The 55,661-nt window shown below is 69.5% G+C and carries 52 protein-coding genes (2 of these 52 only partly in view); 32 read left to right on the top strand and 20 right to left on the bottom strand.

The genetic code is table 11. The features are described 5' to 3' along the window. The 4 genes in view from ACAV_RS06950 to ppsA are tightly spaced (at most 50 nt apart) and all read right to left on the bottom strand, a layout consistent with a single transcriptional unit that may run on beyond the window. On the bottom strand, window positions 1–329 hold the 5' portion of the coding sequence (locus ACAV_RS06950; RefSeq protein WP_013593868.1) for a hypothetical protein. The gene continues 217 nt to the left of window position 1, outside the view; only the first 329 of its 546 coding nucleotides appear in the window; its start codon is at window positions 327–329; its stop codon lies off the left edge, out of view. Between the two features lie 50 nt (window positions 330–379). Beyond that, window positions 380–2,473: a VC_2705 family sodium/solute symporter gene (locus tag ACAV_RS06945; protein WP_013593867.1), complete on the bottom strand. Its 2,094-nt coding sequence runs from the start codon at window positions 2,471–2,473 to the stop codon at window positions 380–382. Beyond that, the gene (locus tag ACAV_RS06940) at window positions 2,466–2,864 is read right to left on the bottom strand and encodes a DUF4212 domain-containing protein (protein WP_013593866.1); all 399 of its coding nucleotides are present in this window, start codon (window positions 2,862–2,864) and stop codon (window positions 2,466–2,468) included. Before ACAV_RS06940 ends, ACAV_RS06945 begins: the two co-directional genes overlap by 8 nt. Before the next feature lie 16 nt (window positions 2,865–2,880). After that, window positions 2,881–5,271 (bottom strand): phosphoenolpyruvate synthase, encoded by a 2,391-nt coding sequence (ppsA, locus tag ACAV_RS06935; protein WP_013593865.1) that lies wholly within the window; start codon window positions 5,269–5,271, stop codon window positions 2,881–2,883. 274 nt (window positions 5,272–5,545) lie between these two features. Between ppsA and ppsR the strand changes: the two genes are divergently transcribed. Continuing rightward, on the top strand, window positions 5,546–6,367 hold the full coding sequence (gene ppsR / locus ACAV_RS06930; protein WP_013593864.1) for a posphoenolpyruvate synthetase regulatory kinase/phosphorylase PpsR: 822 nt from the start codon (window positions 5,546–5,548) through the stop codon (window positions 6,365–6,367). Between the two features lie 9 nt (window positions 6,368–6,376). On the opposite strand, the gene ACAV_RS06925 is transcribed toward ppsR, so the two are convergent. After that, entirely contained in the window at window positions 6,377–6,808 is a 432-nt protein-coding gene (locus ACAV_RS06925; protein ID WP_013593863.1) for a hypothetical protein, read from the bottom strand. A gap of 128 nt (window positions 6,809–6,936) precedes the next feature. Between ACAV_RS06925 and ACAV_RS06920 the strand changes: the two genes are divergently transcribed. Beyond that, window positions 6,937–7,857: a restriction endonuclease gene (locus ACAV_RS06920; protein ID WP_013593862.1), complete on the top strand. Its 921-nt coding sequence runs from the start codon at window positions 6,937–6,939 to the stop codon at window positions 7,855–7,857. 180 nt (window positions 7,858–8,037) lie between these two features. Here ACAV_RS06920 and ACAV_RS06915 read toward each other — a convergent pair whose 3' ends face one another. Next, the gene (locus ACAV_RS06915; RefSeq protein WP_049791218.1) at window positions 8,038–9,123 is read right to left on the bottom strand and encodes an IS5 family transposase; all 1,086 of its coding nucleotides are present in this window, start codon (window positions 9,121–9,123) and stop codon (window positions 8,038–8,040) included. Window positions 9,124–9,324: 201 nt separating this feature from the next. Here ACAV_RS06915 and ACAV_RS24505 point away from each other — a divergent pair, with 201 nt between their 5' ends. Then, complete coding sequence (locus ACAV_RS24505) at window positions 9,325–10,128, top strand: DUF6402 family protein (RefSeq protein WP_013593861.1); 804 nt, start codon at window positions 9,325–9,327, stop codon at window positions 10,126–10,128. A 520-nt stretch (window positions 10,129–10,648) separates the two neighbouring features. On the opposite strand, the gene ACAV_RS06910 is transcribed toward ACAV_RS24505, so the two are convergent. From ACAV_RS06910 to ahpC, 3 genes are all read right to left on the bottom strand, one after another. Continuing rightward, window positions 10,649–11,008 carry a hypothetical protein gene (locus tag ACAV_RS06910; RefSeq protein ID WP_013593860.1) on the bottom strand — a complete coding sequence of 120 codons (360 nt, stop codon included), beginning with the start codon at window positions 11,006–11,008 and terminating at the stop codon, window positions 10,649–10,651. A 239-nt stretch (window positions 11,009–11,247) separates the two neighbouring features. After that, window positions 11,248–12,816 carry an alkyl hydroperoxide reductase subunit F gene (ahpF, locus tag ACAV_RS06905; RefSeq protein WP_013593859.1) on the bottom strand — a complete coding sequence of 523 codons (1,569 nt, stop codon included), beginning with the start codon at window positions 12,814–12,816 and terminating at the stop codon, window positions 11,248–11,250. 143 nt (window positions 12,817–12,959) lie between these two features. After that, window positions 12,960–13,535, bottom strand: a complete 576-nt coding sequence (ahpC, locus tag ACAV_RS06900; RefSeq protein ID WP_013593858.1) for an alkyl hydroperoxide reductase subunit C — start codon at window positions 13,533–13,535, stop codon at window positions 12,960–12,962. A gap of 287 nt (window positions 13,536–13,822) precedes the next feature. Between ahpC and bfr the strand changes: the two genes are divergently transcribed. From bfr to ACAV_RS06865, 7 genes are all read left to right on the top strand, one after another. Next, on the top strand, window positions 13,823–14,299 hold the full coding sequence (gene bfr, locus ACAV_RS06895) for a bacterioferritin (protein ID WP_013593857.1): 477 nt from the start codon (window positions 13,823–13,825) through the stop codon (window positions 14,297–14,299). Window positions 14,300–14,634: 335 nt separating this feature from the next. Further along, entirely contained in the window at window positions 14,635–16,809 is a 2,175-nt protein-coding gene (locus ACAV_RS06890) for a TonB-dependent siderophore receptor (protein WP_013593856.1), read from the top strand. Between the two features lie 19 nt (window positions 16,810–16,828). Further along, window positions 16,829–17,137, top strand: a complete 309-nt coding sequence (locus ACAV_RS06885) for a DUF3649 domain-containing protein (RefSeq protein ID WP_013593855.1) — start codon at window positions 16,829–16,831, stop codon at window positions 17,135–17,137. Continuing rightward, window positions 17,134–18,822, top strand: a complete 1,689-nt coding sequence (locus tag ACAV_RS06880) for a PepSY-associated TM helix domain-containing protein (protein ID WP_013593854.1) — start codon at window positions 17,134–17,136, stop codon at window positions 18,820–18,822. The genes ACAV_RS06885 and ACAV_RS06880 overlap by 4 nt, the downstream gene beginning before the upstream one ends. Window positions 18,823–18,827: 5 nt before the next feature. Continuing rightward, complete coding sequence (locus tag ACAV_RS06875) at window positions 18,828–19,184, top strand: DUF3325 domain-containing protein (protein ID WP_013593853.1); 357 nt, start codon at window positions 18,828–18,830, stop codon at window positions 19,182–19,184. Window positions 19,185–19,303: 119 nt separating this feature from the next. After that, the gene (locus ACAV_RS06870) at window positions 19,304–20,023 is read left to right on the top strand and encodes a DUF4198 domain-containing protein (protein WP_013593852.1); all 720 of its coding nucleotides are present in this window, start codon (window positions 19,304–19,306) and stop codon (window positions 20,021–20,023) included. Window positions 20,024–20,134: 111 nt separating this feature from the next. Further along, window positions 20,135–22,372 carry a TonB-dependent siderophore receptor gene (locus ACAV_RS06865; protein WP_013593851.1) on the top strand — a complete coding sequence of 746 codons (2,238 nt, stop codon included), beginning with the start codon at window positions 20,135–20,137 and terminating at the stop codon, window positions 22,370–22,372. A gap of 34 nt (window positions 22,373–22,406) precedes the next feature. Here ACAV_RS06865 and ACAV_RS06860 read toward each other — a convergent pair whose 3' ends face one another. From ACAV_RS06860 to ACAV_RS06835, 6 genes are all read right to left on the bottom strand, one after another. Further along, window positions 22,407–23,678: an FAD-dependent oxidoreductase gene (locus tag ACAV_RS06860; RefSeq protein WP_013593850.1), complete on the bottom strand. Its 1,272-nt coding sequence runs from the start codon at window positions 23,676–23,678 to the stop codon at window positions 22,407–22,409. A 228-nt stretch (window positions 23,679–23,906) separates the two neighbouring features. Next, window positions 23,907–25,346, bottom strand: coding sequence for an NAD-dependent succinate-semialdehyde dehydrogenase (locus ACAV_RS06855; protein WP_013593849.1), 1,440 nt, complete (start codon window positions 25,344–25,346; stop codon window positions 23,907–23,909). A 205-nt stretch (window positions 25,347–25,551) separates the two neighbouring features. Then, entirely contained in the window at window positions 25,552–27,024 is a 1,473-nt protein-coding gene (locus ACAV_RS06850; protein WP_013593848.1) for an efflux transporter outer membrane subunit, read from the bottom strand. 15 nt (window positions 27,025–27,039) lie between these two features. Continuing rightward, window positions 27,040–30,285: an efflux RND transporter permease subunit gene (locus ACAV_RS06845; RefSeq protein WP_013593847.1), complete on the bottom strand. Its 3,246-nt coding sequence runs from the start codon at window positions 30,283–30,285 to the stop codon at window positions 27,040–27,042. Window positions 30,286–30,317: 32 nt separating this feature from the next. Beyond that, complete coding sequence (locus tag ACAV_RS06840) at window positions 30,318–31,574, bottom strand: efflux RND transporter periplasmic adaptor subunit (RefSeq protein ID WP_013593846.1); 1,257 nt, start codon at window positions 31,572–31,574, stop codon at window positions 30,318–30,320. A gap of 242 nt (window positions 31,575–31,816) precedes the next feature. Then, a complete protein-coding gene (locus tag ACAV_RS06835; RefSeq protein WP_041828617.1) occupies window positions 31,817–32,662 on the bottom strand; it encodes an alpha/beta hydrolase in 846 nt (281 codons plus the stop codon). Between the two features lie 164 nt (window positions 32,663–32,826). On the opposite strand from ACAV_RS06835, the gene ACAV_RS06830 reads away from it, so the two are divergent. The 20 genes from ACAV_RS06830 (at window position 32,827) to ACAV_RS06740 (ending at window position 50,116) form a co-directional block, all read left to right on the top strand. Then, window positions 32,827–33,756 (top strand): LysR family transcriptional regulator, encoded by a 930-nt coding sequence (locus tag ACAV_RS06830; RefSeq protein ID WP_013593844.1) that lies wholly within the window; start codon window positions 32,827–32,829, stop codon window positions 33,754–33,756. 115 nt (window positions 33,757–33,871) lie between these two features. Continuing rightward, complete coding sequence (locus ACAV_RS23790; protein ID WP_013593843.1) at window positions 33,872–34,561, top strand: 4'-phosphopantetheinyl transferase family protein; 690 nt, start codon at window positions 33,872–33,874, stop codon at window positions 34,559–34,561. 12 nt (window positions 34,562–34,573) lie between these two features. Beyond that, the gene (locus tag ACAV_RS06820) at window positions 34,574–35,302 is read left to right on the top strand and encodes a beta-ketoacyl synthase chain length factor (protein WP_081463116.1); all 729 of its coding nucleotides are present in this window, start codon (window positions 34,574–34,576) and stop codon (window positions 35,300–35,302) included. After that, window positions 35,299–36,081, top strand: a complete 783-nt coding sequence (locus ACAV_RS06815) for a lysophospholipid acyltransferase family protein (protein ID WP_013593841.1) — start codon at window positions 35,299–35,301, stop codon at window positions 36,079–36,081. Before ACAV_RS06820 ends, ACAV_RS06815 begins: the two co-directional genes overlap by 4 nt. Continuing rightward, the gene (locus ACAV_RS06810) at window positions 36,062–36,328 is read left to right on the top strand and encodes a phosphopantetheine-binding protein (protein ID WP_013593840.1); all 267 of its coding nucleotides are present in this window, start codon (window positions 36,062–36,064) and stop codon (window positions 36,326–36,328) included. Before ACAV_RS06815 ends, ACAV_RS06810 begins: the two co-directional genes overlap by 20 nt. Window positions 36,329–36,364: 36 nt before the next feature. Then, window positions 36,365–36,631, top strand: a complete 267-nt coding sequence (locus ACAV_RS06805; RefSeq protein WP_013593839.1) for an acyl carrier protein — start codon at window positions 36,365–36,367, stop codon at window positions 36,629–36,631. 4 nt (window positions 36,632–36,635) lie between these two features. Continuing rightward, entirely contained in the window at window positions 36,636–37,214 is a 579-nt protein-coding gene (locus ACAV_RS06800; protein ID WP_013593838.1) for a COG4648 family protein, read from the top strand. A 3-nt stretch (window positions 37,215–37,217) separates the two neighbouring features. Next, on the top strand, window positions 37,218–38,600 hold the full coding sequence (locus ACAV_RS06795) for an AMP-binding protein (RefSeq protein WP_013593837.1): 1,383 nt from the start codon (window positions 37,218–37,220) through the stop codon (window positions 38,598–38,600). Then, on the top strand, window positions 38,578–38,946 hold the full coding sequence (locus tag ACAV_RS24320) for a 3-hydroxyacyl-ACP dehydratase FabZ family protein (RefSeq protein WP_013593836.1): 369 nt from the start codon (window positions 38,578–38,580) through the stop codon (window positions 38,944–38,946). The genes ACAV_RS06795 and ACAV_RS24320 overlap by 23 nt, the downstream gene beginning before the upstream one ends. Next, window positions 38,943–40,715 (top strand): glycosyltransferase family 2 protein, encoded by a 1,773-nt coding sequence (locus ACAV_RS06790; RefSeq protein WP_013593835.1) that lies wholly within the window; start codon window positions 38,943–38,945, stop codon window positions 40,713–40,715. Before ACAV_RS24320 ends, ACAV_RS06790 begins: the two co-directional genes overlap by 4 nt. After that, window positions 40,712–41,137 carry an acyl-CoA thioesterase gene (locus ACAV_RS06785; RefSeq protein WP_013593834.1) on the top strand — a complete coding sequence of 142 codons (426 nt, stop codon included), beginning with the start codon at window positions 40,712–40,714 and terminating at the stop codon, window positions 41,135–41,137. The genes ACAV_RS06790 and ACAV_RS06785 overlap by 4 nt, the downstream gene beginning before the upstream one ends. Then, complete coding sequence (locus tag ACAV_RS06780; RefSeq protein ID WP_013593833.1) at window positions 41,125–41,760, top strand: outer membrane lipoprotein carrier protein LolA; 636 nt, start codon at window positions 41,125–41,127, stop codon at window positions 41,758–41,760. Before ACAV_RS06785 ends, ACAV_RS06780 begins: the two co-directional genes overlap by 13 nt. Continuing rightward, window positions 41,757–44,108 (top strand): MMPL family transporter, encoded by a 2,352-nt coding sequence (locus tag ACAV_RS06775; protein ID WP_013593832.1) that lies wholly within the window; start codon window positions 41,757–41,759, stop codon window positions 44,106–44,108. The genes ACAV_RS06780 and ACAV_RS06775 overlap by 4 nt, the downstream gene beginning before the upstream one ends. Beyond that, window positions 44,105–44,716: a DUF3261 domain-containing protein gene (locus tag ACAV_RS06770; RefSeq protein ID WP_013593831.1), complete on the top strand. Its 612-nt coding sequence runs from the start codon at window positions 44,105–44,107 to the stop codon at window positions 44,714–44,716. Before ACAV_RS06775 ends, ACAV_RS06770 begins: the two co-directional genes overlap by 4 nt. Next, window positions 44,713–45,903 carry a beta-ketoacyl-[acyl-carrier-protein] synthase family protein gene (locus ACAV_RS06765; protein ID WP_013593830.1) on the top strand — a complete coding sequence of 397 codons (1,191 nt, stop codon included), beginning with the start codon at window positions 44,713–44,715 and terminating at the stop codon, window positions 45,901–45,903. The genes ACAV_RS06770 and ACAV_RS06765 overlap by 4 nt, the downstream gene beginning before the upstream one ends. A gap of 7 nt (window positions 45,904–45,910) precedes the next feature. Then, on the top strand, window positions 45,911–46,387 hold the full coding sequence (locus tag ACAV_RS06760) for a hotdog family protein (RefSeq protein ID WP_013593829.1): 477 nt from the start codon (window positions 45,911–45,913) through the stop codon (window positions 46,385–46,387). A gap of 55 nt (window positions 46,388–46,442) precedes the next feature. Continuing rightward, the gene (locus tag ACAV_RS06755; RefSeq protein ID WP_013593828.1) at window positions 46,443–47,171 is read left to right on the top strand and encodes a 3-ketoacyl-ACP reductase FabG2; all 729 of its coding nucleotides are present in this window, start codon (window positions 46,443–46,445) and stop codon (window positions 47,169–47,171) included. Further along, a complete protein-coding gene (locus ACAV_RS06750; RefSeq protein WP_013593827.1) occupies window positions 47,171–48,397 on the top strand; it encodes a beta-ketoacyl-ACP synthase in 1,227 nt (408 codons plus the stop codon). Before ACAV_RS06755 ends, ACAV_RS06750 begins: the two co-directional genes overlap by 1 nt. 41 nt (window positions 48,398–48,438) lie before the next feature. Further along, the gene (locus ACAV_RS06745) at window positions 48,439–48,864 is read left to right on the top strand and encodes a hypothetical protein (RefSeq protein ID WP_013593826.1); all 426 of its coding nucleotides are present in this window, start codon (window positions 48,439–48,441) and stop codon (window positions 48,862–48,864) included. Window position 48,865: 1 nt separating this feature from the next. Further along, the gene (locus ACAV_RS06740; RefSeq protein WP_013593825.1) at window positions 48,866–50,116 is read left to right on the top strand and encodes a beta-ketoacyl synthase N-terminal-like domain-containing protein; all 1,251 of its coding nucleotides are present in this window, start codon (window positions 48,866–48,868) and stop codon (window positions 50,114–50,116) included. 109 nt (window positions 50,117–50,225) lie between these two features. Here the strand turns inward: ACAV_RS06740 and ACAV_RS06735 are convergent, their stop codons facing one another. Further along, the gene (locus ACAV_RS06735; RefSeq protein WP_013593824.1) at window positions 50,226–50,933 is read right to left on the bottom strand and encodes a class I SAM-dependent methyltransferase; all 708 of its coding nucleotides are present in this window, start codon (window positions 50,931–50,933) and stop codon (window positions 50,226–50,228) included. A gap of 94 nt (window positions 50,934–51,027) precedes the next feature. On the opposite strand from ACAV_RS06735, the gene ACAV_RS06730 reads away from it, so the two are divergent. Next, window positions 51,028–51,297: a VF530 family protein gene (locus ACAV_RS06730; protein WP_013593823.1), complete on the top strand. Its 270-nt coding sequence runs from the start codon at window positions 51,028–51,030 to the stop codon at window positions 51,295–51,297. Between the two features lie 59 nt (window positions 51,298–51,356). On the opposite strand, the gene ACAV_RS06725 is transcribed toward ACAV_RS06730, so the two are convergent. From ACAV_RS06725 to ACAV_RS06715, 3 genes are read right to left on the bottom strand one after another with little or no spacing between them, the layout of a single operon-like run. Further along, on the bottom strand, window positions 51,357–52,265 hold the full coding sequence (locus tag ACAV_RS06725; RefSeq protein WP_244875526.1) for a hypothetical protein: 909 nt from the start codon (window positions 52,263–52,265) through the stop codon (window positions 51,357–51,359). Continuing rightward, the gene (locus tag ACAV_RS06720) at window positions 52,262–53,404 is read right to left on the bottom strand and encodes an adenosylhomocysteinase (RefSeq protein ID WP_013593821.1); all 1,143 of its coding nucleotides are present in this window, start codon (window positions 53,402–53,404) and stop codon (window positions 52,262–52,264) included. Before ACAV_RS06720 ends, ACAV_RS06725 begins: the two co-directional genes overlap by 4 nt. 6 nt (window positions 53,405–53,410) lie before the next feature. Further along, window positions 53,411–53,995, bottom strand: a complete 585-nt coding sequence (locus tag ACAV_RS06715) for an NUDIX hydrolase (protein WP_013593820.1) — start codon at window positions 53,993–53,995, stop codon at window positions 53,411–53,413. A 305-nt stretch (window positions 53,996–54,300) separates the two neighbouring features. Between ACAV_RS06715 and ACAV_RS06710 the strand changes: the two genes are divergently transcribed. Next, window positions 54,301–54,642, top strand: coding sequence for a DUF4148 domain-containing protein (locus tag ACAV_RS06710; RefSeq protein ID WP_013593819.1), 342 nt, complete (start codon window positions 54,301–54,303; stop codon window positions 54,640–54,642). Window positions 54,643–54,707: 65 nt separating this feature from the next. Here the strand turns inward: ACAV_RS06710 and ACAV_RS06705 are convergent, their stop codons facing one another. Continuing rightward, window positions 54,708–55,661 carry the 3' portion of an alpha-E domain-containing protein gene (locus ACAV_RS06705; protein ID WP_013593818.1) on the bottom strand. Its footprint extends 21 nt past the window's final position, so the window shows 954 of its 975 coding nt (coding positions 22–975); its start codon lies off the right edge, out of view; its stop codon occupies window positions 54,708–54,710.

Raw genomic sequence — 55,661 nt, 5'->3', positions numbered from 1 at the left:
GCCGCGTCCGGCTCCGCGGCGGACGGGCCCTGCCCCGTGCCGGCCGGCACGGCCTGCGGGCGCGCCAGGGGCCGCCCGTCCGGGCTCTCCAGCAGCCCCTGGTCGATCATGGCCTGCACGTCGTCCATGGTGATGCCCACGGCCGCCGTGGCGGCCAGTACCTGCCCCACGGTGCGCCGGCCGTCGAAAAGGATGAACGCGGATCGCTGGCGCGGCGTGAGGCCGCCATGGCGATCCTTGAGAGCCAACTGGCCGGCGGGGGTTTTGACGAGAAGCACGTTGGATCCGGCACGCGGCCGCGAGTGGCGATGTGCGGTGCAGAGTCGCATGCGCCCCCGGGTTTGTGAATCCGGGTTTCTGTCCATATGGGCGCGCGCCGTCAGCCGGGCGGCCGTTCCGGCGCGCGCGCAGGCCGCGTCGCGAGGCTCGCCAGCCAGGCCGCCACCAGGCCCGCAGGCACGCCGAACACGCCCGCGGAAACCGGGTCGATGCCGAACCACAGGCCGTCCGGCAGCAGCCAGGCCGGCACCACGGCCTGCACGGCATCGGTGGGCGCGGCAAGGTAGTAGAGCGCCGTGCCCAGGCCGCAGAGCATGCCCGCCACGGCGCCCTGGCGCGTGGCGCCCCGCCAGAAGATGCCCAGCACCATGGTGGGCACGAAGGCCGAGGCGGCGATGGAGAACGACGCCGACACCATGGGCAGGATCTCCGAGCGCTTGAGCGCGGCGACGAAGGCGGCGCACAGCGCCACCGCCAGCAGCGCGAACTTGGTGAGGATCACGCGGTGCTCGGGCGACACCGGCCGGCCGCGGCGGCCGCCATGCAGGTAGAGGTCGCGCACCAGGGCGTTGCTGATGGTGAGCAGCAGCCCGTCGGCGGTGGAGAGGGCCGCTGCCAGCCCGCCCGCGGCCACCAGCCCGGAGATCACGTAGGGCAGTCCCCCCAGCTCCGGCGTGGCCAGCATGATGAGGTCGGCGCCGAGCCGGATCTCGCCGAACTGCACGATGCCGTCGCCGTTGACGTCCTGCACGGACAGCAGGGACGGATCGACCCGCGACCACTGCCCGATCCAGCCCGGGAGCGCATCGAAGCGGCTGCCCACGAGGTTCTGCATGACCTCGAACTTGACCAGCACCGCGAGGGCCGGTGCGCTCAGGTAGAGCAGCGCAATGAAAAACAGCGACCACGCGACCGAGGCGCGCGCGGCCGAGGGCGTGGGCACGGTGTAGTAGCGCGTGAGCAGGTGCGGCAGGCCGGCGGTGCCAACCATGAGGCAGAACATCAGTGCCAGGAAGTTGCGGCGCGATACCTCGTAGGCTTCCCGCTGCGCGGGCGTGCCATCGGGGTCGCCCGCGTAGGCCAGGCCGTGCGGCGGCAGGCCGCCGAGCGGGCGGGCGCGCTCCCGGGCCTCGCGCATCTCGCGCGTCCAGAGTTCGCGCGCGGCCTCGGCGTCGCGCGGCAGCAGGGCCAGTTCGCGGCTGGCGGCCACCACGAGGGCGACGTCGGCATGCGTGTCGCGCAGCCGGTGCACGCGCTCGCGCGCCGCTTCGCGCTCCCGCTCCAGGGCCGCGGGCACGTCGCGCAGCCGCTCCTGGAGCTCATGGGCGCGGCGCTCGTGCGCGGCGACCACCTCGCGCTCGGCCGGAGACTGCAGCAGCTGCGACTCCAGTGCGGCGATCTTGCCGATCTGCCCGCCATAGACAGCGGCCGCGAGCGGGTTGCCCAGTTGCTTGTACGCCAGCCACGACACGGGGATCAGGAAGGCCAGCAGGATGACCACGTACTGCGCCACCTGTGTCCAGGTGATGGCGCGCATGCCGCCCAGGAAGGAGCACAGCAGCACGCCGCCCAGGCCCAGCATGATGCCGATCTCGAACTGCACGCCCGTGAGCCGCGAGGCGATCAGGCCCACGCCGTAGATCTGCGCCACCACGTAGGTGAAGGAGCACAGCACGGCCGCCAGCGCCGCGATCACGCGCGGCCAGCGCCCGCCGAAGCGCACCTGGAAGAATTCGGGAATCGTGTAGAGGTTCATCGCGCGCAAATGCGGCGCGATGAGCAGCGCGACGAGGCAGAAGCCCCCCGTCCAGCCCAGCAGGTAGGCCAGGCCGCCGGCCTGCCCCGGCCCGCCCGAGAAGCCCTGCAGGTAGAGCGCGCCCGAGAGGCTGATGAACGAGGCCGCGCTCATCCAGTCGGCCGCAGCCGCCATGCCGTTGTAGAACGGCGGGATGCGCCGGCCCGCGACGTAGTACTCCTCCGGGTCGGTAGTGCGGCCATAAACGCCGATGGCCGCATAAACCATCACCGAGAGGAACAGGAAGATCGGCCCGATCCATTGCCGCGACAGGCCCCGGCGCTCGGCCCAGGCCATGAGGGCCAGGAAGGCCAGCACGCCCACGGTGTAGAGCGCCAGCAGGCGGTGCAGGCGCCCGTTCCCCGTGGCCCCGGGGCCGCCGGAACGCCCGTCAGACATGGGAGTTCGGCGAGCCGCCCGCGGCCGGCTCGTCGCCCCCCGCGATCGCCGCAGCCGCCTCCCGCGCGTCCGCGCGCTCGAAGCGGTCCATCGCCACGCAATAGACCACCACGATGGCGATGAAGGCCAGCACCGCGCCCTGCGACGCGATCCAGTAGCCCAGCGGCCAGTCGCCCACCCGCCAGGTCAGGTCCCGCACGAAGTAGCAGGCGCCGAAGGACACCGCCGCCCAGGCCAGCAGCAGCGCGGCCTTCAGCCAGAGGTGGCGCGCGTCGTGCAGGTCGGGGGCGAACGGTGCAGCCGCCCCGCCGGCCTCGCCGTACGGGTCGGGGGCCGCGCGCTCGCGGCCGTCCGCGGCCCGCGGCGCAGGGGGTGGCGGCGGCGCGGGCATGGTCCGGCGTGCGCCGTCAGCCGGCGAGCTTCTGCCAGGTGGCGATCACGCTGTCGGGGTTGAGCGAGATCGACGAGATGCCCTGCTCCGCCAGCCACAGCGCGAAGTCCGGGTGGTCGCTGGGGCCCTGGCCGCAGATGCCCACGTACTTGCCCTGGCGCTTGCAGGCCTCGATGGCGCGCGAGAGCAGCGCCTGCACGGCCGGGTCGCGTTCGTCGAAGTCGGCGGCCAGCAGTTCCAGGCCGGAGTCGCGGTCCAGGCCCAGGGTGAGCTGGGTCAGGTCGTTGGAGCCCACCGAGAAGCCGTCGAAGAACTGCAGGAACTCGTCGGCCAGCACGGCGTTGGAAGGCACCTCGCACATCATGATGAGCTTGAGTTCGTTCTCGCCGCGCTTGAGGCCGTGCTCGGCCAGCAGCTGGGTCACGCGGTCGGCCTGGCCCAGCGTGCGCACGAAGGGCACCATCACCTGCACGTTGGTCAGGCCCATGTCGTTGCGCACGCGCTTCAGGGCTTCGCATTCCATGGCGAAGGCCTCGCCGAAGTCCTGGCTGATGTAGCGCGCCGCACCGCGGAAGCCCAGCATCGGGTTCTCTTCCTCAGGCTCGTAGCGGCTGCCGCCGATCAGCTTGCGGTACTCGTTGGACTTGAAGTCCGACAGGCGCACGATGACGGGCTTGGGCCAGAAGGCCGCGGCGATGGTCGCCACGCCCTCGGCCACCTTGTCCACGTAGAAGGCACGGGGGCTGGCATGGCCGCGCGCCACGGATTCGACGGCCTTCTTCAGGTCGGCATCGACGGCGGGGTAGTCCAGGATGGCCTTGGGGTGCACGCCGATGTTGTTGTTGATGATGAACTCCAGCCGCGCCAGGCCCACGCCCTCGTTGGGCAGCTGGCAGAAGTCGAAGGCCAGCTGGGGGTTGCCCACGTTCATCATGATCTTGGTGGAGATCTTCGGCATCTCGCCGCGCTGCACCTCGGTCACCTCGGTTTCCAGCAGGCCGTCGTAGATGCGGCCCGTGTCGCCCTCGGCGCAGCTCACCGTCACCAGCGTGCCGTCCTTCAGCAGGCTGGTGGCGTCACCGCAGCCGACCACGGCCGGGATGCCGAGTTCGCGCGCGATGATGGCCGCGTGGCAGGTACGGCCGCCGCGGTTGGTGACGATGGCGCTGGCGCGCTTCATCACGGGCTCCCAGTTGGGGTCGGTCATGTCGGTGACCAGCACGTCGCCGGCCTGCACCTTGTCCATCTCGGCGATGTCGCTCACGAGGCGGACCGGGCCCGTGCCTATCTTCTGGCCGATGGCGCGGCCCTCGGCCAGCACCGTGCCCGTGCCCTTGAGCTTGAACTTCTGCTCGGCCTGGCCCTGCTGCTGGCTCTTCACCGTCTCCGGACGGGCCTGCAGGATGTAGAGCTGGCCGTCGGTGCCGTCCTTGCCCCACTCGATGTCCATCGGGCGGCCGTAGTGCTTCTCGATGAGCAGGGCGTAGCGCGCCAGCTGCTCCACCTCGGCGTCCGTCAGGGAGTAGCGGTTGCGCTGCTCGGTGGGCACGTCGATGGTCTTCACGAGCTTGCCGCTGGCCTTCTTCTCCTCGGGCGAGGCGAACACCATCTGGATGAGCTTGCTGCCCAGGTTGCGGCGGATCACGGCCCGGTTGCCGGCGGCCAGCATGGGCTTGTGTACGTAGAACTCGTCGGGGTTCACGGCGCCCTGCACCACCGTCTCGCCCAGGCCGTAGCTGGAGGTGATGAACACCACCTGGTCGAAGCCGGATTCGGTGTCGATCGTGAACATCACGCCGGCAGCGCCCTTGTCGGAGCGCACCATGCGCTGCACGCCGGCCGAAAGGGCCACCACGTCGTGCGCGAAGCCCTTGTGCACGCGGTAGCTGATGGCGCGGTCGTTGTAGAGGGAGGCGAACACCTCCTTCATCTTGTGCAGCACGTCGTCGATGCCCACCACGTTCAGGAAGGTTTCCTGCTGGCCGGCGAAGGAGGCGTCGGGCAGGTCTTCCGCGGTGGCGGAGGAGCGCACGGCGAAGCAGGCCTCGGCATTGCCGCCGCACAGGGTGGCGAAGGCGTCGCGGATGGCCTGCTCGAGGTCGGCCGGGAAGGGCTGGGCCTCGACCATGGCGCGGATCTCGGCGCCGGCCGCGGCCAGTGCGCGCACGTCCTCGGTGTCGAGGGTCTTGAGGCGGTCGCTGATCTTCTGCGCCAGGCCGTCGTGGGCGAGGAACTGGCGGAAGGCGTGGGCGGTGGTCGCGAAGCCGGTGGGCACGCGCACGCCGTCGGGCAGCTGGGAGATCATCTCGCCGAGGGAGGCGTTCTTGCCACCCACCGACTCGACGTCGGTCATTCTCAGGTTCTCAAACGGAACGACCAGGGCGGTCGACTCGAACAGTGCAGACATGGGAAAGCTCCAGAAGTTGAAACCGGGTCTGCGCGCCCCAGGAGGCCGCCCGTGCGCGGAGGCGGGCTGGCGGGGGCGCCGTCTTCACGCATGCACGACACGCTGTGGCTTGGCTGTTCTGGTTGTGGGCCGGGCGCGTGCATGGTGGAAATGGGAATAATGGGCGCGATTGTAGGGCGGCCGGCCGCAAGGCGCTTGTGGGACACGGCCGGCCCCCCGGTCCAGCCAGCAGCCCACCCAGCGAACGATCACCGCGGAAAGCCCCGACCCATCCATGCACACGCGCACCGTATTCTTCATCTCCGACGGCACCGGCATCACCGCCGAGACCTTCGGCAACGCCATCCTGGCGCAGTTCGACATCAAGCCGCGCCACGTGCGCCTGCCGTTCATCGATACCGAGGACAAGGCCCACCAGGCCGTGCGCCGCATCAACCACACGGCCGAGCTGGAGGGCAAGAAGCCCATCGTGTTCACCACCCTGGTCAACATGAGCGTACTGCGCATCATCCAGGAGAACTGCCAGGGCATGCTGCTGGACATGTTCGGCACCTTCATCCGCCCGCTGGAAGGCGAGCTGGGCATCAAGTCGCTGCACCGCGTGGGCCGCTTCGCGGACGTGAGCCTGAGCAAGGAATACACCGACCGCATCGAGGCCATCAACTTCAGCCTGGACCACGACGACGGCCAGAGCCACCGCGACCTGAACGGCGCCGACGTGATCCTGGTGGGCGTGTCGCGCAGCGGCAAGACCCCCACCAGCCTCTACCTGGCCATGCAGTGCGGCCTGAAGGTGGCCAACTACCCGCTCATCCCCGAGGATTTCGAGCGCCGGCAGCTGCCGCCCGCGCTGGAGCCGCACCGCAAGAAGATCTTCGGCCTCACCATCCTGCCCGAGCGGCTCTCGCAGATCCGCAACGAACGCCGGCCGGGCTCGAAATACGCCGACCTCGCCAACTGCCGCCACGAGGTGGCCGAGGCCGAGGCGATGATGCGGCGCTCGGGCATCCGCTGGCTCTCGACCACCACCAAGAGCATCGAGGAGATCGCGACGACCATCCTGCAGGAGGTGCGGCCGGAGCGGCTGGTGTATTGACCTCCGCCGTCAGTCCTCGTCTTCCACCAGCAGGCAGGTGGCCCCCGCGGGGCACACCACCAGGACCGCCGCGCTGAAGGTCGCGGAGGTGAGCGGCGACCAGGTGGAGGGGGCCCCTCCTCCTCCGTCGTGGTACAGGTCCCACCGGCCGTTGGTGAAGAAGCTGGCCCCCTCCGCGGCGCACTCCTCCAGGAAGCGGTTCGCATGGGCAGCGGCCCGCTCCCGGGGCATCAGCTCGACGCCGTACGCCATGTCGCGCCACAGCAATGCGCTGACGCAGGCGGCGGCCACCTCGCGCGTCACTTCGGACAGCGCACCGGCATCGGGCTGCAGGCCGAAGGATTCCAGCAGTCGCACCAGCGCAGTGCCATGGCGGCCCACGGCGGACACGCGCACGAACCCACAGCCACGTTCACCGATCAAGTCCAGCGCCACATTCATCGTTCAGCCGGGAGTGGAGGGGAAAAGACACCCCGCGGCGCCAACGGGCGGCACATGTGGCCGGGCTGGCGCGCGACGGGAAATATTGCAGAATCTCCGCACAAGAGAGAATAAGGGAGGAAGCCGCCATGGCGAGAAGAAGAGGGAAGACATCCGTCCTGGATGACCTGATGGAACTGGTGGCATGGCTGCCCTGGTGGGTGGGCGTGCTGCTCGCCATCCTGGGCTACGTGGTGCTGAACCGGCTGGCCAACGCCCCGTTGCCGGCGGCGAGCGCGCCGCAGGACATCACGCACCTGGCCACCCACGGGATCTGGCGAGGGTTGGCCTACGCCGGGCAGTTCATCGTGCCGCTCATCTGCGCCATGGGCGCCCTGGCGTCCGCCGTGCGCCGGCGCGAGCGTCGCCGGCTGATCGACACCGCATGCCGCAGCACGGCGGCCGACGCGCTGCACGGCATGGACTGGAAGGAATTCGAAAGGCTCGTGGGCGAAGGCTTCCGGCGGCAGGGCTACCTGGTGGCGGAAACGGGTGGCGGCGGCGCGGACGGGGGCGTCGATCTCGTGCTCGGCAAGGCCGGCGAGAAGTTCCTAGTGCAATGCAAGCAATGGAAGGCGTTCAAGGTCGGCGTCAGCGTGGTGCGCGAGTTGTACGGCGTCATGGCCGCGCGCGGCTCGGCGGGCGGCTTCGTCGTGACGTCGGGCAGCTTCACGCAGGAGGCCACGGAATTCGCCAGCGGGCGCAATATCCAGTTGATCGACGGGCCCGCGCTGCTGCGGCTGATACGGCAGGGGCGGTCCGCGCCGGAGCCTCAGGCACGGCCCCAGCCACAGGCGCAGACGCAGGCCCGGCCCGCGGAGCAGCCGGCAGGCAATGAACCCACTGCCCCTCCCGCTTCTGATCCAACCTCCGGGACCGAGGCGCCGCCCAGTTGCCCCGTGTGCGCGCAGCCGATGGTGCGCCGGGTCGCCCGGCGCGGGGCGTCGGCGGGGCATGGGTTCTGGGGATGCTCGGGTTACCCGCGTTGCCGGGGTACGCGGCCTCTGTGACCCAAAGAAATTATTCAAGCATCGCCCTTGAACGAAACCGCACTATCGGGAGCCTCTCACAACCGCCACCAGCCAGTTTTTCCGGCGTGTCGTCAGATTCCAGCGCCCCGAATGCGCTCGGACACCTGCTCGGTGGGTGGGACGCAGCCCATGTACAGGGGCCTTTGCCCCCCGCAAGGCTCACGCTTTTGACGGTTGCAGGCGCACCCGTGCCTTGGCAGCCGATGGCTTGAAGAACGCATCCACTTGCCGATGCAGGAACGACGCCAGGCGCTTGAGGTTGTAGCAGGCAGCCATCATCGTCATCGCCACCGTGGCGCGGGTCTGCCCGATCGTGCGAACGAACTTGCCGCCCAGGTGACGGAGACCGGCAAACACATGCTCCACCTTGGCACGCTTCTTTGCGATGCGCTGGTTGCGCCTTTGCTGGCACTCGCTCAGTGGCTTGCCCGGCCGAGCCCTGCGTTGCATCGCGTCCACCAAGCCCAGCACCTTGAGTAGCTGCTGGCGCTGCCGGCTCGCGTAGGCCTTGTCCGTATGCACTGCACGCCCGGTGTTGTGCAGGTCCAGCACCTCGTCGAAGTGGTGTCCGTCATGCTCGCTGGCCGTGCCCGTGGCGATCCTGCGGATGAAGCCGTGCTTGAGGTCCACGCTCACGCTGAGCTTGTAGCCGAAGTAGCCCTTGCCGTGCTTCTTCGTGTGCGTGGCGTCCACATCCTTTTGCCGGCGCTCGGCCTCGCTCCAATCGGGCGTTCTGCCTTCGGCCAGGGCCTCGCGCTCCTGCCTGTCCAGGCGCTGGCGGGGCGCGGGCACCAGCGTGGCATCGATGGCCTGTCCGCCACGGGCGATGTAGCCATGGCGGTGCAGTTGCGCATCCACACCCTGGAACAACGCCGTCGCCCCGTCAACGCCCAGCCGCTCGCCGAAGCGCCAGATCGTGTTGCGGTCCGGCACGTTCATCGCGTCTTGCAGCAGACAAAAGCGCTGATAGCTCGCCCGGTCCAGCAACTGGTATTCCATCTGCTCGTCCGACAGGTTGTACAGGCGCTTCAAGACCAGGATGCGCACCATCACCTCGATGGGATAGGCCGGCCGACCACCCTTGCGGCCATCGCCGCGCTCGATGAGTGCATCCACCAGCCGCGCCAGCTCGGCGAAGTCGATGTGCCGCGCGATCACCTGCAACGGATCGCCCACTTCATCTCTCTTATGCTGGCGCGACGCCTCGGCAAACAGATCGAACTTCAAGGCGCTGCGAGGAGAGATCATGGCAAGGAGGACGGCTCAGGTCTTGTCGGTGAACAAGGGAGTGGCCGGGTTTTGAGAGGTTCCCTATCATCACTGTCAAAATATGACAAGAATTTATTCAACCCAAAGATCTCCTTTATTTTTCCAAACCTAAAATCACCAACTGAAGATTGAAAAGCATGCTCAAATCGGAAATTATTTTTATTCTCCGAAGTAGAGATGCAGGACCCCAAAAAGCAATCGCCAAAAACCACGCCCACCCTGGACATCACAAAAATACCCAGCGTAATGCTTGCAAACAACTGGCAGCGTGGAGCAAAGCTGATGGAGAGATGGTTTGCAGGCGCTGCAAATAATGTACCTGCCAGCGGACCTCCATCGACAGATATAGTTACCATGGATTGGGTGCTCAGCTTTTCCCGCGCTCGCCAAGTCTACGACACGCTAGTCGCAGAGCGTATATGGATGAATGACGCAGCACGCCGAGAAATCATCAAATTACTCACAAGAAAAAATACATTAAGCAACGGGAGTCATCGCTTTCTCATACCCAGAATGCCGCAGGCAATGGACGATGAAGCCATTCAATTCCGCATAGTGGGTGGCATCATGGATATGCTGATAGGCCCTATGGATGATCTTCGGGCATCATTGGGAAATTTCACTTTCCGTCTAGTGCTGGGAGGCAATGTAGAAGCCGAGATGGCAGAGAAAGAGGTGAAATCAGGACCCCCAATCAAGATGCCAACTGGAAATTACTTGGTGACGATCGAGGAGGTGGGCATATACGTCAGAGACTCCTACGACTTTAACGACCGGCCTGGAGAAGACCAGGATCTCGGCAACTGGAATTTTGAAACCAATAGCGTAGGTCGCACCAGCCTAAATGGAGGATTCAACGTCCATAATTCAGATTTTAGAAATTGGCGCTCGTCCAACGGAAGAAGCTGCGATTATATTGTTTATTCCGACATGCGCATCTTGAAGCAAAGCACGAATAATACTTTTACGTTTAAACGTTGACCAGATGCACATGAAAAAGTCAAATCACCATGGGCTTATAGCATTACTTTTTCTAGTAATCTTGGGAGCTTGCACATGGCTGTGGTTCACACCCAGCGGACGCAAGTTGTGCTGCTCAAGCATTTACAAAACCTTCGTCAGTCCTGATGAACGCTTTCGAGTCGCAGTATTTCGCACAAATATGCCCTGGCTTATGTTTCCGGGCTCCGCGGGGGACGCACCGGGTTTCGTACGGCTCCAGACGTGGAAAGGCCAAGTGCTGCAAGAGCAAGATATCGAAGCCGTGCAATTGGTCGAACAGATTCGCTGGTCGCCCACCAGCGTTGACATTCCGTTGATTGCTGAATGGCCTCTGCCCAGCGATGTGGCTGCACCTGCAGAGTCTCCGGGAAAGTAAGCCTTCTTCAGCGGCCCCGCTATCTTTAGAGGCAGGGATGTTCAAGCTCATGCATCCGCTAATCCTCCCGCTCGACAAACCTCTAGAAAAATCGCGGGGTGGCAATAGCGCTTGCAACAAGGCTCACTGAAGTGATGCTGGCGCCGTATGCCAGAGCCGCCGCTGCAGCTCCGCAGCGCTCGGGCCAGCCTGCACCGCAGCCCCCTCCCCCGCCGCCAGGCCCAGCCGCCGCGACCAGCGGTTGTTCAGGTTGCCTGCCATGGTGCGGAAATGCGGGGACAGACCGTCCATGCGCGCGAGGCTCTCCAGGTGGGCGGCGATCTTGCGGCCCATGGCGTCCCGGTCGCCCGCGCGGTCGCTGTGCGCGTAGCCGGTCATGAGGGCCAGGGTGCCGGCGAGCAGCGCCTCGGCGCAGGGCAGGCCCGGCTCGGCTTCGGAGGGATGGAGCAGCGGGTTGGCGGAGGGACGGGAGGCGTCGGACATGCAGGGAACTCCTGGAGGTGCGTTGGTGTGGCTGGCTCGTGGAACAGCGCCCCGGGGACGTATGCATGGCTTGCCGCCGGCAAGTATATGAGAATGAATATCAATCACAAAATGGTGCACGAGCCCTTCCTGCGTGAAGGGATGCGTCCGTGCCGCGGTGCTGCCACGTGGCAGGCGCGCCAACGAAAAAGGGAGCGGCCAGGCCGCTCCCTTCTTTCCATCCGCTTCGCAGCGCGCCGTCAGGCCGGGGCGGTCGTGCGGATCAGGTGGTCGAACGCGCCCAGCGCCGCCTTCGCGCCCTCGCCGGCCGCGATGATGATCTGCTTGTAGGGCACCGTGGTGCAGTCGCCGGCCGCGAACACGCCCGGCACGCTGGTGCGGCCGTGGGAGTCCACCACGATCTCGCCGAAGCGCGACAGGTCCACCGTGCCCTTGAGCCAGTCGGTGTTGGGCAGCAGGCCGATCTGCACGAAGATGCCTTCCAGGGCGAGCACATGGTGCTCGTCGTTCGTGCGGTCCTTGTAGCTCAGGCCGGTCACGCGGTTGCCGTCGCCCTTCACCTCGGTGGTCTGCGCGTTGAGGATCACGTCCACGTTCGGCAGGCTGCGCAGCTTGCGCTGCAGCACGGCGTCGGCCTTCAGCTCGCCCGCGAATTCGAGCACGGTGACGTGGGCCACCACGCCGGCCAGGTCGATCGCGGCCTCCACGCCGGAGTTGCCGCCGCCGATCACCGCCACGCGCTTGCCCTTGAAGAGCGGGCCGTCGCAGTGCGGGCAGTAGGTCACGCCCTTGGTGCGGTACTGCTCCTCGCCCGGCACGTTCATGTTGCGCCAGCGTGCACCGGTGGAAATGATCACGGTGCGGGACGAGAGCGTGCCGCCGTTCTCCAGCTCGACCTCGATCAGGCCGCCTTCGGTGGCAGCGGGCCGGAGCGCGCGGGCGCGCTGCAGGTTCATCAGGTCCACCTCGTAGTCGCGCACGTGCTGCTCCAGCGCGGCGGCGAACTTCGGGCCGTCGGTCTTGCTGACCGAGATGTAGTTCTCGATGTCCAGCGTGTCGTTCACCTGGCCGCCGAAGCGCTCGGCCGCGATGCCGGTGCGGATGCCCTTGCGGGCGGCGTACACGGCCGCCGCGGCACCTGCCGGGCCACCGCCGACGATCAGCACGTCGAACGCTTCCTTCGCGGACAGCCTGGCGGCTTCGCGCTTCGCGGCGCCGGTGTCGAGCTTGCCGACGATTTCCTCGATGGTCATGCGGCCGGAGCCGAACACCTGGCCGTTGAGGAAGACCATGGGCACGGCCATGATCTCGCGGTCGGTCACTTCCTGCTGGAAGGCGCCGCCCTCGATCACGGTGGTGCGGATGCGGGGGTTGAGGATGGCCATGAGCGACAGCGCCTGCACCACGTCCGGGCAGTTGTGGCACGTCAGGCTCATGTACACCTCGAAGTCGAAGTCGCCGTCGAGCGCCTGCACCTGCTCGATCACGTCCTGCTCCACCTTCGGCGGGTGGCCGCCCGTCCAGAGCAGCGCCAGCACGAGCGAGGTGAATTCATGGCCGAGCGGCAGGCCGGCGAAGCGCAGGCTCGTCTGCGTGCCGGCACGCTGCAGAGTGAAGGACGGCTTGCGGGCATCGTTGCCGTCGGTGCGCAGGCTGATCCTGTCGCTGCGCAGGGACTGGATGGTTTCCAGCAGGTCGCGCATCTGCACGGAGGTCTCGCTGCCGTCCAGCGACGCCACGATCTCGAACGACTGCGTCACGCGCTCCAGATAGGCGGAAAGTTGGGATTTGAGTTGGTCGTCGAGCATGGGTGTCCTTCAGGTATTTCGAGTTATGGGGCCCGGGATGGCCGGAAAACGGGCGAAAAAAAGCCGGACGGCACGGCGCGCGAGCGCCATGCGGGGGTCCGGCCGGGGGAAGCGCGCGGGGCGCTTCCGGATCGCGCGGGCGATTAGATCTTGCCGACCAGGTCCAGCGAAGGCGTCAGGGTCTTGGCGCCTTCCTTCCACTTGGCGGGGCACACCTGGCCGGGGTTGGCGGCGGTGAACTGGGCGGCCTTGAGCTTGCGCAGGGTTTCCGACACGTCGCGGGCGATCTCGTTGGAGTGGATTTCCATCGTCTTGATGATGCCGTCCGGGTTGATCACGAAGGTGCCGCGCAGTGCCAGGCCTTCTTCGGGGATGTGCACGCCGAAGGCGTTGGTCAGCTGGTGCGTCGGGTCGCCGACCAGGGGGAACTTGGCCTTGCCGACGGCGTCGGAGGTCTCGTGCCACACCTTGTGCGAGAAGTGCGTGTCGGTGGTCACGATGTAGACCTCGGCACCGGCCTTCTGGAACTCGGCGTAGTTGTCGGCAGCGTCTTCGATCTCGGTCGGGCAGTTGAACGTGAAGGCGGCCGGCATGAAGATCAGCACGGACCACTTGCCCTTCAGGTTCTCTTCCGTGACGGTAATGAACTCACCCTTGCCATTGCGGTTCACGAACGCTTCGGTCTTGAAAGGCTGGACTTGGGTATTGATCAGGGACATTGCTGTTTCCTCGGTTGGTGGGTTGCTGAATGACAAGACGAAGTTTAGGGGCGTCAGCCCAATCAATCCAATTAATTGATTCCATTCAATCGATTGGATAGAACTATTGCGTGCAGCCCTGGCTGCTGGCGGGGCAACCGCCATGCCCGCGGGCCCTCCAATGAGAACACAACTCAGTGTCACACGCAGGCAGACCGGGCGCGTGGGGGCTTCGCCTTGCCGTGGCGGGCGGGCATCACGACAATCGCGCCGACACCGCACCATTCCATTATTACGAGGAGAGCCCCATGCAAGGCGACGCCCAGGTCATTTCCCATCTGCAGGCCCAGCTCAAGAACGAGCTGACGGCCATCAACCAGTACTTTTTGCACTACCGGATGCTCAAGCACTGGGGCTTCGACCGCCTGGCGAAGAAGGAGTATGAAGAGTCGATCGGCGAGATGAAGCACGCCGACCGTATCATGGACCGCATCTTCATGCTGGACGGCCTGCCCAACCTGCAGGACCTGGGCAAGCTGCAGGTCGGCGAGGACGTGCCGGAGATCCTCGAATGCGACCTGCGCTCCGAGCGCGGCGCGCAGGCCACCATCAAGGAGGGCATCGCCCACTGCGAAACGGTGCGCGACTACGTCTCGCGCGACCTGCTGCAGGAGATTCTCGAGGACACCGAGGAGCACATCGACTTCCTGGAAACGCAACTGGGCCTCGTGGAGCAGGTGGGCGTGCAGAACTACCTGCAGTCGCAGATGGGCGAGGCGGACTGACGCCAGCAGCGCCGGTGCACGGGCCGGCGATACCGATACCACGGGCCTGCGGGCCCGTTTTTTTTGGGCCGCCGCGGGCTCCGAACGCGGCATGGCGAGACCCTCGGGAAAAGTTGCATGCGTTGGGTGGAAATTTGGAGAATTCCACACACAAATGAGAATGCGTATCAAAAATAATTAGAATCCATCGCCTTGGAGCCGCCGCCCGCGCACCCTGCCCGGGCCTCTCGCCGCAAGCGTTGAACGGCGCTCCCACCGCAAGCCAGTCCGGACACGGCCCTCGCGCCCCGGCAGCCAGCGCACTCAGGTCTTTTGCCGTCTTGAAGTCTGCCGCCATGCTGTCCTCCCCTGTCTCCGTCCCACCCCTGCCCCGCCGTGCCACATGCCGGGGTGGTTCCTCCGGCAATGCCCTGGCCCGTGCAGGCCTGTACTGCGGTGCCGTGCTGCTGACCGCCGCGCCCCTGGCCGCTCGCGCGCAGGCGCAGGCCGGGGACGAGCGTCCCGCAACGCTCGGCGAAGTGCAGGTGAGCGCGGACCGTTCGGGCGAGGCGGGCACGCCCGCGCGGCGCGCGCAGAGCGCGTCGCGGCTGGGCCTGTCGATGCTGGAGACGCCGCGCTCCGTGAGCGTGGTGGAGCGCGAGACGCTGGAGCAGCAGGCTGCCACCACCGAGCGCGAGGTGCTGCGCAACGCCTCGGGCGTGGCCTCGCGCAGCGAGTACTACGGTTCCTATTCCCAGTTCTCGGTGCGCGGCCTGTGGGCCAACAACACCTACAACTACCTGCGGGACGGCGCCAAGTTCATGCACCTGATCGATCCGCCGCTGTTCAACATCGACCGGGTGGAAGTGATCAAGGGGCCTGCGGCGCTGGAATACGGGCAGGTCGCACCGGGCGGGCTGATCCAGTACGTGAGCAAGCAGCCGCAGGCCGAGGCGCTGCGCTCGGTGCGCCTGGGCGCCGGCAGCTACGGCTGGCGCTCCGGGGAATTCGACCTGACCGGGCCGATCGACTCCGAAGGCACGCTGCTGTACCGCCTGACCGGCGGGGCCAGCCGCGGCGGCAGCGCCGTGGACGGCATCACCCCGGAAAAGCGCGGCCTGGGCGGGGCGCTGGAATGGCGCATCTCGCCGCAGACGCGCTGGCGGGTGCAGGCCGAGACCTACCGCCTGGAAACCACGTCCTATCCCGGCCTCCCGGTACCGGTGCCGTCCGACCCGCGCAGCGCCGACGCGCTGGACAAGGGCAACTTCTACGGCGAGCCCTGGCTCACCACCCAGGGCCGCATGCGCTTCTATGCGAGCGAGCTGACCCACCGCTTCACCGATGCGCTGGATGCGCGCCTGTATGTGTCGCGCAACGAGACGGAGCGCGACGTGCTGCTGCCGATGCTGTCGGGCGTGTCCGCCGGCCGGGTGGCGCGCGGCTACTGGCTCGCGCCGGGGCAGAGCTACACCTCGGACACGGTGCTGGCCGAGCTGCGCGGGCGCTGGCACACCGGTGCGGTGGAGCACCGCGTGCTGGCGGGCGTGGACTGGCGCGCGATGGAAAGCCGCTACGGCGCGAGCGGCACGGGCACCCTGCCCGCCGTCGATCTGTCGCGCCCCATGACGGGCATCGCCCCGCCCGCGGCGTCCACCGGTGCGCCCGCGGTCGCCAGCGACACGCGCAACCCGGGCATCTACGTGCAGGACCGCATGGCCTGGGGGCCCTGGGCGCTCACCGCCGGCCTGCGCCACGACCGGCTGAAGGACCGCTATGTCAAGCCGCAACTGGACGCGAGCAAGACCCAGCCTTCACTCGCGCTGAGCTGGGAGGCCACGCCGGAGAGCATGCTCTACGTGAGCCATGCGCGCTCGTTCCAGGCCAACGTGGGCACGCTGCTCGCGGGCAATGTGGCGGCACCGCCATCCGAAGGCAAGCAGATCGAGGTGGGGGTGAAGCAGGAATGGCTTTCGCGCCGGCTGCTGACAACGGCGTCGCTGTTCGAGCTGGAACTCACCAACAGCCCCGCCAGCGATCCTGCCAACCCCGGCTATTCCGTGCTCACGGGCCGCCAGCGCATCCGCGGACTGGAGCTGGAGGCCAGGGGCCGCATCGCGCCGGGCTGGACCGTGACCGCCCAGGCCACGTTCATGGACCCGAAGGTGCTGGCCGACACGGTGGCGGGCGCCAACGTGGGCAACCGCGTGGCGCTGGCGACGAAGCGCACCGCATCGCTCTGGACGCAGTACCGCATCGCCGCGGTGCCCGGCCTGTGGGTGGGCGGCGGCCTCACGCACCAGGGCGACAAGTTCCTGGCCAACGACAACCGGCGGCGCCTGCCGGGCTATACGGTCGCCGACCTGGCCGTGGGCTACGAGATGGCCGGCGGGCTGCGGCTGCAGGCCAACCTGAAGAACGCCGCGGACAAGCGTTATTACCTCGACGGCACCAGCAATGCCGCGGGCTTCACCTCGGTCACGCCGGGCGAGGCGCGCGCGCTGCAGGTCACGCTCGACTACGCCTTCTGACCGCCCGGAAGCCGCCGCCATGAAACCCACCCGTCCCCTCTGGAAGTACCGCCTGGCGATCGCATCGCGCGCGCTGGCTGCCACGGCCGGCGGCTATGCGCTCGCCGCCGCCGCCACGGCGGCCGGCGCGCTGGCCCTGGCGCTGGCGATGCCGCGCGTGGAGGCGGTGCTGGCCGCGACGATGTTCTCGTGGCTGGTGTATGCCGGCGCGGTGGCCTGGGCGTTCTATGCGCGCACCGCATGGTCGGCCTGGGCCGGGGTGGGCGTGCCCGCGCTGCTGCTGGGCGCCTGCGTGGTCGCGCCGCGCCTGTGGGGAGGCGCGGCATGACGGCAGCTTCGAACGACACCGCGCACGCCGCCGCGGCGCCCGGGCGCGAGGGCTTCCGGCAGGCGATGTCCTGGGTCCACACCTGGGCGGGCCTGGTGCTGGGGTGGCTGCTGTTCGCCATCTTCGCCACCGGCACGCTGAGCTTCTTCAAGAGCGAATTCAATCTCTGGATGCGCCCGGAAATGCACGGGCTGGCGGCCCCGAGCCCCGACGTGGCGGACCGGGCGCAGGCAGCGCTGCACCGCCACGCACCGGGCGTTACGCAGTGGATCATGCGCCTGCCCGACGGGCGCCTGCCGGCCGTCACCGTGCTCTGGCGCGACAGTGCCAATGGCCGCTTCCAGACCCTGCTCATGGACCCGTCCACGGGCGAGTCGATCGGCACGCGCGAGACCATGGGCGGGGAATTCTTCTACCGCTTCCACTTCGAGCTGCGCACGGCGCACCAGAGCCGCTGGGCGCTGCAGGGGCGCTGGATCGTGGGGGTGGCAACGCTGCTGATGTTCATCGCGCTGCTCACGGGCGTGGTGACGCACCGGCGCATCTTCAAGGATTTCTTCACCTTCCGTCCGACTAAGGGCGGCCAGCGCGCCTGGCTGGACGCGCACAACGTGTCCGGCGTGCTGGCGCTGCCGTTCTATCTCGTCATCACCTTCAGCGGGCTGATGATCTTCCACACGCTCTACATGCCCGCCGGCATCGCGGCCGCCTACGCGACGCCCAAGGGCACCGATTCGCAGGCCTATTTCGCGGAGATGCAGGGCGACGAGCCGGGCACCCGCAGCGCACGCCGCGCGCGCGGGGCGGCGGAAGCCGCCGCGCCCCTGCCGCCGCTGGACCTGGCCACGATGGTGGCGGGCGCCCACCGCACCTGGGGCGATGCCCGCATCGGCAACATTTCGGCGCGCCGCGACGCGGACGGCACGGTGGTGGAGGTCACGCGGCACGATGGCGACCGGCTGCAGTACGGCCCCGCGCGGCTGCGCTTCGACGGGGCCACGGCGCGGCAGCTCGCGCTGATCGATCCGCAGACACCCGCGATCAAAACCTACCGCGTGCTCTACGGGCTGCACCTCGCCCGCTTCGCGGGCCCGGGGATGCGCTGGGCGCTGTTCGGCTTCGGCGTGCTGGGCAGCCTGATGATCGCTTCCGGGCTGGTGCTCTGGTCGGTGAAGCGGCGCGCGCAGGCGCAGCGCAAGCCGGGCGATGCCGGCCTGCCTTTCGGCGAGCGGCTGGTGGCCAGCCTGAACGTGGGCCTGATGGGCGGGCTGCCCCTGGCGGTCGCCGCCTTCCTCGCGGCCAACCGGCTGTTGCCCCTGTCCACGCCCGGGCGCGCCGACGCGGAGCTCGCATGGTTCTTCGGCACCTGGGGCGCGGGCCTGGCCATCGGCCTGCTCCGGCCCGACCGGCGCGGCTGGGCGCTGCTGCTGGGGGCCGCGGGTGCGCTGTTCGCGGCGCTGCCGGTGATCAACGCGGCCACCACCTCGGCCCACCTGGGCATCACGCTGCCCGCGGGCGAATGGGCCTGGGCCGGCATGGACCTGTCGTTCCTGGCCGCCGGACTGGTGTTCGGCGCCCTGGCCCGGCACCTGCTGCGCCGCCGCGCGGCGGCCACGCCAAAGGCGGCGCGCGCTGCCGTGCAGCCCGGTGCGCCGTCCGGCACCACGCCCGCGCAAGGAGCATGACCGCCATGCTCGAGCTGCTGCTGTGTTTCGCCGGCTGGGCCGGCATCGCGCTGGGCATGGACCGGCACCACGAGGACGCATGGGGCCGCGAAGGCGACCCGGCGCGGCTGCGCGCCCTGCGCCGTGGCGGATGGGCCGTTCTGGGCCTGTCGCTGGTCCTGGCCGTGGCGTGGCCGCGCATGGCCAGCGTGCCGCTGTCGGTCACCTGGTGGGCCGTGGCGCTCTCCGTGTCGGCGCTGGGCGCCACCGCCGCGGCGACCTGGTGGCCGCGGCGCCTGCCCGGGCTATCGGCCTCGGCCCTGGCGCTGGCGGTGCTGTGGGCGGCCCTGGCGGCCGCCCTGGGGCCGCACGCCACGGGCTGACCGGGCCCCGGCCGCCCCCGTGCGGCAACAGTCCTGGCCTCCAGTCCCCGCCGCCGGAGCCTCCGGCGCGCCGCCGCATTGCTTTTTATCGACCTTTCCACCTTTCAAGGAGCCAACCGATGCCATCGTCCTTCCGCCCCTGGGCCACCGCCCTCTTCGCCGCCTGCGCCGCTGCCGGTGCCCAGGCCCACCAGGTGTGGCTCGAAGCCGGCAACGGCCAGGCGCGGCTGCAGTTCGGCGAATATGCCGACAACGTGATCGAAAAATCGCCGGGCGCGCTGGACAGGTTCCAGGGCGTGCCGGTGCTGCAGGTCCGTGCGGCGGGCGCCGCTGCGGCCACGCGGGTGGAAGGCCGTCGTACCGCGACCGCCTTCGCCTACGCACTGCCCGGCGCCGCCGAGACGCTGTTCGCGGAAGCTCCCTATCCGGTGATCGACCGCACCAAGGGTGGCAAGCCCGCGCTGCTCTGGCGCCCCGCCGCGCGCTGGGTCGCGGACCTGTCCCGCCCCGTCGCTGCCACGGCGCCGCTGGACGTGGTGCCCACGGGCAGCCCGGGCGAACTGCGCGTGGTGTTCAACGGCCAGCCGCTGCCCAAGGCCCAGGTGACGCTGGCCGCGCCCTCCGGCTGGGCCCGCGAGGCCGTGACCGGTGCGGACGGCACGGTGCGCTTCTCCCTGCCGTGGAAGGGCCAGTACGTGGCCGAGGTGAAGCACGCCGACCCGGCCTCCGGGGAGCGCAATGGCGAGAAGTACGGCGAGACGGCCTACCTCACCACGCTCACCTTCGCCCAGGCCGAGGGCATGGAATCCCCCGCCCTGCCAGCCGCACCGGCGCACTGATCCCCCACCGCACTCAGGCGCCACGCCACCCGGCGCAGCGCGCTGTCTGCGTTTCCGCAATCCCTCTCGCACGCCGCCCCCTGGCAGCGCGAGCGCTCTTTCTTTTCTGCAATGACCCCATCCTTCGACCTTCTCACCGCCCCCCACCGGCATGCGCCCCGCCCCGACTTCGCACCGCGCACGCTCGTCCAGGCCCTGTCCGCAGCCGCCGCCACGCTGTGTGCCCTGGTCGCCGCACCCGCAGCGCATGCACAGCAGGCTGCCGCCACGGCCAATGCCCCGGCAGCGGAAGCCACGCTCGCCCCGGTGACGGTGAGCGCTGACGGGCAGCAGGAAAACCCCGTGAACCCCGTCTCCGGCTTCGTGGCCCGCCGCGCGCTCTCGGCCACCAAGACCGATACCCCGCTGATCGAAACGCCGCAGGCCATCAGCGTCGTCACGCGCGACCAGATGGAGGCGCAGGGCGCGCAGACCCTGCGCCAGACCACGGCCTACACGGCCGGCATGGTGTCCAATTACTTCGACAGCCGCGTGGACAGTTTCAAGGCGCGCGGCGGCGACGTGACGCAGTACCAGGACGGCCTGCTGCGCACCTACGGCACCTACAACAACGTCAAGGCCGATCCCTACCTGCTGGAGCGCGTGGAATTCCTGCGCGGCCCGTCGTCGGTGCTCTATGGCCAGGGCAGCGTGGGCGGGGTGCTGAACCTCACCAGCAAGCGCCCGCAGGCCGAGCCGCTGCGCGAAGTGCAGGTGCAGGTGGGCAACCACGCCCGCAAGCAGATCGCCACCGACCTGACGGGGGCGCTCACGCAGGACGGGCAGTGGCTCTACCGGCTGGTGGCCGTGGGCCGCGACAGCGATTCGCAGGTCGACCACGTGAGTGACGACCGGCTGATCATCGCGCCCTCGCTCACATGGAAGCCCAGCGCCGCCACGTCGCTCACGCTGCAGTTCACGCACCAGAAGGACAAGAGCGGATCGCTGATCGGCTTCTTCCCGTGGCAGGGAACGCGCCTGTCCAGCCCCTACGGCCAGATCCCCACCTCGGCCTTCATCAGCGAGCCCGGCTGGGACGCCTACGACACCGAGAACAACTCCTGGGGCTACCTCTTCAGCCACCGCGTGAACGACGCATGGACCGTGCGACAGAACCTGCGCCGCACGGTGAGCGACGTCGATTACCGCAGCATGTACACGAGCTTCACGGCCAACAGCGCCACGGGCCGGCCGGCACGCCCGGTGTTCGAGGCGGACAACCGCACCCTGCTGCGCGACGCGATCTGGCAGCGCAACGCCAGCCGCCTGCTGATGGTGGATACGCAAATCGAAGGCAAGCTCAAGGCCGGCGCCACCGAGCACACGCTGCTGGCCGGCGTGGACGCGCAACGCAACGCCACCAGCCAGTCGTCGTGGTTCAAGACCGTGAGCGGCATCGACGTCTACGCGCCGGTGTACGGCAACTTCACGCCGCCGTCCGAATCCGCCCTGGTGCGCCAGCCGGGCGTGACGCAGCGCCAGTGGGGCGTCTACCTGCAGGACCAGATCCGCTGGGACCGCTGGACCGCCACGCTCGGCCTGCGCCATGACAGCGCCAAGACCGAGACCGAAGGCCGCCCCGCCGCCGCCGTGGACGACACGGCCTGGACCAAGCGCCTGGGTGCGACCTACCAGATGGACGGCGGCTGGGCCCCCTACCTGAGCTATGCCGAGTCGTTCCAGCCGCTGGGCGGCGTGAACTTCTTCGGCGATCCGTACAAGCCGCAACGCGGCGAGCAGTGGGAAGCCGGCGTGAAATGGCAGCCGGAAGGCCGCGGCATCTCGGCCTATGCCGCCGTGTACGAGTTGCGCGAGAAGAACCGCAAGACGACCGACCCGACCAATCCGCTCAACAGCCTGCAGATCGGCGAAACCAGGACGCGCGGCCTGGAGGCGGAGTTCACCGCCAGCATCGCCCGCAGCTGGGACGCCACGCTCGCCTATGCGTATACCGATGCGAAGATCGCGCGCAGCAACGCGGGCGACCAGGGCCAGCCGGTGGCGGGCGTGTCGAAGCACACGGCCTCCGCCTGGGTGTCGCACCGGTTCGCCGCGGGCGGGCGCGGCCAGTGGACGGTGGGCGGCGGCGTGCGCTACACGGGCTCGCAGTGGAGCGGGTCGTCTGCCATCTCCACGCCGGCGGCCACGCTCGCGGATGCGATGGTGGCCTACGACGCGGGCGACTGGCGCCTGGCCTTCAACGTGGTGAACCTGACGGACAAGGTGCAGATCACGCAGTGCCTGGCGCGCGGCGACTGCTTCTACGGCCAGCGGCGCACCTACATGCTGACCTCGACCTACCGCTTCTGACGTAACTTTCCCGGGGCGTGCCCCCCGGGAGACCTCACTCGGGCAACAGCCAGTTGCCCAGTTCCTCTGCCTGCTCCATGCACTGCTCCTGCAGCACGGCGCCATAGGGCCAGCCGCCCACGAACAGCAGCGGCGGTATCTCGGCGCAGGGGACACGCCCCAGCCCCTCGCGCCAGCCTTCGACGAAGGCTTCGTTCAGCGCCCGGATGTCGGCCCGGGCCTTCACGGACACATCGAACACGTGGTGCCGGAAGGCGGCCCAGGCCTTGTCTTCCGGCCCCGACCGGGTGGGCGGCGGCGGCCGCGCGGCCGGGCTCCCGGGCGCTTCGCCGTTCCACTCCGCAGGCCGCCAGGCGGCGCCTCCCGGAGAGGTGCCCGCTGGCCGGGAGGGCGGCATGCCCTCGCTCTCGTACCAGGCGGATTCGTCGTCCGTCTCGCAGACGCTGTCCAGGATGCGGCCGACCCGCACGCCGAAGGCCGCGGTGGCGGCGTCGAAGGCCAGCACGCGCAGGGCGTCGCCCGGTGAATTGGCCATGACGCAGATATCGAAGATCCGGGACTCGCCCCCGCGCAGGACCTCCACCATGTCGCTCATCACACGCACCAGCAGCCGGCCGCCCGAGCGGATGGTGACGGCCACCTGCTCGTCCGACCGTTCCTCGAGGTGCGCGGCCAGCGACTCCGCCCACTTGCGCGACGCGTCGTCGGTGAAATCGGTTTCGGGCAGGGAGCGGCCGTCTTCCTTCCAGCGGATGTATTCCAGGGCCGCCTGCACCGGGGTGTTCTGCGGGCCCGATGGGTCGCAGAGGAACATGGTCGAGATGAGGGGGTAGTAGTAGCCGTCGCGCACCTGCACGAGGGCGTCCAGAACACGCGCATCGCGCCAGTCGATGGACAGCGACAGGGTGCGCGCCGCCTCGTCGAGCATCGCTTCCGGGTCGCGCAGGCAGTCGTCGAAGAAGCGCCCGCAGGAGTAGTCGAGCCGGATGCGGCCGCGCAGGGCCATGGCCGCGCGGTGCACGGTGCGGATCAGCGGCACGGCGAGCCCGTTGCCATCCAGCGGCGTGCGGTCATCATCCCCCCCACCGGCCGGAGCCTGGGCGGCGGCCGCCCCCGTTCCGGCTTCGAAGCCGTGGCCATGGCCGTGCGCCTCCGTGGCCTCGCGGCCATCGAAGACATGCACGTCCAGGAACGCTCCCAGGCGCCGCGCACGCTGCATGAGGTGGTATGCCGACGCGAGGCCCAAAGCCCCGCCGCCGACGATGGCCACGTGCAGCACATCGTCTGCGTCGCCGTGGTTTGACATGTTCTCCCGCCTGAATTCTGAGTGACAGTGGCCCACTGTGCATGACCGGCAGCCGGTCTTCAAGGTATCGCCGGTTTCCACCCCTGCGAATCCGCAGCATGGAACGCTTTTGCTGGCAACGCCGCCGCGGCTCGCCCTGCCGGCGCCCCCACCATGTGACAAAGCCCCCGGGATAGGTGTCCGCGGGGGCTGTCCGGGGCACCGCCCCGGAGTCGATGGCCAGACCGGTCACACGTTGGTGATGGACACCGCGCGCGTGTTCAGGTGCGCCTCGATCGCCTCCGGGCCTCCCTCGGAACCGTAGCCGGAGTCCTTCAAGCCCCCGAACGGCAGTTCGGCGGACGGGGACGCGGGCTGGTTGATCCACAGCATGCCCACTTCGAGCCGCTGCGACAGCAGGTGGGCGTGCTTGAGGGAGCGGGTGAAGGCATAGCCGGCCAGCCCGTAGGGCAGGCGGTTGGCCTCGGCGATGGCGTCCTCGATCTTCTCGAAGCCGCGCACCGCGGCCACCGGGCCGAAGGGCTCCTCGTTGAAGATGCGCGCGGACACGGGCACGTCGTCCAGCACCGTGGGCTGGAAGAAGTTGCCGTCGCCGCCGATGCGGTCTCCGCCGGCCGCCACCTGGGCGCCGTGCTGCACGGCATCCTGCATCAGCTCGGCCATGGCCGTGATGCGGCGGGGGTTGGCCAGCGGGCCCATCTGGGTGCCGTCGGCCAGGCCGTCGCCCACCTTCAGGGCCTGGGCGTGGCGCGCCAGCGCGGCCACGAAATCCTTGCGGATGCTCTCGTGCACCAGGAAACGGGTCGGCGAGATGCAGACCTGGCCGGCATTGCGGAACTTCGCGCCACCGGCGGCCTTGACGGCCAGCTCCACATCGGCGTCGTCCGCGACGATCACCGGGGCATGGCCGCCTAGCTCCATGGTCACGCGCTTCATGTGCTGGCCGGCCAGCGCCGCCAGCTGCTTGCCCACGGGGGTCGAGCCGGTGAACGTGACCTTGCGGATGACCGGATGCGGGATCAGGTAGCTGGAGATCTCGGCGGGATTGCCGTACACCAGGCCCACGGTGCCGGCCGGCACGCCGGCATCGGCGAAGGCACGGATGAGTTCGGCGGGGCTGGCGGGCGTTTCCTCGGGGGCCTTCACGAGGATGGAGCAGCCGGACGCCAGGGCGGCGGCCAGCTTGCGCACCACCTGGTTGATGGGGAAGTTCCAGGGCGTGAACGCGGCCACGGGGCCTACGGGGTCCTTCAGGACGAGCTGGCGCACGGCGAGGCTGCCGCGGGCCGGGACGATGCGGCCGTAGATGCGCTGGCCCTCGTCGGCGAACCATTCGATGATGTCGGCGGCGGCCATGGCCTCGACCTTCGCCTCGGCCAGGGGCTTGCCCTGCTCCTGGGTGAGGATGCGGGCGATGGCGTCGGCGCGCTCGCGCATCAGGGCCGCCGCGCGGCGCATGGTGCGGGCGCGCTCAACGGCGGGGATGTCGCGCCAGGCCTCGAAGCCTTTCTGGGCCGCCTCCAGGGCACGGTCCAGGTCGGCACGGCCGGCATGGGCCACGCGGCCGATTTCCTTGCCCGTGGCCGGGTTGTGCACGGCGATGGTCTTGCCATCGGCGGCATCCTGCCATTCACCGGCAATGAAAAGGCGTGTGCTCGGATACGTCATGCGTGTGCTCCTGCGGTAGCTGATAGGGACATGGAATGGGGGGGACGGGCCGGCCTTGCCGCGGGCATGGCGGGCGGCAGCCCGTATCCTAGCCGTGACCTATGGCGGGGTCCGGCAACAAAAAGAAGCACTATAGGCCGGTTGGCCTCCCAGCGCTGGCGTGGCGCCGCTTTGCTACGCCGCGTTACCCAACTTGCGGGAATTTTCAACCGTTGCGCGCGACCGGCCGCTCCTCGTCCCCCATTGTCGCTCCCCCGTCTCCCCAGCCGCCGCCCAGTGCGCGGATCAGGCCCACCGTGGCCGTGTATTGCGCGGTGCGCACCTGCAGGGCCTGGCGGCGGTTGCGCAGTTCGCTGCGGCGGGCGTCGAGCAGTTCCAGCTGGCTCACCATGCCGTTGCGGTAGCGCGAATCGGACAGCTGCGTGGCGCGCGCTGCCGACTGCACGGCGCGGCCCTGGGCCTCGGCCTGGCCGGCCAGCAGGCGCAGCGCGCTGAGCTGGTCCTCGACCTCGCGGAAGGCCGTGAGCACCTGACCGCGGTGGGCGGCCAGCGCGCCTTCCAGCCGGGCACGGGCACCATCTTCCTGCGCCTGGCGCTGGCCGCCGTCGAAGAGCGGCAGCGACAGCAGCGCACCGATGCCCCAGGACCGGGCCGACCACTTGAAAAGGTCGCCCAGTTCCGGCGAGGCATAGCCGCCGTTGCCCGTGAGCGTGACGGCCGGGAACCACGCCGCCTGGGCCACGCCCACCCGGGCCTGCGCCGCCAGCACGGCCGCCTGCGCCGCCGAGACGTCCGGCCGGCGCGCCAGCACCGTGCCCGGCACGCCTGGGGGAATGACGGGCAGCGTGGCCTCGCCTGCTGCGGGGGGCACGGTGAAGCCGGTGGCCACCTCGCCGACCAGCAGGGCCAGCGCATGCGTCAGCACGGCTTGCTGGCGCTCCAGGGCGAGCGCGTCGGATTCGGTGGCGGCCACCTCGGCCTGCACGCGCGCCACGTCCAGTTCGGCCACGTCGCCGGCCTGGTAGCGCCGCTCGGTCAGGCGCAAGGTATCGCGGTAGGCGGCCAGGCCCTCCTGCACCAGGGCCTGCTCGGCCTGCACCGAGCGCAGCTGCAGGTAGGCCTGGGCCGTGTCCGCCTGGGCCATCAGGCGCGCGCTCTGCAGCAGCGCCTCGCGCGAGCGGGCGTCGAGCCGCGCGGCATCGCTGGCCTGCGACAGGCGGCCGAACAGGTCCAGTTCATAGGACACGTTCAGCCCCGCCGTGGCCAGCGTGGCAGGCGCCGGGCCGCCCGTGGCCGTGTTGGCGCCGGCCTGCCGCGCGACGCCGGCCGAGGCGCCCAATTGGGGCGCGCGGCTGGCGTCGGCAGAGCGCAGCAGCGCCCGCGCTTCGGCCAGCCGGGCGGCGGCCTCCTGCACGCTGGTGTTGCCGCTGCCGGCGCGCTGCACCAGATCGTCGAGCACCGGATCGCGGAAGCCCAGCCACCAGGTGCCGCGGGGCTGCGCCTCGGCGGGCGGTGCCGTGGTCCACGATGCGGAGCCGGCGGCCTCGCTGAAGGCGGCGGGCACGGCCACGCCGGCATGTTCCGGCACCGCCGGAGTGCTCATGCAGCCGGCCAGCACCAGGGCCGCGGCCAGCGGTGCCAGCCGCGAGAGGGAAACCCAAGGAGAAAACATCGTCATGGCAAAAGCTCCGTCTCATTCGTGCAGGCTGCGCGGCGCGGCGATCACGGGGTGCGCCGAGGCCCCATGGCCCGGGATGCCGTGGCCGGCGTCGGTGATCGGCGCCACGTGGCTGCCGTGCTGCTGCAGCGGCCGGTTGCCCGCCAGGCGGCGCAGGGCCACGTAGAAGACCGGCGTGAGGAACAGGCCGAAGGCCGTGACGCCGATCATCCCGGCGAACACCGCCACGCCCATGGCGCTACGCATCTCCGAGCCGGCGCCGGTGGACAGCACCAGGGGCAGCACGCCCATCACGAAGGCCAGCGAGGTCATCAGGATGGGGCGCAACCGCAGGCGGCTGGCCTCGATGGCGGCCTGCACGGGCGTGCGGCCGGCGAACTCCAGTTCCCGCGCGAACTCCACGATCAGGATCGCGTTCTTGGCCGACAGCCCCACCAGCACGATCAGCCCGATCTGGGTGAACACGTTGTTGTCGCCGCGGGTGAGCCACACGCCGGCCATGGCGGCCATCAGGCCCATGGGCACGATCAGGATGATGGCGATGGGCAGCGTCAGGCTTTCGTACTGCGCGGCCAGCACCAGGAACACCAGCAGGATGGCCAGCGGGAACACCAGCACGGCGGAATTGCCGGCCAGGATCTCCTGGTAGGTGAGCTCCGTCCATTCGAAGCCGATGCCCGGCGGCAGCGTCTCGGCGGCGATGCGCTCCACGGCGGCCTGCGCCTGGCCCGACGAGAAGCCGGGCGCGGGACCGCCGTTCACGTCGGCCGACAGGAAGCCGTTGTAGCGCATGGCGCGCTCGGGGCCGAAGCTGTTCTCGATCTTCATGAGGGCCGACAGCGGCACCATTTCGCCCGTGGTGGAACGCACCTTGAGCAGGCCGACGTCCTCCGCCCGCGCCCGGTAGGGCGCATCGGCCTGCACGCGCACGCTGTAGGTGCGGCCGAACTGGTTGAAGTCGTTGGCGTACAGGCTGCCCAGGTAGATCTGCAGCGTCTCGAAGATGTCCGTCACCGGCACGCCGAGCTGGCGGGCCTTGGTGCGGTCGATGTCGGCGTACAGCTGCGGCACGTTGACCTGCCAGCTGGTGAACAGCCCCGCCAGTTCCGGCGTCTGGTAGGCCTTGGCCATGAAGGCTTTCACGGCCGCGTCCATGGCGCCATAGCCCAGCGAGGCGCGGTCTTCGATCTGCAGCTTGAAGCCGCCCGTCGTGCCCAGCCCCGCCACCGGCGGGGGCGGGAACATGGCGATGAACGCATCCTGGATGCTGCCGAAGGCCTGATTCAACTGGCCGGCCACGGCGCCCCCGCTCTGGTCGGCGCGCCGGCGCTCGGCGAAGGGCTTGAGCGTGACGAACACGATGCCCGCGTTGGAGCTGTTGGTGAAGCCGTTGATCGACAGGCCCGGGAAGGCGATGGCGTCCTCCACGTTGGGGTTCTTCTTCACGATCTCGCCCATGCGGCGGATGACGTCTTCCGTGCGGTCCAGCGTGGCGCCGTCGGGCAGCTGCGCGAAGCCCACCAGGTACTGCTTGTCCTGCGCGGGCACGAAGCCGCCGGGCACGGCCTTGAAGAGGCCCCAGGTCGCGCCGACCAGCACCAGATAGACGGCCAGCATCAGCGCCTTGCGGCCGATCACGCGCCGCACGCCGCCGCTGTAGGCCTCCGAGCCGCGGTGGAACACGCGGTTGAAGCGGCGGAAGAAGCCGCCCAGTACGCGGTCCATGCCGCGGGTGAGCGCATCCTTGGGCTCGTGGTGGCCCTTGAGCAGCAGCGCACTGAGCGCGGGCGACAGCGTGAGCGAGTTGATCGCCGAGATCACGGTGGAGATGGCGATGGTCACCGCGAACTGGCGGTAGAACTGCCCCGTGAGCCCGCTGATGAAGGCCAGCGGCACGAACACGGCCACCAGCACCAGCGCGATGGCGATGATGGGTCCGCTCACCTCGCGCATGGCGCGGTAGGTGGCTTCGCGCGGTGAGAGGCCCGCCTCGATGTTGCGCTCGACGTTCTCCACCACCACGATGGCGTCGTCCACCACGATCCCGATGGCCAGCACCAGCCCGAAGAGCGACAGCGCGTTGATCGAGAAGCCCAGCAGGTGCAGCACCGCGAACGTGCCCACCACCGACACCGGCACGGCCAGCAGCGGGATGATGGAAGCGCGCCAGGTCTGCAGGAAGAGGATCACCACGACCACCACCAGCGCGATGGCTTCCAGCAATGTCTGGATGACCGAGTGGATGGAGGCGCGCACGAACTGCGTGGGGTCGTAGGCGATGCGGAACTCCACGCCCTCGGGCATGTGCTTCTGCAGTTCGGCCATGGTGGCGCGCACGTTGGCCGAGATGTCGAGCGCGTTGGAGCCGGGCGCCTGGAAGACGCCCATGCCCACGGCCGGGTCGTTGTTGAGCAGCGAGCGCAGCGAGTAGTCGGCCGCGCCCAGTTCCAGCCGGGCCACGTCGCGCAGGCGCGTCACGGCCCCGTCGGCGCCGGTCTTGACGATGATGTCGCCGAACTCCTCCACCGTGGCCAGGCGGCCCCGGGCGTTGATCGACAGCTGCATGTCCACACCCGGCAGGCCGGGCGACTGGCCCACCACGCCGGCGGCCGCCTGTACGTTCTGCCCGCGGATGGCGGCCACCACGTCGCCTGCGGAGAGGCCGCGCTGCGCCACCTTCTGCGGGTCCAGCCAGGCGCGCATGGAATAGTCGCCGCCGCCGAAGATCTGCACCTGCCCGACGCCGGGAATGCGGGCCAGCCGGTCCTTCACGTTGAGCACGGCGTAGTTGCGCAGGTAGTCGATGTCGTAGCGGCCGTTGGGCGAGACCATGTGCACGACCATGGTCAGGTCCGGCGCGCTCTTGACCGTGGTGACGCCCAGGCGGCGCACTTCCTCGGGCAGGCGCGGCTCGGCCTGCGAGACGCGGTTCTGCACCAGTTGCTGCGCCTTGTCCGGGTCGGTGCCCAGCGCGAAGGTCACGGTGAGCGTCATCACGCCGTCGGTCGTGGCCTGGCTGCCCATGTAGAGCATGCCTTCCACGCCGTTGATGGATTCCTCCAGCGGCGTGGCCACGGTCTCGGCGATCACCTTGGGGTTGGCGCCGGGGTAGGTGGCGCGCACCACGACGGAGGGCGGCGCCACCTCGGGGTATTCCGAGATCGGCAGCGCCCGCAGGGCGATCAGCCCCGCCAGGAAGATGAGCACCGACAGCACCCCGGCGAAGATGGGGCGGTCGATGAAGAAACGGGAGAGGTTCATGGTGTCGTTCTCTGCTCTCTGGAGCCCTGCGCTCAGGCCGCGGGCTGGCGGGCGGCGGCGCGCGCCTGCGCGCCCTCCCCGCCCAGTTCGGATTTGGCGGCCATGGGCACCTCCTGCGGGGCGACCACGGCGCCGGGGCGCACGCGCTGCAGGCCGTTGACGACGATGCGCTCGCCCGCCTTCAGGCCCGAGGTGACGACGCGCAGGCCATCGACCGGCGCGCCCAGCTGCACCTCGCGGTATTCGGCCTTGTTGCCCTCGCCCACCACCATCACGAACTTCTTGCTCTGGTCCGTGCCCACGGCGCGTTCATTGATCAGCACGGCCTGGGTGCTCTTCGCCTGGCCCATGCGGATGCGGGCGAACTGGCCCGGCATGAGGGCGCCATCGGCGTTGTCGAACACGGCGCGCACGCGCACCGTGCCGCTGCGCGCATCCACCTGGTTGTCGATGAGCTGCAGGTGGCCGGTGTGCGGCATGCTGCCGGCGGTGCCCGTGCCCATCTGCACGGGAATGCGCTCGATGAGCGTGCGGGCGCTCTGGCCGGAGCGCAGCCCTTCCAGCGCGCGGGCCACGATCTGCTCGTCGGTGTCGAAGCTGGCGTAGATCGGGCTGACCGACACCAGCGTCGTGAGCACCGGCGCGCCGGCCCCGGAGCCCACGAGGTTGCCCACAGTGACCTCGATGCGGCCCACGCGGCCCGCGACCGGCGCGCGCACCTGGGTATAGCCCAGATTCAGGCGCGCCGTCTGCAACGCGGCCTGGGCGGCGCGCAGGTTGGCCTCGGCCTCGCGCTGGGCGTTCACGCGTTCGTCGCGCTCGCGCTGGGCGATGGCGTGTTCCTCCCACAGACGGCTGGCGCGCTCCATCTCGCTGCGGGTGTACGACACGCGGGCCTGTGCGGCCACCACCTGGGCATCGGCCCGGTCCACCTCGGCCGCATAGGGCGCCGGGTCCACGGTGAACAGCAGGTCGCCCTGCTTCACCAGCGCGCCTTCGCGGAAGTGCACGGCCTGCACGGCGCCGGCCACGCGCGGGCGGATGTCCACGCGCTGCACGGCCTCGAGCCGGCCGGAGAACTCGTCCCACAGCGCGACGTCCTGCTGCACCACGGCGGCGACGGACACCGGCACGGCCGGGGGCGCGGCATCGGCGGCCGGCGCCTCGGCGTGCGAGGCGGAAAGCCCGAACAGGGCCCCGCCACCGGCCGCGATGGCGGCTGCGGCGCCGGCAGCGGTCCACCAGCGGCGCGCGGGCGAGAAGAGGGAAATGGGTCGGGATGACGGCATGGCAGATCCTTCGGGTGTGTCTGAAAACGGTGGTGTCGCAAGCAAAAAAATCGGTATCGGCACCGGCCGGGCAAAGCCTTCCCCCTCCGGCCCGCAGGCCGGAAAAATGCATCGAAGAGATCGAAAGGGACAGGCCGCGCCCAGGCGCGGAGACGGCAACGGGGCCGGATTCTCAAACCTCAACCATCGTTGAGGTCAATACCTTCCGTGGCAGCGGCGGTGTATTGCGTCCAGCAGGGGGTTCAGCGCGGAGCCGGACATCGGCCGGCCTCCATGAAGCGGCGGAACCGCTCGCGCGCCTCGTCCGCGCACGGACAGGCCTGGGTGCCGGGCTCCAGCAGCGCATCGGGCCAGCGCTCGGCCTTGCGCAGCACGTGCAGCTCCACCGGCAGGCCGGCGGCCTCCAGCCGTGCCGCATAGGCCAGCGTTTCGTCGTGCATCGGATCGGTGTCGCCGACCAGCAGCAGCGTGGGAGGCAGGCCCGCCAGGCGCTGCGCGGTGCCGGGCACGGCATACGGGTGTTCCGCGTCGCGCGCGCAGCGCAGGAACTTCTCCCAGCCCTGGGCCCAGCGGCACGCGTCACTGCCTTCCGTGGCGGCCCGCAGCGACGGCGTGCCGGCGCAGGGGTCGAGCATCGGCGACACCAGGATCTGCCCCGCCAGCGGCGGGTGGGACTGGTCGCGCGCCATCAGGCACACGCCCGCCGCCAGGTTGCCGCCGGCCTCTTCCCCGGCCACATAGACCGGGGCCCCCGTGCCGGCCAGCCGCGTGCGGTAGCGGTAGGCCCACTGCAGCACGGCATAGCCCGTCTCCAGCGGCTGCGGGAACGGATGCTCGGGCGCCAGCGGATAGGCCACCGACACCACCAGCGCCCCGGCTTCCTGCAGCAGGCCGGCGATCGTGCAGCCGCTGTCCAGGTCGCCCGACACGAAGGCCCCGCCATGGAAATGCACGACCAGCGGCGACGTCTCGCCGGTTTTCCTGCGGCCGTACATGCGCACGGCGACGTCCTGCCCCGGCGCCACCGCAATGGTGGATTCGGAGCGGGCGCCATCGGGCATGGAACGGGACGATGTGGTGGTGGGCATGGCGGTGTGGCCGGAAACATTCCGGTGCTGCAAATGTAGGCGTGCGGACAGCGACGATAAACCAGCCGATGCGGGCCTCACTGTTTCCAAAGTCCGAACAATCGGGCCCCTGGCTGCATGTGAGAATTTGCAAGCCCGCCAAGAGGCACCGAGGAAGGAACGCCATGGACCAGATCCAGGCCATGCGCATTTACGCGCGGGTGGTGGAAGCCGGCACGTTCACGCGCGCCGCAGACTCCCTGCAACTGCCCAAAGCCACCGTCACCAAGCACGTCCAGGCGCTGGAAGCGCGCCTGCGCGTGCGCCTGCTCAACCGTACCACGCGGCGCGTGACCGTCACGCCCGACGGCGCGGCCTACTACGACCGCGCCGTGCGCCTGCTGGCCGATTTCGACGACATCGAGGCCAGCATGACCCATGCGCGCGCCACGCCCAGCGGCCGCCTGCGCGTGGACGTGGGCACCTCGATGGCACGGCTGCTCATCATCCCGCACCTGGAGGAGTTCCAGTCGCGCTACCCCGACATCCAGCTCGAGCTGGGCGTGAGCGACCGCATCGTGGACCTGCTCAGCGACAACGTGGACTGCGTGATACGCGGCGGCGAACTCACCGACCAGTCGCTCGTGGCGCGCCGCATCGGCCTGCTGGAGTTCATCACCGTCGCCTCGCCCGCCTACCTGGAACGCCACGGCACGCCGCGCGAACCGCTGGACCTCGAACGCGGCCACCAGAGCGTGATCTATTTCTCGCCGCGCACGTCGCGGCGCTACCCGCTGGAATTCCACCGGGACGGTGAATCGCTGGAAATCGGCGGGCCCTCGCGCCTTGCGGTGAACGAGAGCAATGCCTACCTGGCCGCGCTGCTCGCCGGCCGCGGCGTGGGCCAGATCACCACCATGCAGGCCCAGCGCTACGTGGACCGCGGCGACCTGGTGCGCGTGCTGCCCGAGTGGAGCCATCCGCTGCTGCCGGTCTATGTGGTGTACCCGCCCAACCGGCACCTGAGCGCGAAGGTGCGCGCGTTCGTGGACTGGGCGGCGGAGATCTTCTCCAGGATGCCGCAAGGGGTAGTTTCAACGGCCGGCCGGCAGTAAGGGATAACCGGGGCAAATGTTGCATTTCAGCCATATTGTTAACTTTTTGTAATAAATTACCTATTTGAAAAGATAATCGGGGGCTTCGCGCGCACAACAGGGGAGGGGCGAAGCTGTGATCCATTCGACAACAACATTCGTCACACCGTCGTCCGACCGCGTTCGATTCGAGCTTTTCGGATCCGTCCTGCCGCATCCTGCCGCGCAGGCGTCCCTGGCAACGCAGGCCGCACCCGCCATCGACATCGCGGTAGTGCACCTGGGCGCCTCCACCCTCCGCACGCGCGCGGCCCAGCGCAACGCCCAGTCCCGCGCCGCACGCAGGGTGCTCCGGGCCATGCTGCCCGCCTGCCCTGGCCGCCGCGCACCACGCATCTGCAAGACGGCCCTGGGTGCGCCCTACCTGGAGGGCGGGCCGGACCTGCGCATCAGCATCGCGCACAGCGGCGGCTGGATCGCCTGCGCCACCGCCCCGTCCGCCTGCGTGGGGATCGACATCGAGCAGCCCCGGCAGCGCGACTGGCTGGCCGGCGCGCCCTGGGCACTGCACCCCGCCGAGATCGCCTGGATGCGGGAGAACCCGCAGCAGCAATCCCTGCAGGGGTTGTTGCACTGGTGCCGCAAGGAAGCCCTGGTCAAGGCGCTCGGCCTGGGAATGCACGACAGCGTGCCGTTCCCGGAAATCCGGTTCTCCCCGCAAGGCCTGCTGATCGAGGCGCCCGACCGGTGCGGAGACGTGGGCGCGTGGAATTTCCATACCCGGGTCCTGCGCTCGGGTGCGGTGATGGCGGCTGCATGGCGCTGAGTCGGCCACCGCATGTCGATGTCTGCCTTTTCCCATGCGGCGCCGGCCGCCGGTGCTCTCAGGATGCACATTCCCCTGGCGCGCTGGGCCTGCTGGCCCGCGCCGGGTGAGGCAGCGGCGCAGGCCGCTCCCCGCGCCGATTTCCTCGAGCCCGCCATGCGGCGTCGGGTCGGCGCCCTGGCCCGCGCGGCGCTGCAGGTGGCGCACGACTGCGCGGGGCACCTGCCCAGCGTGCGCATCGTCTTCGCATCCCGCCATGGCGAGCTGGGCCGCACGACCCAGATGCTGCAGGAACTCGCCGAAGGGCAGGAGCTGTCGCCCATGGCGTTCAGCATGTCGGTGCTCAATGCCATCGCCGGCGTCTATTCGATCGCCACGCAGGACCGCGCCCCCGCCACCGCGGTGTCCGCCGCGGAAGGCACGTTCGGCATGGCGCTGCTGGAAGCCGGCCTGCAGTGGGCCGACGACCCCGCGTATCCCGTGCTGCTGCTGTATGCGGACGAACCGGCATCGCCCGTCTACGGGCCCGTGGCCGGGGACCTGTCCCGCCCCCTGGTGCTGGCGCTGCTGCTGGATTCGCACGCGGCGCAAAGCCTGTGCATGGAAATGGCGGAGGCCTCCGGCGCTGCGACCGCCACCGCACAGCCCGAAGCCTTCCTGTCATGCCTGCTCGGCCCGGACGAGGCGTGCTGGACGGACGGCCGCCAACAGTGGACATGGCGCAGGGGACCCGCGGCATGACGCTGAGCTGGGACTACGGCTGGCGCCTGTTCGCCACGGCCCTGTGCTTCACGGCGTTCGGCCTGGGCGGCCTGCTGCTGACGGTGGCGGTGTTCCCCGCCCTGCTGCTCTTCAGGAAGGCCGACCGCATCCGGCATGCCCGCCGGCTCATCCAGCGCGTGTTCGCAGGTTTCCTGCGGCTCGCCGAAACCCTGGGCGTGATGCGCCTGCATGTCTCCGGCGCGCACCGGCTGCGCGACTGCGGCGGCGCACTGGTGCTCGCCAACCACCCCACGCTGATCGACGTGGTGGTGCTGCTCTCGCTCATGCCCACGGCGGGCTGCGTGGTGAAGCGGGCCCTCTGGAAGAACCCCGTGCTCGGCGCCGCCGTGCGGGCGGCCGGCTACATCAGCAATTCGGAGCCCGAAACGCTGGTGGGCGACTGCACGCGGGCCCTGGCGGAGGGCCGGCCGCTCATCATCTTCCCGGAGGGCACGCGCAGCCAGCCCGGCCAGCCGCTGCGCTTCCTGCGCGGCGCCTCTTACATCGCCATCGCGAGCGGGGCTCCCGTCGTTCCGGTGCTGATCGGCTGCCGGCCATCGACGCTCACCAAGCAGGACAAGTGGTACCGCATCCCCCCGCGGCGGTTCGACCTGCGGGTGGAGGTGCTCGAGCCGCTGGCCCGGTGGCATGCCGATGCCGGTGACGCACCGTCGGCCCTCGCCGCCCGGCACCTGACCCAATCCCTGGAAACCCATTTCACCCGAGAAATACAGCGCCATGAATTCACTGAAGCTTGAAATCAAGCGCCTCATCATCGAGACGCTCGACCTGGAAGGCACCACCCCGGACGACATCGCGGACGACGCCCTGCTTTTCGCCGCCGACGGCGTGGGGCTGGATTCCATCGATGCCCTGGAGATCGGCGTCGCGCTGCGCAAGCGCTACCAGATCCAGCTGGAGGCCGGCGATGCCGAGAACCGCCGGCACTTCAGTTCGGTCAGCAGCCTGGCGGAGCTGATCGAATCCCGGCGGCAGTTCGCCTGACCCGTTTCCCTCATCGCCTTTTTCCGACCACGCCCCATGAATACCCAGCACATCCTGGACAAAGTCCGCGACATCCTCGTGGAGACCTTCGAAATCGATGCCAACCGCGTCACGGCGGACGCGAACCTTTTCGAAGACCTCGATCTCGACAGCATCGATGCCGTGGATCTCGCGATCAAGCTGCAGGAAATGACCGGCCGGCGCATCCAGGTGGACCGCTTCAAGAGCGTGCGTACCGTGAGCGACCTCGTCACCACCGTGCAGCACCTGCTGGCGACGGCGGAAACGCCCGCCACCGCCTGACACCATGGTCCTCGCCCCCCTGTGGCAGGCCCTGCCGTGGATCGCCTATCCGGGCCTGATCTACTTCGGCCTGCAGTACCTGGAGCCGCGGTACGTCGCCCTGCTGCTGGCGGCGACGCTGCTGCTGCGCCAGCGCGAGGCGGCGACGCGCTTCCTCTCGGGGCTGTCCCGCGTGGAGCTGCTGGTCCCCGCGGGCCTGCTGGCATGGTCCATCGCCACGGGCGTCGCCAACAACGAGACCATGGTGCGGCTCTACCCCTGCGTGGCGGGGCTGGGCATGCTCTGTCTTTTCGGGGCGTCGCTGGTGAAGCCGCCCTCCATGGTGGAGCGCTTCGCGCGCCTGCGCGAGCCCGACCTGCCGCCCGCGGGCGTGCGCTACACCCGGCATGTCACCCAGGTCTGGTGCGGGTTCTTCATCCTCAACAGCGCCGCGGCCTGCTACACGGCGCTCTACACCTCGCGCGAGGTCTGGTCGCTCTACAACGGCCTGGTCGCCTACGTGCTGATGGGCGCACTGTTCGCAGGCGAGTGGCTGGTGCGCCAGCGCATGCAGGCACGCACCGCGCGCCGCACGGGGCCCTGACCCATGCCGGTGCTGCCACTCCATGCGCTGCCTTCGGTGCCGCGCGCAGGCGATGCCCCCGTGTGCCGCCGCGGCGCGCTCACCGTCACCTGGCGCGCCTTTCTGGAAGGCGTCGCCCGGCGCAGCGAAGGCATCCGCCGGCACGGGGCCGAACGCTGGCTGCTGGCCGCGGACGACGCCTGCGGTTTCGCCACCGGCCTGCTGGCCATCCTGCACGCGGGCCGGCAGGCCGTGATTCCGCCCAACATCCAGCCCGGCACCCTGGCGCGTCTGGCGAGTGCCTACGACGCCGCTCTTGCCGATGTGCCCGGCGCTCCGTGCGATGCCGCCAGCGGCGATGCCTCCGGCCTCGCGCCGATCGATCCCCACCGCCCCGCGATCCACATCTACACCTCCGGCAGCACCGGCGATCCGAAGCCGGTGCGCAAGACGCTGGCGCAGTTCCAGGCCGAGGTGGCGACGCTGGAAGCGCTCTGGGGCGAGGCCATCGGCGGTGCGGGTTTCATCGCGACCGCGCCACACGCGCATTTCTACGGACTGCTGTTCCGCGTGCTCTGGCCCCTCGCCACCGGGCGGGTGTTCGACGCAGCCACCATCGATACGCCGAGCCTGCTGCATGAGCGGCTGGCGTGCTTCGCGCCGGCCGCCGTGCTGGTCAGCAGCCCCGCGCAGCTCACGCGGCTGCCCGAGCTGCTGCCGCTCGGTGGGCTGCGCACCGTCCTGCGCCACGTCTTTTCTTCCGGCGGCCCCCTGCCGGCCGGCACCGCCCTGGTGTTCCGGCAGCAGTTCGGTGAAGCGCCCACCGAAGTGTTCGGCAGCACGGAGACCGGCGGCATCGGCTGGCGGCAGCAGGCGGAGGACGACGCCTGGACGCCCATGCCCGGCATGCGCATCACGCGCGGCGAGCAGGGCGCGCTCCAGTTGCGCTCGCCGTTCCTTCCCGATCCGGATGCCGTCTTCGAGATGGACGATGCGGTGGCGATCTCGCCCGGCGGCGGCCGCTTCCGGCTGCTGGGACGGCTGGACCGCACCGTGAAGATCGAGGAAAAGCGCGTATCCCTGCCGGACCTCGAAGCGCGCCTGGCCTCCCACCCGTGGGTCGCCCAGGCCGCGGCCGTGCTGCTGCAGCGCGGCCGGCTGCGGATCGGCGCCGCGGCGGTGCTCACGCCCGAGGGGCGCGATGCGCTGGAGCGCGAAGGCCACCGCCTGCTCTCCCGTGCGCTGCGGCTGCACCTGTCCGGCCATTTCGACGCGGTCGTTCTGCCGCGCCACTGGCGGTTCCCGCCGCAGCTTCCGGTGAACGAGCGCGGCAAGCTGCCGGCGGCGGCGGTCGCCGCACTGTTCCATGCCGAGGATGATTCCGATGTCCGTGCAGTGGCTGCCTGAAGTCCGCGCCGTGCGGCGCCCCGATGAAGACACCGCCGTGATCGCGATGCACGTGTCCGGCGACATCGCGCATTTCGCCGGCCATTTCCCGGGCTTCCCGATCCTGCCCGGCATCGTGCAGCTGGACTGGGCCGTGCGCTTCGCCGAAGGCCACCTGCCCGCATTCACGCAGCGCGGGGCATTCCGCGCGCTCGAGCAGGTGAAGTTCCAGTCGCTCGTGCTGCCGGGAAAGGACCTGGAGCTGAACCTGTCGTGGAGCCGGGACCGCCAGCGGCTCGCATTCGCCTATGCGGTCGGCGACCGGCAGTGCTCCTCGGGCCGCATCGCCTTCGAGCCCGCGCCATGACGCAAGCCATGGCGTTCCGCCCCTGCATCATCATCCCCATCTACAACCACGGGGACACCATCGCCGCCACGGTCGCCCGGCTCGCGGTGCACGGCCTGCCCATCTACATCGTGGACGACGGCAGCGACGTGCCCACGCAGGCAGCGCTGGCAGCCGTCGCCGCCGCGTGCCCGCAGGTGCACCTGTCGCGCCTGCCCGCCAACCAGGGCAAGGGGGCCGCCGTGATGGACGGCATGCGCCGGGCGCGGCGCGACGGCATGAGCCACGCGCTGCAGATCGATGCGGACGGCCAGCACGACACCGGCGACGTTCCGCGCTTCCTCGCATGCGGCGAACGCCATCCGGACGCCGTGGTGTGCGGCCAGCCCATCTACGACGCCTCGGTGCCGAAGAAGCGGCTCTACGGCCGCTACGTGACGCACTTCTGGGTGTGGGTGGAGACCCTGTCGTTCGCCGTCCGCGATTCGATGTGCGGCTTCCGGCTCTATCCCCTGGCCCCCACCTGCGCGCTCATCGACGCGCAGCGCATTCCCGCGCGGATGGCTTTCGACATCGAGATCATCGTGCGCCTCTGCTGGGCCGGCCTGCCGGTGCGCAACATCCGCACCCGGGTGACCTATCCGGAGGGCGGCCTGTCGCACTTCGACATGCTGCGGGACAACCTGCGCATCTCGTGGATGCACACCCGCCTCAGCCTGGGCATGCTCCCCAGGCTGCCATGGATCGTGGCGCGCCGACTGCGCGGTGCCCCCGTGTCCGCCCCGGCGCAGCCACCGCAGTCACAGCCGCACTGGACGCGGATCACCGAGCGCGGCAGCGCGCTGGGCCTCTCGATCGTGGCGGCCACCTACCGGCTGCTCGGCCCCCGCGCCGTCGGCTGGATGCTCTATCCGATCATCGCGTACTTCCATGCGGCTGCCGGGCCCGCGCGCCGCGCATCGCAGGCCTACCTCGCGCGGGTCCATGCCTGCGGCGGGCTGCCCCGGCCGCCCCGTGCCCGCGACAGTTTCCGGCACATGATGGCCTTCGCGCGCTCCAGCGTCGAGAAACTGGCGGCGTGGAGCGGCAAGGCCACGGCAACCCGCGTGCATTTCCCGCAGCAGGCGCTGTTCGCCGAACTGGTCGCCTCGCGGCGCGGCGCACTGCTCGTCAGCGCGCACCTGGGCAACCTGGAGATGGCGCGTGCCATGGCCCACGCCGGGCAGCAGGTCACGGTGAACGCCGTGATGTACACGGACCACGCCCAGCGCTTCCACCGGATGCTCTCGCGCGTGAACGGCGGCTTCGATTTCAACCTGCTGCAGGTCTCCAGCCTGGGGCCCGATACGGCCATCCTGCTGCAGGAAAAGATCGACCGCGGCGAGCTGCTGGTCATCGTGGGCGACCGCACGCCGCCGGGTGCCCCGGGGCAGGCCTCCCGCACCTGCACGGCCGATTTCCTCGGCGAACCCGCCCTCTTTCCGGAGGGCCCGTTCATCCTCGCGAGCCTGCTGGACTGCCCCGTCTATCTGTTCTTCTGCCTGCCCGGCCCGGACGGCTATACCATCCACTTCGAACCATTCGCGGAGCGCATCGAGCTGCCACGCCGCGAACGCAAGCAGCGCCTGCAGGAATACGTGCGCGCCTATGCGCGCCGCCTGGAGTCCTACTGCCTGGCCGCGCCGCTGCAATGGTTCAACTTCTTCGATTTCTGGCACACCGCGGCGCCCCCCGTCCCCACACCGCCGCGACCCGCCGGCGAGGCCCCCATCCACCCCCGCACCGAATGAATCCGCTTTTGCTTTCCGCCAGCATCGACGTCGAGATCCCGTTCCACGACGTGGACACCATGGACGTCGCCTGGCACGGCCACTACGTCAAGTATTTCGAGCTGGCCCGCTGCGCCCTGCTGCGCCGCTTCGACTACGACTACCCGCAGATGAAGGCTTCGGGCTACCTCTGGCCCGTCGTCGAATGCCACCTGAAATACGTGCGCCCCGCGCTGTACGGCCAGCGCGTGCGGGTCGAGGCGGCACTGGCCGAATACGAGAACCGCATCAAGATCCGCTACGAGATCCGCGACGCAGCCAGCGGCACGACCCTGACCAAGGGCCACACGGTGCAGCTGGCCGTGGATGCGGCCACCCGGGAGCTGCAGTTCGTCTCGCCGCCCATCGTGTTCGCCAACCTGGAGCGCGCATGCGCACGCTGACCGCCGCACTGCGCCTGGCAGCGCTCGCCCTGTGGCTGGCCCTGCCCCTCCACGCGGCCAGCGCCGGCACCGCCACGTTGTCCAGCCTCGCGCAGCATGTCGCGCAGCATCCGGTGGTCCGGGCCGAATTCACGCAGACCCGGCAGATGGCAGCGCTCAAGCGCCCCGTGGTCACGACCGGCAGGATCGTCTATTCGCGCGAACGCGGCGTGCTGTGGCAGATCGAGAAGCCCTACGCGATGACCTACGTGCTGCAGGACGACAAGGTGGTGGAGATCGGTGCCGACGGGCAGCGGCGCGAGCGCCAGGTGCAGGGCCTGGCCGAGATCGGCCGTGTCTTCCGCGCGGTGCTGAGCGCCGACACGCAGGCACTGGCCGGCTACTTCGACATCGCCGTGCAGGGCACCACCGCGCAGTGGACACTGGAGCTGAAGCCACGCCAGCCCCAGATGGCGCAGGTCATGGAACGCATCCAGATCACCGGCGACCAGTTCGTGCAGACGCTGCGCATGGACGAGGCAGGCGGCGACAGCACGTCCCTGAGGTTCCGCGGCACGCAGGGCGCGGACACGCTCTCGGACGCCGAGCTGCAGCGCTTCAACGGCGTGCCCCGCACCCCATGAGCGCGGTCCGCCTGCGCGCGTGGGTCTGGCTGGCCATCGCGGTCCTGCTGGGTGCCGCATGCGTGCTCCAGTTCACGCACTCCGCGCGCCTGCAGACCAACCTGCTGACGCTGCTGCCCGCGACCGAGCGCAATCCCGTAGCGGAAGACGCGGTGAACCGGCTGGCGGATACCGTGGGCAACCGCGCGGTGTTCCTGGTGGGCGGCGTGCCGCTGGAGACCGCGGCCCGCGCCGCGCGCGAATTCGCCCGGGCGCTCCAGGATGCGCGCGCCTTCCGCCAGGTCACTTCCGACATCCCGCCCACCGACCTGGGGCGGCTGACGGCCATCTACCGGGAGCACCGCCACAGCCTGCTTTCCGCGGCAGACCGCGAGGCGCTCCGCGCAGGCCACCCGGCGCTCGCCGAACGCCTGCAAGCCAAGTTGAACGCTCCCCTGCGCCTGGGGCTGTCGCTGCCGCTGGCGGACGACCCTTTCGGCTTCGCCGATGCGTGGCTGGCCGCGCTGCCGCTGGCCGACCTCCGGATCCAGCCCGCCGACGGCCTGCTGGTGGTGCGCGACCACGGCGCAGCCTGGGTGCTGGTGACGGCGGAACTGAAGGGATCGGCCTACGACGACCGCATCCAGCGGCCGGTGCTGCGCGCCACCACCGACGCGGAACACGCGCTCGCCCGCGCATTCCCCGAGGTGCGGCTGCTGCGCGCCGGCACCGTCTTCTATGCCCAGGCCGCGCGCTCCAGCGCCGAAACCGAATTCCACCTCATCGGCGCGGGATCGCTGGTGGGCATGCTCGTGCTGCTCTACCTCGTCTTCCGCTCGCCGCGCCCGCTGGCCCTGGGCCTGCTGTCGGTGGCGTTCGGCATCTGCGCGGGGCTGGTCGCCACCATCCAGGTGTACGGGGAGATCCACCTCATCACCCTGGTCTTCGGCGCCAGCCTGATCGGCGAGGCGATCGACTACTCGGTGCAGTATTTCGCGGCCCACCTCGGGGCCGGTCCGGCGTGGGAACCGATTGGCGCGCTGCGCCGCATCACGCCGGGCCTCGCCATGGCGCTCGCCACCAGCCTGCTGGGCTACGGCGCGCTGTGGTTCGCGCCGTTCCCGGCGCTGTCGCAGATAGCTCTGTTCGCCCTCGCGGGCCTGTCCGCGGCCTGGCTGAGCGTCTTCCTGCTGCTGCCGGCCCTGCTGCGGCGCCCCAGTACCCGGGACCCGGCCGCGGCCTTCCAGCTGCCCCGGCGGCTGCTGGCCTGGTGGCAGGCCCACATGGACCTGCGGCGCTGCCTGCTGCTCATGGGCGGGCTGCTGATCGCCGCCGTGCCGGGGTGGTGGCAATTGCGCGGCGACGACGACATCCGGCTGCTCATCGACCGACCGGCCGCACTGCTCGCACAGGAGCAGCAACTCCGGGAACTGGCGGGCCTGGGCCAGACCGGCCAGTTCATCCTCGTCGAAGGCGCGACCCCGGACGAGGTCCTGGCCCGCGAGGAAGCGCTGTCCACGCGGCTGGCACCACTGGTGGCCAGCGGCGCCCTGGGCGGATGGCAGGCGCTGTCATCGTTCGTCCCCTCCGCGCAGCGCCAGAGCGACAACCGTGCGCTGCTGGCCGAACACGTCTATGCCGACGAATCCGCGCTGCGCACCCTGCTGGACGACGCGGGTGTGCGCGACGACGTCGCCGCACGGCAGAAGCCGCAGTTCCTGGCTGCCGGGGGCCGGACGCTCTCGCTGCAGGACTGGCTGCAGGCCCCCATCTCCGCCCCGTTCCGCCACCTGTGGCTGGGTGCGACCCCGCACGGCTACGCCAGCATCGTGCTGCCGCAGGGGATGCAGCGGCCTGCCGACGTTCGCCGGGCGGTGGACGCGCTGCCGGGCGTGGCATTCGTGGACAAGGCCGGCAGCATCTCTGCGCTCTTCCACCAGTACCGGCTGGGCAGCGTGCAGTGGCTGGTGTGCGCCCTGGCGCTCGTGTACGGCGTGCTGTGCCTGCGCTACGGCGCCCGCAAGGCCACCGGCGTGCTCGCCCCGACCGTGCTCGCCATGGGGCTGGCCCTGGCCTGCTTCGGCTACGCGCACGTGCCGCTCACGCTGTTCCACCTCATGGGGCTGATGCTGGTGCTCGGCGTGGGCGTCAACTACCCGATCTTCCTGCTGGAAGGCGGGGGGAACGAAGCGGCGACGCTCTCGGGCGTGCTGCTGTCCGCGGGCACCACGCTGCTCTCGTTTGGCCTGCTGGCCTTCAGCTCGATGCCCGCCCTGTCGGGGTTCGGCGCTACGCTGCTCGTGGGCATCGGCATGTCCGTGCTGCTGTCGCCGGTGGTGCTGAGCCTGGACGCACGGAGGCCGCGATGACGCCGCGAAAGGCATGGATCGCCGTGCAGGCAGCCCGGCTGGCGGGCCTGGCTGCCATGGCCGCGGCCCTGGCCGGCTGCGGCCCGGACGATGGCCGCTGCGCACCGCTGCCCGGCGGCGGGCAGTACTGCCTGCAGCCCACGGCCGACGTGGCGCCCTTCGACGCCCAGCAGAAGGCGACGGTGCAATTGCGCGGCCATGCCGAAACCATGATCGTGCAGATGGAAGTGGACGCACAGGGCATCCGCTTCGTCGGATTGACGCCCTTCGGCCACAAGGTGGTGGACGTGGAATACGACAACCGCGCCGTGCGGGCCCATGTGCTGCCCGACCGGCGCCTGGACGCGCGGCTGCTGCTGGCGCTCGTGCAGATCGCCCAATGGCCCGAAGGCAGCGTGCGGGCCGGCCTGTCTGCGGGCCTGTCGCTGGACGCGACCGATTCCCATCATGTCCGCGTGCAGGACAGGGATGGCGCCACGGTGGTGGCGGTACGCCGCGCGGGAGACGCCCCGCCCTACGACCGTGCGGACATCGACCTGCCCGGCCCCGGCCTCGCGCTCGCCCTGGACACCCTGCCGGCCCCGGATGCCGCGGAGCCTTCGCCATGACCTCCCGCATCTACCTGCCGGCCCTGGGCCTGGTCAACGCCCTGGGGCACTCCGTGGACGCCGTGGCGGACGGGCTGTTCCGCGGCGACACCACGGGCCTGGTGCTGGAGGATGGCTGGATTCCCGGGCGCCCCGCCCGCATCGGCCGCGCACGGCCCCCGGACCTGCCCGCCATCCCGGAGGCGCTCGCGGCCTGGGACTGCCGCAACAACCGGCTGCTGCTGCAGGCGCTCGCGCAGATCGCCCCGGCAGTGGACGAGGCCGTGGCCCGCTACGGCCGTCCGCGCATCGGCGTGGTGCTGGGCACCAGCACCTCGGGCGTGGCCGAGGGCGAGGCGGCCCTGGCCCACCACCGCGCCCATGCCAGCCTGCCCCGCGGCTACGCCTATACGCAGCAGGAAATCGGCATGCCCGGGCCCTTCCTCGCACGCTACCTGGGCCTCGGCGGCCCGGCTTATACCGTCTCGACGGCCTGCACATCGAGCGCCAAGGCCTTCGCCAGCGCGCGGCGGCTGCTGCGCCACGGCCTGTGCGACGCGGTGCTCGTGGGCGGCGTGGATTCGCTCTGCCGCCTGACGGTCAACGGCTTCACCTCGCTCGAATCCACGTCGCCCGATGTCTGCAACCCCATGAGCCGCCACCGCCGCGGCATCAACATCGGGGAAGGCGCCGCGCTGTTCCTCATGACCCGCGAGCCGGCCCCCGTCGAACTCCTGGGCATCGGGGAGTCCAGCGACGCCCACCACATCTCCGCGCCCCATCCGGAGGGCCTCGGTGCCGAACTGGCGATGCGGGCCGCGCTCGCGGACGCACGGCTGCCGCCCGCCGCCGTCGGCTACCTGAACCTGCATGCCACCGCCACGCCCAAGAACGACCAGATGGAAAGCCTCGCGGTGGCGCGCGTCTTCGCGGACGGCGTCTGCGCCAGCGGCACCAAGCCGCTCACGGGCCACACGCTCGGTGCGGCCGGCGCGACCGAACTGGCCTTCTGCTGGCTGGCCGTCACGCGCGGACTGATCCCGCCCCACGTCTGGGACGGGCAGCCGGACCCGGAGCTCGCGCCCCTGCGCCTGGCAGGCCCCGGCGAGCGCTTCGCACCGGGCGCGCAGCGCATCGCCATGAGCAATTCGTTCGCCTTCGGCGGCAGCAACGCGAGCCTGCTGGTGGGCCTCTGCCCGGAAAGATAATCGCCCGATGAACGCGCCCACCCTCCCGTTCCCGGACGTCGCGGAGCTGCTGCCCCACCGCGGCACCATGCTGCTGCTCGATCGCGTGACCGGCTTCACCGACGATGCCGCCACGGTGCAGGCCACGCCCCACGCGGGCGCCTGGTACGCGGATGCGCAGGGCTGCATGCCCGCATGGATCGGGCTGGAGCTGATGGCGCAGGCCGTGGGCGTGCACGTCGGGCTGACCCACCACTACCAGGGGCTGCCGCAGAAGGCCGGCGTGCTGCTCGGCACCCGCAGCTACCGCAGCGCGGTGGCGTGCTTTCCCGCGGGCGTGCCGCTGGCGGTGCATGCGGCGATGGCGTTCCGGGATCCATCGGGCCTGGGCTCCTACGAATGCACGATCTCCCAACCCGGCAACCCCACCCTCCTGGCCGAAGCCACGCTCAAGGTCTTCGAGCCGGAGGACTTCCACGCCTTCGTCCAGGACAATCCCGCATGAACCACCACAGGACACCCACCACGAAGACCCAGCACGGCGCCCCGGGAGGCCGGCCATGAGCGCGCGCCGCGTCCTCGTGACCGGCGGCAGCCGCGGCATCGGCAAGGCGATCGCCCTGCAGCTCGCGCGCGATGGCTTCGCCGTCACCGTGCACTGCCGCAGCGGCCTGGACCAGGCGCAGCGCACCATCGACGAGATCGCCGCGCAGGGCGGCACGGCCCGGGTGCTGGCCTTCGACGTCCGCGACCGCGCAACCGCCCGCGCCGCCCTGGAGCAGGATCTGCAAGCGCACGGGGCCTACTACGGCATCGTCTGCAATGCGGGCATCTCGCGCGACAATGCGTTTCCCGCGATGTCGGAAGACGACTGGGACAGCGTGCTGGACACCAGCCTGGACGGCTTCTTCAACGTCGTGCACCCCCTGTGCATGCCGATGGTGCGCACCCGCCAGGGTGGCCGCATCGTCACCATCGCCTCGGTGTCGGGCCTGATGGGCAACCGCGGCCAGGTGAACTACAGCGCCGCCAAGGCCGGCCTCATCGGCGCCACGAAAGCCCTGGCCGTGGAACTGGCCAGCCGCCGCATCACCGTCAACTGCGTGGCCCCCGGCCTCATCGAGACCGACATGACCGGCGACCTGCCGCTCGAAGAAGCGCTGCGCGTCGTGCCCATGAACCGCGTCGGCCGGCCCGAGGAAGTGGCGGCGGCGGTCGCTTTCCTGATGTCCGACGCGGCCGGCTACATCACCCGCCAGGTGATCGGCGTCAACGGAGGCATCGTCTAGTGAAGCGGGTCGTCGTCACCGGCATGGCCGGCATCACCGCGCTGGGCGAGCGCTGGACGGACATCGAGGCGGCGCTGCGCGCCCGCCGCAGCGGCGTGTGCCGCCTGCCGGAGCTCGACACCTTCACCGAACTGCACACCCGCCTCGCCGCACCCGTTACGCACTTCCAGGTGCCCACCCATTACCAGCGCAAGCTGCTGCGCTCGATGGGCCGCGTATCGCAGATGGCCGTGCGCGCCAGCGAGATGGCGCTGGAAGACGCCGGCCTGCTCGCCGATCCCGCCGTGACCGACGGCCGCATGGGCATCGCCTACGGATCGTCGTCGGGCAGCACCGAGCCGATCCGGGTGTTCGGGCGCATGCTGGAAACCGGCTCGATGCTGGGCGTCACCTCGACCAGCTACATCCAGATGATGTCGCACACCACGGCGGTGAACATCGGGCTGTTCTTCGGCCTCAAGGGGCGCGTGATCCCCACGTCCAGCGCCTGCACGTCCGGCAGCCAGGGCATCGGCTACGCCTACGAGGCCATCCGCTACGGCCGCCAGGCACTCATGCTCTGCGGTGGCGCCGAAGAACTCTCCGCGCCGGGCATCGCGGTGTTCGACACGCTGTTCGCCACCAGCACGCGCAACGCCGCCCCGTCCGAGACGCCGCGGCCGTTCGACCGCGACCGCGACGGCCTCGTGGTGGGCGAAGGCGCCGCCACCCTGGTGCTGGAGGAGTACGAACATGCCAGGGCGCGCGGCGCGGCCATCCACGCGGAAGTCATCGGCTTCGGCTGCAATTCGGACGGTATCCACGTCACCCAGCCCGAAGCCGGAACCATGGCCGTCGCCATGCGCCAGGCCTTGCAGGACGCCGGCCTCTCGGCATCGGACATCGACTACGTGAGCGCGCACGGCACCGCCACCGAGCGCGGCGACATCGCCGAAAGCCAGGCTACGGCCGACGTGATCGGCCCGCGCGTGCCGATCAGCTCGATGAAGGGCTACCTGGGCCACACCCTCGGCGCCTGCGGCGCCATCGAGGTCTGGTGGGCCATCGAGATGATGCGCCGGGGCTGGTTCGCCCCCACCCTGAACCTGCAGCATCCCGATCCGGCCTGCGCGGCGCTCGGGCACATCGCACCCGAGGGTGCGGCGATCGATGCGCGGCACGTGATGAGCAACAACTTCGCCTTCGGGGGGATCAACACGTCGATCGTCCTGAAGCGCCCGACCTGATCCTCCGTTCTTCCCACGCTTTTTCCACTCCTGCACTTCCTATGAAACACTTCGCGATCGCAGCTTCCATCGCCGTGGCGGCGCTGGCCTCTTTTCCTGCAGAGGCCCGCACGCCCGTGCCGGTCATCAACCTGGCCCACATCGCCATTCCGGCGTCGCCGTCGCAGGGGCGTACCGACGCGCAGGTCCGGCAGGCCATCACCATGGCCGCCCAGGCCAAGGGCTGGACCGTCGCCGCACCGGAGGCCGGCAAGCTCGTCGCGACACTGAACGTGCGCGGCAAGCACACCGTGGTGGTGGACATCCCCTACGACAGCAGGTCCTACTCGCTGCTCTACCGGGACAGCGCCAACATGAAATACAGCCAGGTGAACGGCGAGGCCGTGATCCATCCCAACTACAACCGCTGGGCCCAGGACCTGCGCGTCGCCATCGACCAGGAACTGCTCAGAACCGCCCCGCTCTGACGTGCAGCCCCCGCACACCGCAGCGCTCCCGCGCGCCCTGCGCCGCGTCGCCGTGACCGGCATGGGCATCGTCTCCTGCCTGGGCAACGACCTGCCGACCGTCGCCCGGGCGCTGCATGGCGGGCACTCCGGCGTGCGGCACGTGCCGGAATACGCCGAGCTGGGCTTCAGGAGCCAGGTGGCGGGCATCCCCGATCTCTCTGCCGCGCCGCCGATCGACCGCAAGCTGGGCCGCTTCATGGGCGACGCCGCCCGGTATGCCTATCACGCTGCACGCCAGGCGATCCAGGACGCCGCGCTCGGCGCGCAGGACGTGGCGCACCCCCGCACGGGCCTGATCGTGGGCTCCGGCGTGGGCTCGCTGGCGGAGCATGCCGCAGCCATGGATGTGATGCGCACCAAAGGTGCCTCCAGGATTCCACCCTACGCCACGCCGCGCGTCATGGGCAGCACCGCCTCGGCCAACCTCTCCACCGCGTTCGGCATCCAGGGCACCAGCTACACGCTGACCTCGGCCTGCGCCAGTTCGGCCCACTGCATCGGCCATGCGGCCGAACTGATCCAGTGGGGCAAGCAGGACCGCGTGATCGCAGGCGGTGCGGAGGAAGTCCGCTGGACCAGCACGGCCCTCTTCGATGCCATGGGCGCGCTCGCAGCGGCGCGCAACGATGCGACGGCATCGCGGCCCTACGACCAGGACCGGGACGGCTTCGTCATCGCCGGAGGCGCCGGCATCCTCGTGCTGGAAGAGCTGGAGCATGCCCGCCGCCGGGGCGCGCGCATCCATGCCGAACTGGTGGGCTACGGCGCCTGCTCGGACGGCCTGGACATGGTCACGCCCGACAAGGCGGGTTGCGCCCGCGCCCTGCGGCTCGCATGGGACGAGGCGGGCCGCATCCCCATCGATTACGTGAACACTCACGGCACATCGACACGCCTGGGAGACATCGCCGAACTCCTCGCCCTGCGCGACGTGTTCGGCGCGGATGTGCCGCCGCTCTCCTCCACCAAGGGACTGACGGGCCACTCCATCGCCGCCGCCGCGGCGCAGGAGGCCATCTACTGCCTGCTGATGATGCAGGGCGGCTTCCTGGCCGGCAACGCCCACATCGACAACCCCGATCCCGACACGGAAGGCTTCCCGCTGCTCATGCAGCGCGCGGACCGCACGGTGGACACCATCATGTCCAACAGCTTCGGCTTCGGCGGAACCAACGCGAGCCTCATCCTGCGACGCTACCGCGGCGATTGAGCGATTGAGCGATTGAGCGACCAGGCTGCGCGGCGGCCTTCACCCGCAGCCGCGGTGGCAGTCCCTGCGCGGCTCCCAACCGCCGGTCAAGGCGTGCCCGCCGCAGTGATCAGCCAGCGCGGGGCTTGGTGGCGACGAGGTTGACCAGCGTTTCCTCGCGCTCGCGCGGCACGGGCCGACCGATCCATTCCAGGAAGCCCAGGTCGGGTCGGCTCCACCAAAGGTAGGGCATCGAAATGCGTGCATCCGGCACGTCGAATCCCGCGGCACGCACCATGGCAATGTATTCGCCGGCCGTCCGCTGCACGTCCATCGGATGGCGGAACAGCAGGCGTATCGGCAGCGAATGGATGTAGCGCCGCGTCGATTCCGCGAACAGCAGCATGCCGCCGGGCCTGAGCACGCGGAAGAACTCCGCCATCGCGGCCTCCTGCTCCACGATATGGTGGAAGGTCTGGTGGCACAGCAGCAGGTCGAATTCGCCATCGGGCACCGCCGCCATGCGCGCCGCGTTGCCGGCCAGCAAGCGCACCTCGCACGCGCATTGCGACGCCGCTGCCTGCGCACGTTCGTCGAGGCCCGGGTCCGCATCCATGCCAACGATCACATCCGGCGCGAAGCGCGCGGCGATCTCGTCGAAGGAATGGCCGAAGCCGCAGCCCACGTCCATCACCTTGCGCACCCGCGGGGCCGGCGCGGGCATCAGCCGCTGCAGGTCGTCCAGTGCACGGCGCAGTACATGCACCCGCCACGTGGCCGACTTCAGGAACCAGTTGCCGAACCGCGTTTCTTCGACGAAAGCCGGACTTGCTGCCATGGGATCGAGATTCCTTCAAACGGAGTGCGACGGATTTTAGGATGCGGGCCACGGAAGTTCCGCCACCGGCCGCGAAATCACTATGCTTGGCGGAATGAACACCCCCGCGACACCGCCTGCCCAGCCCCGCAACCCGCTGCACGGCCTCACGCTGGAGGCCATCGTGGTGGCCCTGCAGCAGGAATACGGCTGGAAGGGCCTGGCGGAGCGCGTTCCCGTGCGCTGCTTCCAGAGCGAGCCGAGCGTGTCATCCAGCTTGAAATTCCTGCGCAAGACGCCCTGGGCGCGCGAGAAGGTGGAAAGCCTCTACCTCTTCATGCTGCGGGACCGCAAGCGCGGCCATCCCACCGCGAAAGACCGCTGAACCCTGGCCGCCTGCCGGCAAGCGCACATGCCGCGCACCGGGGCGGCATGCCGCAGGCTTCAGGGCAATGTGAGATACCGGACCACCGCCAGCAGCGTGATGGCGAGGATGACCAGGAATTCCAGGCGGCTGGGCTTCTCCCGCAGCAGCAGGGAGGAGAGCGCCATGGCCATCAACCCCGTCGTGTTCAGGATGGGCCACGCCACGGCGGATGCGGCACTGGTGATGGCATAGATGAAAGTCACCTGGGTAGCCACCGTGAGCAGGGCCCGCACGCCGAACAGCACATCCATCGACTGCCGGAGCACCGCCGGGGCCTGCGCTCCCTGCAGGAAGAGCAGGGGCAGCGAAGACCACAGCGCACGCCATGCCATCACGGCCACCGCGAACGCCAGCAGGTTGCCGGAGGATCGGGCCGGAGGCCCCTCCCCTGCCGGGAAAAGCCACGGGGACACGGTTGCCTGCAGCGTCAGCGCCGCGCAGACGATCGCCGCGCTCGCGATGAATCCGCGCCGCCTCTCCACGGCGCCATGCCGCCAGAGCAGGGGCATGCAGGCGGCGGTGGTCGCCACGGCGAAGGCATAGGTCTCGGCGCTCCACTCCCCGGTGAGCCACAGGATGCCCAGGGGAATGAACAGGTCGGACAGTTTGCCGGACACGGTCACCTGGTTCACGGTCAGTGCACGGAACGCATGGGAATAGGCATACGCGACGAGCTGGGCCAGCCCGCTGAAGACGACCGCCTTCCAGTCCAGCAGCCAGCCGAGCGGCGTCCCCCACGAACGGAAGTACACCGCCGCGGCGCACAGCAGCAGGAGCGCGGGCAGTGCGTTGTTGAGGAAATTGACCCAGACGATCGACAAGCCCTTGCGTCCTATCTGCTGCCGGTCTATCAGGTTCAGGCTGGCCCTGCACAGGGCGGAGGCCCATGCCACCGCCATGACCTCCTGCGCGGACAAGGTGTTCAATGGACCGCGCCCTGGCGCGAGAAGCGCGTGATCCACAGCTCGGAAATGAATCTCTTCGCATCGTCGCCCAGCTCCACCACCCGGTCCCGCGGGGCGTCGCCGATCCTGGAGAGCGCGAAAAGCAGTTCGGCCTGCACGAGGTCGATGAAGGGCCCGACCACGCCTCCGTGCATGAAGTTGGCCGACTTGCCCTCGTTGCAGAGGAAGAACCGGTTGCCCTGCGCATTCACCTGCAGCACGTGCCGGTGCCCGCCGGGGCTCGCGCTGGCGATCATGTCCTGGTGGTTCTCGATCTCGTCGTCGGCCGACGTGGCCGTGAAGATGTAGGCATTGCGCCGGATGGCGCCCAGGTCGGACGTCCCGATGGACCGGTTGCCGGTCGCGCAGAAAACGAGTTCCGACGACCTCAAGAGTTCGTGCTTCGGCCCGGTGTGGTACCCGTGCGCCAACGCCAGCACCTGGCGGATCGGGTTCGTGTCGTACACATCGACGCGGACGCCCTTGGCATGCAGGTGCCGGGCAATGCTCGATCCGATCTTCCCGTAGCCCAGTACCAGCGCCCTGCGGCCGGTCAGGATGTTCCCCAGCTCCCGCAGCAGGGCCTCGGCGGAGAACGTGATGGCCTGGCCCACCAGGAAATCCTCCGGCTCCTTGAGCTTGCTCCTGGCCACGGACATGACGGGACAGGGGAACATGGCGCCCCCGCCCGCCCGGATGCTGCGCAGTGCAGCGTCGTACTTCTGGTGCCCGTTCTCGGTGTCCTCGACGATGCCGACCAGCTGCGACGGAAACGCCTTTTTCAGGGCGGCCAGGATGTTCGAGAAATAGCCCCCGGTATCGATGGCCGCGAAGGGCTCTTCCCCGATCAGGCTGCGCAGGTGCGCAATGAAGCCGAGAGCGTTCTGCTGGATCCTGTCCCGCGTGTAGTGGATCACCGGCACGTGCTCCTCGATCACGCGGCAGGTGGGCCCATGCAGCGAACTGGGCTTGGGAATGACCGCCGCCAGGGGCAGGCGCTCGTGGATGCCGAGGACGAAGTTCTCGCTCCCGGGAACGATGTGGGTCACGAGGACCAGCCTGCCCGCCCGGCGGGGGATGCTGCTGTCCAGGACCGCCTGGAAGAATGCCTTGGAATCCATGGCGGCTCAGGCGGACAGGCCATGGCGGGACATCTTCTGCCCGATACGGGACAGGCTTCCGACGGACACCGCGGAAATGTCCGTCCACTGACACTGGTGATTTTCCGCGCTGCGGAGAATCGGTTGCGATTCATCCCTCACCAGCAGGTACCGGAAATCGAAATGCATGTGCGACGGTTCTCCCTTGGCAGGATTTTCGGGAATGGCATGGATATCGATATCCAGCGGAATTCCCGCCTTGAAATGCCATGGGTGGGCCAGGGTGGCGATGCCCGTTTCTTCCCGGACTTCCCGGATGGCGGCGTCGAGGGGTGCCTCGGAGGATTCGACATGGCCGCCGGGCTGCAGCCACCGCTTCAGGTAAGGGTGGAACACGAGCAGCACGGCGCCGCGCGAGAGGACGATGCCACTGGCGGTCACGTGGCCGGGCGATGCGCTGCGCCGGGTGATGTCCCCGCCCCTGCCCAATTGCTCCGTCAGCGGGATGAGCGCGCCGGATTCCGACGGATATTCACAAAGATATTCATCGACGATATATCCCAGATCCGAAGACACGCCATGGCGACCATCGTTTTTCAGCCTCTCGTTCATTGGCAGACCATTTCCATTTCAAGAATAACGATTTGAGCAGCCCCGCAATCTATCAGGCTGCAGCGCCAACGCAGCCGGCCGCCATTCATATTGCCGGTAAACAAAATTTATGAAAATTCCCCTTCGCGGCGGCAGTGCCTGCAGTGGGGGCCGAAGGCATGCAGCGCCATCACCTCCGGCTCCGCCATCCGGGCCCTTCACGCCGCGGCAACGGCGTTCCGTCGCGTTCCCCTGGCCCGGGCGAAGGCGGTCGCGCACAGTGAAGGCATGGAGAGCACGTCGCATTCTCCGCAGGAGCCCGAACCATGGCCTACACCCTTCATCTTCCCGCGCGCACGCTGCTGCGCACCACCGCCTTCTGCGCCGGCGCACTGCTGGCCGCCACGTTCGCCATCGCGCAGCCCGCCGCCACCACGCCCGAGGGCGCAGGTGCCACCAGCCAGGCCGGCACGGGTGCACCGGCCGGGCAGCAGGGCCGCACGCGTGCCGAAGTGGTCGCGGAACTGGCCTGCGCCCGGGCCTCCGGCGAGCTGGATTCCATGGCGCTGCAGGGCTATGGCGTCGAGGGCCGCCCCATCGACCGCAGCGTTCCCGAATGCGTGCAGCAGCGCGTGCTCGCCTCGGGAGACGCGGCGCAGCCCCGTTGACCCGGCCCCGCCTGCCGCCCCGCATCGCACGATGCGTCGCGCGCAGGCCAGGCCGGCGGGCCGCTTCAGGCCGGCACCGGCACCAGGAAATCCCGGCTGATGCCCGCGCCCAGGTCGTTCACGCGGTCCAGGAACTGCGTGAGGTAGGCATGCAGTCCGGTGGCCAGGATCTCGTCGATGCGGCCGTAGCGCAGGTCCGCCAGCAGGCGCCCGGCCTTGCGCTGCGTTTCCGCCGACTGGTCGTTGGCGACCACGGCGAGGTTGTCCGCCACCTCGCGCAGGCTGGCGTGCAGCGAGCGCGGCATGTCGGCCCGTAGCATGAGCAGGTCGGCCACGCGCTCGGGCGTGATCACGTCGCGGTACACCTTGCGGTACACCTCGAACGCCGACACGCTGCGCAGGATCGCGCTCCAGTGGTAGAAGTCGAACTCCTGCGGCGACGCCCGGCCGCGCTCGCGCATCGCCGAGCCGTGGAAGTCGCTCTGCACGGCATGGAACTTCACGTCCAGCAGCCGCGCCGTGTTGTCGGACCGCTCCAGGAAGGTGCCCAGGCGCAGGAAATGGAAGGCCTCGTCCTGCAGCATGGTGCCCAGCGTCACGCCCCGCGAAAGGTGCGAGCGGTACTTCACCCACTCGAAGAACGCCCCCGGGTCGCGCTCGAAATCCCGGCCTTGCAGCTGCCGGTGCAGCTCCAGCCAGGTCTGGTTCTGCGTCTCCCAGATCTCGGTGGTCAGCGCGCCGCGCACCGCGCGCGCGTTCTCGCGGGCCGCGCGCAGGCACGAGAGGATGGACGACGGGTTGTTCCCGTTGCGCACCATGAACTCCAGCACTCCTTCGCGCGTGACCTCGCCATGGCGGGCGGTGTAGGCCGGGATCAGCTCGCTGATCGACAGCAGCCCCAGCCAGCTCTCCTGCGCCACGTCGGCCGATTGCGGCAGCAGCGAGGTCTCGTAGCTCACGTTGAGCATCCGCGCGGTGTTTTCTGCCCGCTCGGTGTAGCGGGACATCCAGAACAGATG

Origin of the sequence: Paracidovorax avenae ATCC 19860 (genome assembly GCF_000176855.2) — a bacterium.
Taxonomy (GTDB): Bacteria; Pseudomonadota; Gammaproteobacteria; order Burkholderiales; family Burkholderiaceae_C; genus Paracidovorax; species Paracidovorax avenae.
The sequence above is the reverse complement of the archived record's forward strand: the minus strand, read 5'-3'. Positions and strand labels throughout refer to the sequence as shown.

Excerpts from the sequence above, each read along its gene's own strand:
- ACAV_RS24505 (WP_013593861.1), top strand. The coding sequence starts at position 9,325 with ATGCAGGACCCCAAAAAGCAATCGCCAAAAACCACGCCCACCCTGGAC.
- ACAV_RS06735 (WP_013593824.1), bottom strand. The coding sequence starts at position 50,933 with ATGGCAGCAAGTCCGGCTTTCGTCGAAGAAACGCGGTTCGGCAACTGG.
- ACAV_RS06795 (WP_013593837.1), top strand. The coding sequence starts at position 37,218 with ATGCCGGTGCTGCCACTCCATGCGCTGCCTTCGGTGCCGCGCGCAGGC.
- ppsR (WP_013593864.1), top strand. The coding sequence starts at position 5,546 with ATGCACACGCGCACCGTATTCTTCATCTCCGACGGCACCGGCATCACC.
- ACAV_RS06720 (WP_013593821.1), bottom strand. The coding sequence starts at position 53,404 with ATGGATTCCAAGGCATTCTTCCAGGCGGTCCTGGACAGCAGCATCCCC.
- ahpC (WP_013593858.1), bottom strand. The coding sequence starts at position 13,535 with ATGTCCCTGATCAATACCCAAGTCCAGCCTTTCAAGACCGAAGCGTTC.
- ACAV_RS06770 (WP_013593831.1), top strand. The coding sequence starts at position 44,105 with ATGACGCCGCGAAAGGCATGGATCGCCGTGCAGGCAGCCCGGCTGGCG.
- ACAV_RS06810 (WP_013593840.1), top strand. The coding sequence starts at position 36,062 with ATGAATTCACTGAAGCTTGAAATCAAGCGCCTCATCATCGAGACGCTC.
- ACAV_RS06815 (WP_013593841.1), top strand. The coding sequence starts at position 35,299 with ATGACGCTGAGCTGGGACTACGGCTGGCGCCTGTTCGCCACGGCCCTG.
- ACAV_RS06785 (WP_013593834.1), top strand. The coding sequence starts at position 40,712 with ATGAATCCGCTTTTGCTTTCCGCCAGCATCGACGTCGAGATCCCGTTC.
- ACAV_RS06765 (WP_013593830.1), top strand. The coding sequence starts at position 44,713 with ATGACCTCCCGCATCTACCTGCCGGCCCTGGGCCTGGTCAACGCCCTG.
- ACAV_RS06790 (WP_013593835.1), top strand. The coding sequence starts at position 38,943 with ATGACGCAAGCCATGGCGTTCCGCCCCTGCATCATCATCCCCATCTAC.
- ACAV_RS06780 (WP_013593833.1), top strand. The coding sequence starts at position 41,125 with ATGCGCACGCTGACCGCCGCACTGCGCCTGGCAGCGCTCGCCCTGTGG.
- ACAV_RS06805 (WP_013593839.1), top strand. The coding sequence starts at position 36,365 with ATGAATACCCAGCACATCCTGGACAAAGTCCGCGACATCCTCGTGGAG.
- ACAV_RS06840 (WP_013593846.1), bottom strand. The coding sequence starts at position 31,574 with ATGCCGTCATCCCGACCCATTTCCCTCTTCTCGCCCGCGCGCCGCTGG.
- ACAV_RS06800 (WP_013593838.1), top strand. The coding sequence starts at position 36,636 with ATGGTCCTCGCCCCCCTGTGGCAGGCCCTGCCGTGGATCGCCTATCCG.
- ACAV_RS06745 (WP_013593826.1), top strand. The coding sequence starts at position 48,439 with ATGAAACACTTCGCGATCGCAGCTTCCATCGCCGTGGCGGCGCTGGCC.
- ACAV_RS06890 (WP_013593856.1), top strand. The coding sequence starts at position 14,635 with ATGCTGTCCTCCCCTGTCTCCGTCCCACCCCTGCCCCGCCGTGCCACA.
- ACAV_RS06855 (WP_013593849.1), bottom strand. The coding sequence starts at position 25,346 with ATGACGTATCCGAGCACACGCCTTTTCATTGCCGGTGAATGGCAGGAT.
- ppsA (WP_013593865.1), bottom strand. The coding sequence starts at position 5,271 with ATGTCTGCACTGTTCGAGTCGACCGCCCTGGTCGTTCCGTTTGAGAAC.
- ACAV_RS06880 (WP_013593854.1), top strand. The coding sequence starts at position 17,134 with ATGACGGCAGCTTCGAACGACACCGCGCACGCCGCCGCGGCGCCCGGG.
- ACAV_RS06775 (WP_013593832.1), top strand. The coding sequence starts at position 41,757 with ATGAGCGCGGTCCGCCTGCGCGCGTGGGTCTGGCTGGCCATCGCGGTC.
- ACAV_RS06910 (WP_013593860.1), bottom strand. The coding sequence starts at position 11,008 with ATGTCCGACGCCTCCCGTCCCTCCGCCAACCCGCTGCTCCATCCCTCC.
- ACAV_RS06845 (WP_013593847.1), bottom strand. The coding sequence starts at position 30,285 with ATGAACCTCTCCCGTTTCTTCATCGACCGCCCCATCTTCGCCGGGGTG.
- ACAV_RS06820 (WP_081463116.1), top strand. The coding sequence starts at position 34,574 with ATGTCGATGTCTGCCTTTTCCCATGCGGCGCCGGCCGCCGGTGCTCTC.
- ACAV_RS06730 (WP_013593823.1), top strand. The coding sequence starts at position 51,028 with ATGAACACCCCCGCGACACCGCCTGCCCAGCCCCGCAACCCGCTGCAC.
- ahpF (WP_013593859.1), bottom strand. The coding sequence starts at position 12,816 with ATGCTCGACGACCAACTCAAATCCCAACTTTCCGCCTATCTGGAGCGC.
- ACAV_RS06850 (WP_013593848.1), bottom strand. The coding sequence starts at position 27,024 with ATGACGATGTTTTCTCCTTGGGTTTCCCTCTCGCGGCTGGCACCGCTG.
- ACAV_RS06945 (WP_013593867.1), bottom strand. The coding sequence starts at position 2,473 with ATGTCTGACGGGCGTTCCGGCGGCCCCGGGGCCACGGGGAACGGGCGC.
- ACAV_RS06925 (WP_013593863.1), bottom strand. The coding sequence starts at position 6,808 with ATGAATGTGGCGCTGGACTTGATCGGTGAACGTGGCTGTGGGTTCGTG.
- ACAV_RS06870 (WP_013593852.1), top strand. The coding sequence starts at position 19,304 with ATGCCATCGTCCTTCCGCCCCTGGGCCACCGCCCTCTTCGCCGCCTGC.
- bfr (WP_013593857.1), top strand. The coding sequence starts at position 13,823 with ATGCAAGGCGACGCCCAGGTCATTTCCCATCTGCAGGCCCAGCTCAAG.
- ACAV_RS06710 (WP_013593819.1), top strand. The coding sequence starts at position 54,301 with ATGGCCTACACCCTTCATCTTCCCGCGCGCACGCTGCTGCGCACCACC.
- ACAV_RS06715 (WP_013593820.1), bottom strand. The coding sequence starts at position 53,995 with ATGAACGAGAGGCTGAAAAACGATGGTCGCCATGGCGTGTCTTCGGAT.
- ACAV_RS06875 (WP_013593853.1), top strand. The coding sequence starts at position 18,828 with ATGCTCGAGCTGCTGCTGTGTTTCGCCGGCTGGGCCGGCATCGCGCTG.
- ACAV_RS06920 (WP_013593862.1), top strand. The coding sequence starts at position 6,937 with ATGGCGAGAAGAAGAGGGAAGACATCCGTCCTGGATGACCTGATGGAA.
- ACAV_RS06940 (WP_013593866.1), bottom strand. The coding sequence starts at position 2,864 with ATGCCCGCGCCGCCGCCACCCCCTGCGCCGCGGGCCGCGGACGGCCGC.
- ACAV_RS06830 (WP_013593844.1), top strand. The coding sequence starts at position 32,827 with ATGGACCAGATCCAGGCCATGCGCATTTACGCGCGGGTGGTGGAAGCC.
- ACAV_RS24320 (WP_013593836.1), top strand. The coding sequence starts at position 38,578 with ATGTCCGTGCAGTGGCTGCCTGAAGTCCGCGCCGTGCGGCGCCCCGAT.
- ACAV_RS06860 (WP_013593850.1), bottom strand. The coding sequence starts at position 23,678 with ATGTCAAACCACGGCGACGCAGACGATGTGCTGCACGTGGCCATCGTC.
- ACAV_RS06760 (WP_013593829.1), top strand. The coding sequence starts at position 45,911 with ATGAACGCGCCCACCCTCCCGTTCCCGGACGTCGCGGAGCTGCTGCCC.
- ACAV_RS06835 (WP_041828617.1), bottom strand. The coding sequence starts at position 32,662 with ATGCCCACCACCACATCGTCCCGTTCCATGCCCGATGGCGCCCGCTCC.
- ACAV_RS06865 (WP_013593851.1), top strand. The coding sequence starts at position 20,135 with ATGACCCCATCCTTCGACCTTCTCACCGCCCCCCACCGGCATGCGCCC.
- ACAV_RS06755 (WP_013593828.1), top strand. The coding sequence starts at position 46,443 with ATGAGCGCGCGCCGCGTCCTCGTGACCGGCGGCAGCCGCGGCATCGGC.
- ACAV_RS06885 (WP_013593855.1), top strand. The coding sequence starts at position 16,829 with ATGAAACCCACCCGTCCCCTCTGGAAGTACCGCCTGGCGATCGCATCG.